We start from the raw sequence: 57,671 nt of genomic DNA on the forward strand, positions 1-57,671 counted from the left end.
ACACGCTTTTCGTCGAGTTGACACCCCTCCTCAGATGTGGCGCGCTCTGGCCCGGCTCGTGACGGGACCACCCACCCGAACCGCACCACCCACGCAACGCAACTCCGCCCAAAGCGTCAGGCGTGCCATCAACCCGCGCACGGCGTGGACAAGGTCCTTGATCAGATTGGCGGGGTCCGGGGCGGAGCCCCGAAATCCCTAAACCGGAGCGGACGGTGCCAACCGGACCACCCCCAAAGCCGCGTCCACCCAAACCGCACCCCAATTGGTCTAAACCTTGACAGCCAATCCCGCCGCCTGAAACCGTGGACCCTCACCGCCGCCACCACAAGGTCCCCCCTTGCCCTGGAGGATGGCGTGACATCTCAAAGAGTGCGTGCAGCACTCACGGCGCTGGTACTGGCCGGATCAGGAGTACTGGTGACCGGAACAGCAGAAGCTGCGACCTCACTGCAGGAACTGGTCCCCCAACCAGTCCAGATCCAGCCCCGCACCGACATAACCTTCACCCTCACCGCATCCGCCAAGATCCAGCAAGCCGCGGACACGGCCAAACAACCAGCAGAACTCCTGGCCACCATCCTCCGCCCCTCAACCGGCTTCGCCCTCCCCATCACCACCGAGGTCGCCGGCAACGGCATCGTCCTCGCAGCGGGCGCCGACCCGAAGGTGGGTCCTGAGGGCTACCAACTGGACGTCACCCCGCAGCAAGTGGTCATCCGCGCCAACACCACCCAGGGCCACTTCAACGGCGTCGCCACTCTCCGCCAGCTCCTCCCGGCCAAGGCCGAGGCGAAGACCAAACAAACCGGCCCCTGGACAGTCCCCGGCGCCAGCATCCTGGACCACCCGAGGTACCAGCACCGCGGCGCGATGCTGGACGTCAGCCGGCACTTCTTCACGCCGGACCAGGTCAAGCGCTACATCGACCAGATCGCCGCGTTCAAGATCAACTACTTCCACCTGCACCTGAGCGACGACCAGGGCTGGCGGCTGGAGATCAAGAGCTGGCCCGAGCTCACCAAGATCGGTGGCAGCACCGAGGTGGGCGGCCGCAAGGGCAACCTGTTCTACACCCAGGACCAGTACAAGGACCTGGTCGCGCACGCGGCCAGCCGGGGGATCACGGTCATCCCCGAGTTCGACATGCCTGGGCACACCAACGCGGCCCAGGCGAGCTACGCCGAGCTGAACTGCGACGGCAAGAAGCGCCCGTTGTACACCGGCACCGACGTCGGCTTCTCGTCCCTCTGCATCAGCAAGGAGATCACGTACAAGTTCATCGAGGACGTGGTCAAGGAGGTCTCGGCGATCACTCCCGGCCCGTACTTCCACATCGGCGGCGACGAGGCCCTGAGCACGCCGGACGCGGACTACGTCAAGTTCATGAACCGCGTGCTGCCGATCGTCAAGAAATACGGCAAGACAACGGTGGGCTGGCACGAGTTCATCAAGACCACCAAGGACACCGCGGTGATCCCGCAGTTCTGGGGCACCACGAGGACCGACGCCAACGTGGCCGCGGCCGCCCAGCGCGGCAACAAGGTGCTGATGTCGCCGGCGAACCGGATCTACCTCGACATGAAGTACAACAAGAACACCAAGCTCGGCCTGGACTGGGCCGGTCTGGTCGAGGTCAAGGACGCCTACGGCTGGAACCCCGGCGCCTACCTCAGCGGGGTCGGCGAGGCGAGCGTCCGGGGCGTTGAGGCTCCACTGTGGACGGAGACGCTGAAGACGTCCGCCGACATCGAGTACATGGCGTTCCCGCGCCTCGCGGTCGCCGCGGAACTCGGCTGGGCGCCGGCGAGCGTCCACAACTGGGACACGTTCGCCCCACGGCTGGGCGCGCAGGGACCCCGCTGGAAGGTCCAGGGCATCAACTACTACGCCTCGACCCAGGTGCCCTGGAAGAAATGACCACCACCAGCTAACCCCTAGAAGTAGCCCTGCCCGCGGTCGGAGTAGCTGACCAGCAGGTGCTTCACGCGGCGGTACTCGGCGAGCACGGCGGTGTTCGCCGGGTACGCGTAGTAGTTGTTGACCCACACCCGCTCGGCGTGCAGGTCGTGGCCGACGTTGTGCGCCCGCGCGACGTCGCGGCTCCAGATACCGGCGCCGAGCTGGGCGGTGGCCTCGTTCGCGATCTTCACCGCGTCGTCGCGGTCGTCGAACCTGGTCACCGAGACGATCGGACCCAGCACGTCGTCGGCGAACACGGCGGAGCGGTGATCACCTTCGAAGATCGTGGGCTGGACGTAGTGGCCGGAGGCCTCGCCGCCGGTCACCAGGCGCGCGCCCTCGGCCTTGCCGCGCTCCACGTACGCAAGAACTCGATCGCGTTGCGCAAGACTGACCACAGCGCCGACCATCGTGTCGGTGTCGAGCGGGTCGCCCGTGCGGAGCTGCCGCGTTCGCTCCGTCGCCAGGTGCAGCAGTTCCTCGTAGACAGCGGTCTGGATCAGCGCGCGCGACGGGGCCGTGGTGATCTCGCCCTGGTTGGCCGCGAACATCGCGAAGCCTTCCAGCGCCTTGTCCAGGAAGCTGTCGCGTTGCGCGGTGACGTCGGAGAAGAAGATGTTGGGGCAGCGGCCGGAGACGACCGGGTGGTCGTCGGAGCCGGTGACCACGTTCACCACGCCGGGCGGCAGCAGGTCCGCGATCACGCCGAGCAGCACGTGGATCGACGCCGGCGTCTGCAGGGCGGGTTCCAGCACCACGGCGTTGCCCGCGGCCAGGGCCGGTGCCAGCAGGCGACCGGCGTTCATCAGCGGGAACGTCCACGACAGGCGCTGGTGCACCACGCCGAGCGGCTGGAACGAGCGGTAGTCGCAGGTGTCGCGGCCGAGCTGCTCGACCTCACCCACCTCGGTGCGGATGACGGCGGCGAACTGCCGGAACTGCTCGATCAGCAGCGGCACGTCGGCGACCAGGGCCTCACGGACGGGCTTGCCGTTGTCCCACGTCTCGGCGACCGCGAGCTCGGTCGCGTGTTCCTCCACCCGGTCCGCGATCTCGCACAGGACCGTGGCGCGCTCTCGTGCCGTGGTGCGACCCCACGCCTGTGCGGCGCCGCTGGCGGCGTGCAGTGCGCGCGCCCGGTCGGCATCAGTGCCGCGCGCGACCTCCGTGAACACCTCACCGGTCACCGGCGTGACGTTCTCGACGTACTCACCGGACACGGGCGACACGTAGTCGCCGCCGATGAAGTGGTCGTACCTCTGCCGGTACGCGACCACGCTGCCGGGCTGACCCGGTGCCGCGTACTGCGTCATTCTGGACTCCACGGTTTGGACGGCCTGCTGAAGGGCTGGAGCGGGCGAAATGAGAAAGTAGCCAGCAGAACGTTGCATGCTCGTTGCAAGCCGTGGACGGATCAGTGACCCACGAACCGGGGCAACACGCACTGTTGCTGAGTCGCGTGAGAGACGCCGTGTTGAGTGGTACTCGCACGGTGGATTTGCCACGCTCGGTGATTTCCGCGTCGTGGCAACGGTCACTCGCCGCCAACGTCGATCCGGACCTGCACACCGCGCCCACGGTCTTCGCCGCCGACGAACTCTCCGACCTGCGCGAACGGCATCCGCTGCACCCGAGCCTGCCGACGTTGCGCGAGACCCTGCTGGGCTTCGCGGAAGAGGCCAAGCACATCATGATCGTCGCGGACGCGCAGGGTCACATCCTGTGGTGCGAGGGCTCCCACGACACCCGCGGCAGCGCCGAGGACGTCGGTCTCGCCGAGGGAACGCGCTGGTCAGAGGATGCGGCCGGGACGAACGGGATGGGCACCGCACTGGCGGTGAACTCCGCCGTCACGGTCCACTCCGCCGAGCACCTGGTGCGGACCTACCACCACTGGACGTGCGCGGCGAGCCCGATCCGCGACCCGGACACCGGCACCACGATCGGCGTCGTCGACCTCAGTGGCCCGATCGAGACCGTCCATCCCTCGATGGTGGCATTGGTGTCGGCGTCGGCCCGGCTCGCCGAGTCGGAGATGCTCGCCAGGATGCACGCGCAGGACGAGGAGCTGCGGGCGCGCAACATGCGGCACCTGATGGCTTTGCGCGGCGAGCCCGGCGCGCTGCTCAGCCCGACCGGACGCGTCGTCGCGGTCGAGCCGTACGGGCTGCTGCCGTCGCGCGTCGACGTGTCCAGCGGCCGGGTGGTGCTGCCGGACGGCCGCGAGGCGGTGCTGGAACCGCTAGCCCAGGGCTATCTGCTGCGCGTGCCCCGGCAACGCCACGTGCGGCGAAGCGTGTTGTCGCTGTCGTTCCTGCTGCCGGAGCCCAAGGTCGTGCTGGACGGACGCGAGGTGCCGATCTCGTTGCGGCACGCGGAGATCCTCAGCGCGCTGACGCTGGACGGCAGGCTGTCCGCGGATCAGCTCGCCCTGCGGCTCTACGGCGAGCGCGGCAACCCGACGACCGTGCGTGCCGAGCTGCACCGGCTGCGCGCCCAGCTCGGCCCCGACGTGCTGGCGACCCGGCCGTACCGGCTGACGGCCGACGTCGAGGCGGACTTCCTGGCGGTGCGGACCGCGCTGCGCGACGGCGACGTGCCGCTGGCCGCCTCCCGGTACCGCGGCTCGCTCCTGCGCCGCTCCGAGGCACCCGTCGTGCGCGACGAGCGGGACGACCTCGCGACGGGCGTGCGCAAGGCCGTCCTGTCACGCGGAGACGCCAACGCGCTGTGGACGTTCACCCAGACCGACTCCGGCGAACACGACGTCGAGGCCCTGGAACAGCTGGTCAGGCTGCTTCCGCCGGACGACGTGCGGCTCGCCATCGCCACCGCCCGCCTGAGGAGACTCAGTCAGGACGATTGACAAGAGTCTCACTAACTGAATATCTTCCCCACTAAGATACTTGGTAGGGGGAGGATGTCATGTCCGGAACTGATCTGCGGGTGCTCATCATCGGAGCGGGGACCGGTGGCCTGTGCCTGGCGCACGGACTGAAGAAGGCCGGCGTGAACGTGGCGTTGTTCGAACGCGACCGCACGCCGCGCAGCATGTTGATCGGCTACCGGGTCGGGATCAGCCCGGACGGCAGCAAGGCGCTGCACAGCTGCTTACCGCCGGACGTGTTCGCCGAGTTCGTCCGCACCACCGCCAAGCCGCCGGTGCGGATCAACATGCGGACCGAGAAGTACAGGGAACTGCTGGTCGGCGACCTGCCGCCGGCCACGGACGAGACCAGGGCCGAGAGGTCCGTGAGCCGCATCGCGATGCGCACGGCGTTGCTGAACGGCCTGGAGGACGTCGTCCAGTTCAACAAGACCTTCACGCACTTCAGCCGCAACGACGACGGCACGGTCACCGCGTTCTTCGACGACGGCACGTCCGAGACCGGTGACGTGCTGGTCGGCGCGGACGGCGCGCAGTCCAAGGTGCGCAAGCAGTACCTGCCGCACGCGAAGATCGCGGACACCGGCATCACCACGATCGCCGCCAAGCTGCCGTTGACGCCGGAGAACGTGCGGTTGCTGCCACCACTGGCCGACGGCGCCGTCACGCTGCTCTACGGGCCGAAGGGCGCGTTCGTGATCATCCACGTGATGCGCTTCGAGAGCGAAGGCGTCGAGGACGACTACATCATGTGGGGCTATGCCGCCTCGCACGACAAGTTCCCGGACATGAAGGGCATGAGCCAGGAGCAGCTCAAGCAGGTCGTGCTGGACCTGACGCCGAAGGTCCACCCGAACCTGCGGGAGCTCTTCCGGCGCGGCGACCCCGGGACGGTCTTCCAGATCAAGGTCCGCACGTCCGAGCCGCTGGAGCCGTGGAAGTCGAGCAACGTCACGTTGATCGGCGACTCCGTGCACCTGATGACGCCCGGCCGCGGCATCGGCGCCAACACCGCGTTGCGCGACGCGGAGTTGTTGTGCCGCAAGCTGACCGAAGCCCACCACGGCAAGGACACGGTGCAGGCGATCTCCGAGTACGAGCAGGAGATGGTCAAGTACGGCTTCGAGGCGGTGCTGGCGTCACGCGAGCAGATGGACGGCAACGGCGCGATCCACAAGCCCGTGATCGGCCGGGTCGTGCTGGCGTTCCTGAGGACGTTCCTGCGCGTGACGAACGCCGTGCCCGCGCTGAAGCGGAAGATGCTGGCCGAGGACGCAGCCCACCGTGATCACGTAAATTCAGCGCATGAGGTTGTTCACGCCGGGTGAGGTCGTGGTGCGGCGTGAGGTGCTGCACGGCAAGGTCTGGTCGGAGATGCCGACCAGGGTGATCGTCGACGAGCCGGGACTGCTCGCGGTGTTCGTGGAACCTGGCACCCGGCTCACCTACCCCGACCACCACCACCCGCACCCGTGGGACAAGCCGGAACGCGGCTTCTGGCGGGGCCACGGCAAGCTCATGCTGCACCGCCCGCAGGACGCCTACTCCGTCGACCTGTTCTGGAAGGGCGACGACCGGGTGTTCGGCAACTACTACCTCAACCTGCAGGCGCCCTACCGCCGCGTCGAGGACGGCTTCGAGACCCTCGACCACGCACTGGACTACACCGTCGCGCCGGACGGCACCTGGCAACAGCGCGACCTCGACGAGTTCGAGGAACAGGTCGCGTCGGGCAAGTACACGGCGGAGGAGGCCGAGGCGATCAGGGCCGAGGGCCTCAAGATCGAGAAGATGCTGGCGTCCGGCGAGATCTGGTGGGACACCGCCTGGGCCGACTGGCAGCCGTCGACGGTGTGGCAGTGACCGGCGTGACAGTGACCGGCATGGCAGTGACCGGTGTGGCTGCGACGGGGCGGCAGTGAAAGTTCGACCGCTCACGTTCGACACGCTCGTCGCAGAGATCGTCTCCCGCGTCAGCGCGATGGACGGCCGGGTGCGCGTGCTGATCGACGGCGCCCCCGCGGCCGAGCCCGGCAGGCTCGCGGACGCCGTGGTGGAACCGTTGCGCGCCTTGGGTCGCGCGGTGCAGCGGGTGTCCACCGAGGACTTCCTGCGACCGGCGTCGGTGCGGCTGGAACACGGCCGCACCGACCCGTACTCGTACCGCCACGACTGGTTCGACCTGGGCGGCCTCCAGCGCGAGGTGCTCGATCCCGCGCTGGACGGCAAGGTGCTGCCGTCGTTGTGGAACGCGGCCACCGACCGGGCGAGCCGCGCCGAGTACGTGGACGTGCCGGAGAACGGCGTGGTGATCGTCGACGGCACCCTCCTGCTGGACCGCTGGCTGCCGGCCGAGCTCACCGTGCACCTGTGGCTCTCCCCCGGCGCTCTCCAGCGCAAGACCGCCGAGCAGTGGACGCTGCCCGCTTTCGACGACTACGAACCGGCGGCGGACCTCTTCGTCCGCTACGACCACCCCGAACGGCCAGGCCTGGTCGAGTCGTGACTCGGCTCTTCGAAGAACCGGCACCCCCTGCGGACGTAGACGGTTCCTGGAGACGTGGCGGAAGCGCACGGCGATCACGCGGACGCCGTGGCGCTGAAGGTGGATGCTCGGCAACGGCGGATTCTCCCGAGCCGACAACACGAGGTTCGTGAGCTACCGGAGGGACGTCGCCGAAGGCAGGCGGGTGATCGCGACACTCGGCCGGGCTGGGCCACGGCGTGGTGGCTGTCCGACGCTGGGCACGCTCTACGACGAGGCTGGTCACGTTCTCGAGACCGTGGTGCCCGGGAACAGGTAACCTGCGAGGCATGTGGCGGCCGGAGACCAAGCAGCGAGCGATGCTGGTGCTCGCGGTCTTCCTGCCTGCCCTTTACGCCTTCACGTTGTTCTCCTCCCCGACCGAGGTCGTCGCGGCCGTGACCGCGCTCGCCCTCGCGTTGATGGTCGTCGTCTCGCTGGTGCCGCTGTCGGTGGCACCGGCGCGGTCGCTCGCGATCAGGGAACGCGCTCAACGTTCAGCCCAGTTGCGGCTGCGAAACCCTGACGCCGCAGGCAAACCCCGTCCTCGAGCACCGGGATGCGGGACGTTCTGACGTCCCCCGACTCCCCAACTCGATACGGAGAACCAACCCTTGTTCGCTGACCTGGGCGCCGCCCTGGCGAGCTTCGGCATGCCCGCGCTCGCCATCATCGTGTTCACCATGGCGGTGCGGCTGATGCTGCACCCGCTGGCCCGCGCCGCCGTGCGCGGCGAGAAGGCCAAGGCCAAGCTCGCTCCGGAGATCCAGAAACTGCAGAAGAAGTACGGCAAGGACCTGATGCGGCTCTCCGAGGAGTCGCAGAAGGTCTACAAGAAGAACGGCGTCTCGATGTTCGCCGGCATGTTGCCGATGCTCGCCACGATGCCGTTCTTCATGGTCATGTACCAGGTCGTCACGACCCCCAATCCGCTGCTGGCGGGGACGATTTTCGGGGTTCCGCTAAGTGCTCATTTCATGAGCAGTTTCGAATGGGTGTTCTTCGCGCTGTTCGGCCTGCTCGCGGCCGTCGCGTACTTCACCGTGCGCTGGCAGCAGTCGCGAATGGCCGCGAACCCGTCACCGACGCCCACTCCGGGGTTCATGAACGGGCTCATCAAGGTGCTGCCGTTCGGCACGATCCTGGTGGCCGCGTACCTGCCGCTGGCCGCCGGGCTGTACCTGCTCACCACGACGACGTGGACGATCGCGGAACGGGCGCTGCTCTACCGCATCCTGAGCTGAAGCTGGGCGATCAGCCGGACGAGCGGGTCGTCCAGATCCAGATCGATCCGCTTCAGCCGGTACCGCAACGTGTTCGGGTGGACGTGCAGCCGTTCCGCGGCGGCGCGCACGTCCCCCAGCGCGTCCAGGTAGGCCAGCAGCGACTTGGCCGACTCGGCGTCGAGGGCGTCGATCCGCGGATCGCGGATCCGGGGGTTGTCCTGGAGCAGCGCGAGAATCTCGCTGACCAGGACCTGCGACCTGACGTCGGCGAGCGTGGCCACCTCGGCGTCGAGGTCGCGGGCCATCGCGTCCAGCACGCGTTCGGCTTCCTGCCGGGAGATCCTCACCTCGTCCAAAGTGGACACCGTGGAGCCGACCGCGGCCTGCACCGACGTGTGCAGGTGGCGGCGGGCCGTGGTGACGATTTCCCGAGTCAGGCTCAGGAGTTGGGCGTTCGGAGCCAGGTCCGGCAACAGCACGTAGGTGCGGCCGCCGGACTCGCTGACCAGCGCGCTGCGCCGATAGGCCGCGGCGTGCACGGAGATCAGCCCGGTCATCTCGGCGCGGCGGAGTTCGTGTTCGCTGCGGTCGCCTTCGCCGCCCCGCAGGGCGAACACCACGACGGCGGCGGGTTTGCGCGGGTCGGCACCGATCTGGCCGGCCACCGTCACCGCGTCCATGCGGCCGGTCAGCAGCGCGGCGAGGAGGTTCTCGCGGAACCTCGACGTGGGCTGGTTGCGCTGCTGGATCAGGTGCGGGGCGGTGACGCGGGCGGCGCCGAGCAGCGCTCGTTCGGCCTGCTCGGTCAACGGCTGGTCGCCCTGCTGCACCCAGATCGTGCCGAGCGGCTGCGCGCCCGCGTGGATGCCGACGGCGATGCGGCGGCGGATGCCGAGCTCGGGGCGTTCGTCGATCCGGACGACTTCCTCCGACGAGCGGAGCAGGTTGTAGACGCCCCACTCGCGCAGCATCTTCAGGTACGGCTCGGGGCCTTGACGGCCGAGGATGGAGAGGCGGCGCAGTTCGTCGACCTCGTCGGACGAACGGGAGTAGGCGAGCACGCGGCTCGCGGTGTCCTCGATGCTGACGATCCCGCCGGTCAGGGTGGCAATCGTTTGCGCGAGCGCGAACAGGTCGCCGAGGACCTCGCCGTCGTCGGTCGTGGTCGTCAGCACGCCCTTGGCCAGCGACTCCAGGTGTCCCCAGCGGACCTCTGGCCGGACTTCGAGCAACGCCACGCCCGCGTCCACCGCCGCCTGTTCGAGCGCCTGGGACGACTCCTTGACCGCCACCGCGGCGGCTTTCGCCCGGCCGGCTGCCCTGATCAGCGGCAGTGCGGCCCGGCCTCGTGCCCCGATGAGCAGCGCGAGGTCGCCGGCCGCGACGTCCGGCGGGTCGTCCGGATCCATGATCACGACATCGCGCACGTCGACCTCGAGGCCGTTGGGGGCGACCTGCAGTTCGACGAGGGGATCGCCGAGCGCGATCAGGATGTGCCGGAGGCTCATAACTGTCCGATCGTACATCTGACCTGATGAATCTTGGCGGTTCGGACAACCGGGGCGAGGTCGCGCGGACTTACCTTTTAGCCACCGAAGCTGAGTCAAAGAGGAGTTGCGAGTGGACGCGGTCACCCAGGTTCCCGCCCCGGTCAACGAGCCGGTCCTGCAGTACGCCCCCGGCACCCCGGAGCGCGCCGAGCTGCAGGCGAAGCTGGCCGAGCTGCAGAAGGAGCCGCTCGAACTCACCCTGACCATCGGTGGCGAACAGCGCATGGGTGGCGGCGCGCGGATCGACGTCGTCCAGCCGCACAACCACCGCTCCGTGCTCGGCACCCTGGCCGGCGCGACCCAGCAGGACACGGTCGACGCACTGGCCGCGGCCCGCGAGGCCGCCCCGGCGTGGCGCGCGATGTCGTTCGACGACCGCGCGGCCATCCTGCTGCGTGCCGCCGACCTGCTGGCCGGCCCGTGGCGTTCGACGCTCAACGCCGCCACGATGCTCGGTCAGTCGAAGACCGCGATCCAGGCCGAGATCGACGCCGCGTGCGAGCTGATCGACTTCTGGCGCTTCAACGTGCAGTTCGCCCGCAACCTGCTGGCCGAGCAGCCGATCTCCTCCCCCGGCGTGTGGAACCGCACCGACCACCGCCCGCTCGAGGGCTTCGTCTACGCGATCACGCCGTTCAACTTCACGGCCATCGCCGGCAACCTGCCGACCGCGCCCGCGCTGATGGGCAACGTGGTGCTGTGGAAGCCGTCGCCGACCCAGTCGTTCGGCGCGCACCTCACCATGCGGCTGCTGGAAGAGGCGGGCCTGCCGCCCGGCGTGATCAACCTGCTGCCCGGTGACGGCCTGGCCGTGTCCGAGGTGGCGCTGAACTCGCCCGACCTCGCGGGCATCCACTTCACCGGCTCCACCCCGACGTTCCAGAAGCTGTGGGGGCAGGTGGGCGCGAACATCGCCAACTACCGCTCGTACCCGCGGATCGTCGGCGAGACCGGTGGCAAGGACTTCATCCTGGCGCACCCGTCGGCCGACCCCGACGTGCTGCGCGTCGCCATGATCCGCGGTGCTTTCGAGTACCAGGGCCAGAAGTGCTCCGCCGCGTCGCGCGCCTACGTGCCGCGCTCGGTGTGGAACAAGATCAAGGACCAGTTCCTGGCCGAGGTCGAGGCGCTGACCTACGGCGACGTCACCGACTTCTCCAACTTCGGTGGCGCGGTGATCGACCGCCGTTCGTTCGACAAGCTGTCGGGCGTGCTGGAGGCCGCGCGGACGGACTCCTCGCTGGAGATCGCCGCCGGCGGTACCGCGGACGACTCGGACGGCTTCTTCGTGCGGCCGACCGTGCTCCTCGGCTCCGACCCGGCGAACTCCGTGTTCACCACCGAGTTCTTCGGCCCGGTGCTCGCGGTCCACGTGTTCGAGGACGCCGACTACCTGACCGTGCTCAAGCAGATGGAGAGCGCGGCACCGTACGGCCTGACCGGTTCGATCATCGCTCGGGACCGCACGGCCGTGGCGCACGCACAGGAAGAGCTGCGGTTCGCCGCCGGCAACTTCTACGTCAACGACAAGCCCACCGGTGCCGTCGTGGGCCAGCAGCCGTTCGGCGGCGGGCGCGCGTCCGGCACGAACGACAAGGCGGGGTCGGTCCACAACCTGCTCCGCTGGGTCAGCCCGCGCTCCATCAAGGAGACCTTCGCGGCGCCCACCACCCACCTCCACCCGCACCAGGGCTAGATCCGGCCCACCCGTGAGTGGTTTCCGCTGCTACCCGCGGCGGAAACCACTCACAACCACACCCTGAGGACGTGAACCATGTTGCGCTCCAGCCTTCTTCTGGCGTCCCGCAGCGCGGGTGCCCGCAAGCTCGTCGAGTCGACGCCGCTGACCCGGCCCGTCGTCGAGCGGTTCGTCGCCGGTGCCGACGTCTCCTCCGCGATCCGCGCGACCGCGGAGGTGCTCGGTGACGGTCGTCTGGTCACGCTGGACCACCTCGGTGAGGACACCGTCGAGGAGTCGCAGGCCAACGACACCGTCGAGGCCTACCTGACGTTGCTGGCGCAGCTGGAGTCGTACGGGCTCACGAACGGCGCCGAGGTGTCGGTCAAGCTGTCCGCGGTTGGCCAGTCGTTGCCGGTGGACGGCGAGAAGATCGCGCTGGAGAACGCACGGCGGATCTGCGCGGCGGCCGCGGTCGTCGGCACGACCGTGACGCTGGACATGGAAGACCACACCACCACGGACTCCACGCTCAGCATCCTGCGTGAGCTGCGGGTGGACTTCCCGTGGGTCGGCGCGGTGCTTCAGGCCTACCTCAAGCGCACCGAACAGGACTGCCGCGACCTCGCGTACTCCGGTTCCCGAGTGCGGCTGTGCAAGGGCGCGTACCAGGAGCCTGCTTCCGTTTCGTACCAGGACAAGCACGACGTCGACCTGTCGTACGTGCGTTGCCTGAAGGTGCTCATGGAGGGCGAGGGCTACCCGATGGTGGCCTCGCACGACCCGCGCCTGATCGCGATCGCCGCCGACCTGGCGTCCGCGCGCTCGAAGGACACCTACGAGTTCCAGATGCTCTACGGCATCCGGCCGGAGGAGCAGCGCCGCATCGCCGCCGAGGGCAACCGCATGCGCGTGTACGTCCCGTACGGCGACGAGTGGTACGGCTACTTCATGCGCCGCCTGGCGGAGCGTCCGGCCAACGTCGCGTTCTTCATGCGGTCGCTGCTCACCACGAGCTGAGCGCCTCGACCGTCTCCAAGGCGAGCTCCAGCTTCTCCGGCTCACCCACCTCGCGCAGGATCTCCACCGCGCGGCGGGTGAGCCGGAGTGCGTTGTCCAGCTCGTGCCTGGTTTCCGCGCACAACCGGCCGTAGACCGTGAGCGTGTCGGCGTAGCCGGGCTGTTGGTCCAGGTCCAGCCCTGTCATGTGCCACAACACAACGGCCGTGTGCGCGGTGTTCCTCGCCTCTTCCTTCCGTTCCGCACCACGAAGCCGGCACGCGTGTTGCTGGACGGCTGCGATGTAGACCGTGAGCGGTGTCTTCACCATCAGCGCACGACAGACCTCGACGGTGAACTCGGACATCTGCAACGCCCGGACGTGATGGTCCGATTCGGACAGTGCGCGGGCCGTGGACTGCAGTGCCGGAGCCAGTTTCGCGCCGAAGAAGTCGACGAGCTGGGACGGCAGGCGGCGGCAGATGTCGAGGCACTCGTCGGCGGTGCGCAGCGCCTCGTGGTCGTGATCGTGGCGGAGCTGCTGCTCGGTGAGGTGCGCGAGGGCGATCACCAGGTCGGCCTGGTTCCAGACGAGGTCCTTCTCGGCCAGTTCGCGCCAGACCTCCACGGCTTCCACGGCCGCGCCGAGATCGTGGGCGACCTGGACGACGTTGAGCAGGGCGTGGCCCAGGCCCTTGCGGTCCCCGGTCTCCCGCCAGATCATCACGGCTTCCTGCGCGGTGAGCTTGGCGTTCAAGCCCTCCGACAGCCCGCGCAACGCCTGACTGTGCCGCATCAGCGCCTCGGCGAGGTCGCCGCGGAACGTCTCGGGGTTGACGATGGCGAGCCGGCGGAAGAGGTCGACGGCCTCCCTCAGCACCTCGCCGGCGGCTTCCGCCCTGCGCAGGTCGATGAACATCGTGCCCGCCATGACGAGGTTGCGGGCGAGCTCCGGTTCGAAACGCGGGTCCTCCTGGGCGAGCACCCGCCAGTTCGCGATGGAGAGCTGCATCGAGTCGGCCGCGTGCTGCGTCTCGCCCTCGACGTGATAGCGGCGGGCCATGGCGGCGGCGACCCGCGCGAAGTCGGCGCGGAACAGCGCGGGGTGGTTCTTCGCGAGCTCCTGGTAGAGCAGGGTGGCGCGGCTGAGGGCGGTCATCGCCGCCTCCTCCTGGCCGAGCGCCTGGTAGCGGTAGCTGATCTGCTCCAGCGCGGACGCGAGCTGCGGGGTCGTCTCCGGGTCGTCGAGCGCGATCTCGTGCCAGAGCGCGATCGCCTCCTCCGAGACCGCGAGCACCTCGTCGCGCCTGCGGGCGTTGATGAGCCGCAGTCCCAGGTCTCCCAGCGCGTCCGCGAGCAGTGGCCGGTTCTCGGGGTCCTGCCGGACGAGCTCGCGATAACACTCGACCTCGCGCTGGGAGGCTTCGACGGACTCCTGGCGCAGGCCGCACAACATCGTGCGGGCGCTGAGCATCCCGTACATCTCGGCGCGTTCGAGGGTGTCCTGGGCGCGCTCGACGAGTCGTTCGGTGAGCATCGACGGGATGGCGTCGACGGCGAACCGCTCGTCGCGGAAGACCTGCCGCGCCAGGGTTTCCGCGGTGGCGTACGAGCCGATCTCGGCGGCGATGCGGAGGCTGTCGCGGGCCATGTCACGGGCGATCGCGGGGTTGTCCGCGATCAGCTGGTCGAGCTGGGGCCGCAGCGCCGGCCAGCGGTGCGCGGCTCTCGCCAGCAGGTCGGGGTCGGGGCTGTCCGGCGTGGCGACGGCGAGGTGGTCCTCGGCGATCCGGCCCGTCCGCGGACCGTCGTCGCGCTGGAGGAGCTGACGGACGAGCTGGGTGCGGTTCACGTCGCACGGATCGCCGTGGACCGCGGCCAGCGCGGCCATGTGCAGGTCGAGGACGGTCTCGCCGGCGATGTTCGGCGGCGGCTCGTCGGGTGCGGTGACGTCGAGCTGCTTGGCGAAGTGCTGACAGGCCAGCGTGAACGACTCGGCGCGGTCGGCGACGGTCGGCGCGAGCGCCAGGTCGGTGACCTCGTGGTCGAAGTCCGCGATGCGCTGGCGGGTGGAGGACCACCACCAGCCCGTGGTCCTCGCCGCCAGCAGCACCCGCGTGCGCGCCGGTCCGTGCCGGAGCGTGTCCTGCAGCTGCTCGAAGACGTCCTGCCAGGTGAGGCGGTCGGCGTCGTCGATCAGCAGCAGCCTGCCGTGGACGTCGTCGTCCCAGTGCTCCAGCCGGAAGTGCTGGAGCAGCCTGGTCTTGCCCGCGCCTGCTGGGGCGTGCAGCAGCAGAGACGCCTGGGGCACCGGGCTGTCGCGCCAGTGCGTCAAGGCGTTCTGTTCGGACTCTCTGCCGTGAAAGGGGACCACCTGATGGGTGGGGTCCAGCAGTGCGGCGACGCTGAGTGCTCGGTCCACAGCCTCATAGTCGGTCGCTGGTCAGGCCAGGGGTAGCAAGACCACACCATCGTGGTCTTTTCCTGTTTTTCCTTTACTCCTTTGCTGTCTGGATTGGAGATCCTCCAACAACTACGCGCGCCGGGCGAGGTGGTGGCGGTAGCTCTCGTACTCGCCGACGAACTTCGTCCGGATGCGGGCGATCTCCAGCACCTTCGACAGGGCGTCCTTGTGCCCGATGAAGTCGGCACCGGCGTAGTGCGCGCCGCCGAGCCCGCCGATGATCCGCGCCCGCAGCGGCATCTGCTTGCGGGCGTACTCCTTGCGGAAGAAGCTCCCCGGCGCCATGCGCTGGCGGATCGAGCTCTTCACGTTCTCCGTGACGTCGCGCTCGTGGATCCACTCGAAGTCGGAGATCTCCTGCTGGAGCTTGCCGAACCGCACGGACGACCTGGGGTCGAACACGTCGATGACGGAGAAGTGCCCGCCGGGCTTGAGCACGCGCGCGACCTCGCGGAAGAAGCGCTCGACGTCCGGGTAGTTGTGCGAGCTCTCGACGTTGATGACGAGGTCGAACTCGCCGTCCTCGAACGGCAGCCGCTCGGCGTCGCCCTCGACGTAGCTGAGCCGGTCGCCGCGGGCGAGGATCGCGCTGGCCCTGTCGATGGCGGACTTGGAGATGTCGAGACCGACCGCGCGGGCCGGGTCGACGAGGCGGGTGAGGAAGTTGAGGCCCTCGCCCATGCCGCAGCCGACCTCGAGCACCTTGAGGGTCCTGAAGTCGTTCTTGGTGTGCGGAAGACCGCGCAGCGTCTGGAAGTAGAGCTGCTCGGAGAACGTGTCGCTGACGCCCGCGTTGAAGTTCGGGCGCAGGCCGTTGAGTTCGTTCAGCAGGTCGGGGCAGTGCATGCCCCAGTTCCAGAAGTCGCCGGTCCGCGACCACGACGCAACGTCGTCGTAGACCGCCGAGACAGCGCCTTTGAGCTGGTCAGCGTCGGGGATGCCGGCGTTGAGGTCGCGCAGCCCGGTGGCCGCGTTGCCGTTGGTCATGAGAGCTCCCAAGGTGAGCGTTCCTTGAGTTCCGCACTGTGGCAGCGCTCCCACTAGGCGATGCACCTTCGTGCCGGAATTTCGGGTGGATTCGTAGAGTTGACGACCGGTTCTGTGTCCGGTAAACGTTTGCAGGTCGCCCGATTTCAGTCCGTACTGAAATTGTCGGACCGTGGCGGCACAATCCGAGGCGTGCTGGTCGCCCTCGTCCTCGAAGCGGACGGCGCGGGCCGGTGGCAGAAGCTGCACGACGACGGGACGCCCGCTGGTCCCGCGATGGCGGCCTCTTCCGTCGCCTCCGCCGTCGCGTCGCTGGAGCGCGCCCACAAGCCGCGGTGGCTGTGGGCGGACACCACGGAGATCTACCCGTCGTTGCTGGCCGCGGGCGTGCGGGTCGACCGGTGCTGGGACGTGCAGCTGACCGAGGCGTTGCTGCTCGGCGCGGCAGGCCGGCATCGCGAGCCGCGCGAGCTGCCGGCGGCGCTGGCGCGCGAACTGCGGTTGCCGGCGCCGGCCGATCTCGGACATCGCAAGAAGGACGTCGAGCTGACGTTGTTCGAGCCGGAGCCGGTGGTGTTGCCGGGCGGAACGGACGCGCTCACCGCGTTGTCGCTGGTTTTCCGCGCGCAGCAACGGAATCCGGCGTTGGGGCTGCTGATCGCGGCGGAGTCGGCGTCCGCGTTGGTGGCGGCGGAGATGACGCATCACGGGTTGCCGTGGCGTGCGGACGTGCACAACGAGATTCTCGAGGAGGTGCTCGGGCCGCGAACCGCACCCGGTGTGCGGCCGAAGGTGTTGCAGGCGTTGGCGGATCAGATCCGGGAGGCGTTCGGCGGCCGCGAGATCAACCCGGACGCGCCGGCGAGCATCGTGCGGGCGTTCGCGCGTGAGGGCATCGACGTGCCGTCTGCGCGGCGGTGGGTGCTGAAGACGATCGACCATCCTGCCGTGGAACCGTTGCTGGACTACAAAGAGCGCGCACGGCTGTGGGTGGCGCACGGCTGGACGTGGCTCGATGCGTGGGTGCGGGACGGACGGTTCCGGCCTGACTACGTCGTCGGTGGCGTGGTTTCCGGGCGTTGGGCGTCGCGGGGTGGTGCGGCGCTGCAGATTCCCCGGATGATGCGGAAAGCCGTTGTCGCGGACGACGGCTGGTGCCTGGTGGCGGCCGACGCCTCGCAGCTCGAACCGCGGATCTTGGCCGCACTGTCAGGGGATCAGCGGTTGATCGAGGTGTGCACGGACGACGATCTGTACTCCGCGCTGGCCGAGGACTCGTTCTCCGGCGAGCGGCCGCGGGCGAAGATCGCGATGCTGTCGGCCATGTACGGCGGCACCTCCGGCGAGGCCGGACCCCTGCTCGCCGTGCTGCGCAAGAGGTTTCCGGAGGCCGTCGGGTACGTGGAGGCCGCCGCGCTCGCCGGTGAGCAGGGCCGGATGGTGCGCACCCGGCTCGGCCGCACCTCACCCTCACCCTCGGAGGCGTGGCGCGAGCTGACCGGTGGTGCCGACGACTCCGGTGAGGTGTCGAGCTCGTCGCGGCAGGCGGCGCGGAACTGGGGCCGGTTCACCCGCAACTTCGTGGTGCAGGGCAGCGCGGCGGACTGGACGGCGGCGTTGCTCGGCGTGCTGCGCAATCGTTTGCCCGCCGACGCGCACCTGGTGTTCTTCCAGCACGACGAGGTGCTCGTGCACTGCCCTCGTGCGGACGCCGACGCCGTGATCGAGGCGATCGCGGACGCCGGACGTGAGGCGACGCGCTTGTTGTTCGGTGCGACGGCCGTGCGTTTTCCGATGAACGCAGTACCCGTGACCTGCTACGCGGATGCGAAATAAGTCCAAACGAGACGCAGCGCTACCTGCGCCGTTCGACGTCGTTACTCCGATTGGCCGCTTGTTCGCAAGCCGTGAGAGCGCTCTCATAAATGGACTGCACCCGTGACAAGGAGGTCACTCGCGCATGAGGCAACGCCGCCGCGTTCTCGCGGCCACCACAGCTCTTGTTGCCGCGGTACCCCTGGCGATCGCCGCCATGTCCGCCAACGCCTCGATCCCACCCCCTGCGGCGGGATGGACGCAGGTGTGGGGTGACGACTTCAACGGTTCGAACGGATCGCTGCCGTCCAGCTCCAACTGGATCTTCGACCTCGGTCACGCCTACCCCGGCGGCCCTGCCAACTGGGGCACTGGCGAGATCCAGAACTACACGAACAGCACGCAGAACATCAAACTCGACGGCGCCGGCAACCTGCGCATCACCGCGTTGAAGGACGGCGCGGGCAACTGGACGTCGTCGCGCATCGAGACCCAGCGCTCGAACTTCAAACCGGCGCCGGGCGGCAAGCTCGCCATCGAGGGCCGCATCCAGATGCCGAACGTCACCGGACAGGCGGCGCTGGGTTACTGGCCCGCGTTCTGGGCGCTCGGCTCGCCGTTCCGCGGCAACTACTGGAACTGGCCGGGCATCGGCGAGTTCGACATCATGGAGAACGTCAACGGCATCAACTCCGTGTGGGGTGTGCTGCACTGCGACGTCGCTCCCGGCGGCGCCTGCGGCGAGTTCACCGGCATCGGCAACTCGCGGGTGTGCCCCGGCGCGTCCTGCCAGTCCGCGTTCCACACGTACCGCTTCGAGTGGGACGACGCCGCGAAGACGTTCACCTGGTTCGTCGACGGCCAGTCGTACCACCAGGTCACCGAGGCTCGCGTCGGAACGAACGTCTGGAACCAGATGACGTCGCACGCGGGGTACTTCGTCCTGCTGAACCTCGCGATGGGCGGCGCGTTCCCGAACGCGCTGAACAACAACCAGCCGACCCCTGTCGCGGCCACCCAGTCCGGGCACTCGATGGTCGTGGACTACGTGGCCGTCTACTCGGCTGGCGGTGGTCCCACCACTCCCCCGACCACCACCACGACGACCACGAACCCACCCGGTGGTGGCGGGTCGGCGTACAGCGAGATGCAGGCCGAAAGCGCGGCCGAGCGTTCAGGCGGTTCGGTGGCACCGGGTGACGGCGGCTCGGGCGTGCACCAGATCGCGAACGGCGGCTACCTGAAGTTCTCCGGCGTCGACTTCGGCTCCGGTCCGGCCCGGCAGTTCTACGCCCGCGTGGCGTCAGGTGCCGGCGGCGGGGTGAGCGGGCTGGTCGAGGTGCGGATCGGATCGCGGACAGCGGCCCCGATCGGTTCGTTCGCGGTCGGCAACACGGGTGGGTGGGACGCGTGGAGAACCATCCCCGCGAACATCTCCAACGTCAGCGGGGTGCACGACGTGTACGTGACGTTCACGTCGGGTCAGCCCTCGCCGTACGTCAGCGTGAACTGGGTGAAGTTCGGAACCTGACCCCCAGGTGTGCGTCGAGGTCCGGCGCCCGCTAGAATGTCATCCGCACGACACGGATGATTAGCTCAGCGGGAGAGCACTACCTTGACACGGTAGGGGTCACTGGTTCAATCCCAGTATCGTCCATCCAAGAAGGGCCCGTCAGCTGACGGGCCCTTCTTGCTGTTCCTGGCCCAGGTTGTCGCCGTGGGTCAGCGTCTCCCAGGACACGAACAGGTTGTTGGTTGTGCATGGCGTTGTAGCCGACCTCGGTGATCGGGCCCAAGCGCTTCACGCAGGCGCGATGTCTCGGCCACGTGCGAGATCGCGGACAGGCCGTATCCCGCGGCAGTGCGCCGTCGGACGTGAGGTAGATGCGGGGTGTACGACAGCCTTGCATGAAGTTGTCCTTTGCTGCGGGCATCTCCTGTGTGGTGTGGCGACGGGCGTTTGTTCATACGTACCACCAGCGGGAATGATCTGGTGACCGGTTTCGTGCCGGTCTGGGACAATGGGCCCGTGTACGCCGAACGTCCTGCTCCCGCGGGCCTGGCTTGCCTGTGGACGCGCACGGTCTCGTCCTCGACCGTGCAGCGCGTGGTGCCGGACGGGTGCACCGATCTGATGTGGACGCCCGCGACCGGTTCGCTGTTCGTGGCCGGGCCGGACACGCAGGCTCAGCTCGCAGTGGTGGCGCCGGGGACGTTGTACGGCGTGCGGTTGCCGCCGGGTGCGTTTCCGTCGGTGTTCGGGGTGCCGGCGCATGCCGTCCGGAACCAGCGGGTGGCGTTGTCCGAGCTGGTGCCTTCTGCTCGGCTTTCGTCGTTCTCGGACATGGTCGCGTTCTGCGCCTCGCGGGTCGTGGTCGATCCGGCACTGGCGGCGACGGCTTCGTTGCTGCGGTCGTCCGACGTGGGTTCGGCGGCGTGGGAGATCGGGTTGAGCGCCCGTCAGCTGCGGCGCCGGTGCCTGGACGCGTTCGGGTATCCGCCCAAGGTGCTGCAGCGGGTGTTGCGGTTCGACGCCGCTGTGCGCCTGGCGTGGGACGGTCTGCCGTTCGCCTCGGTGGCCGTGGAAGCCGGCTACGCGGACCAGGCGCACCTGGCCCGCGAGGTCCGTGCGTTGGCCGGCGTGCCTTTGGGTCAGCTGATCCGGCCGTAGCGCCTGAGCGTCAGCAGCGCGTCGATCGTGGCGATCGAGCGCCATTCGAAGTGGGTTATCGGCGTGAAGGCGGGGAAGCCGAAGTTCCAGCCGCCGTCCTCCTGCTGCCCGTCCCGCAGTTCGTCAAGATCCTTGCTGAATTCCTCGTCGGTGAACCAGGTCCGCGCGAGGCTGGTGGGTTTCTGCGCGTACTGGTGCAGTTCCAGTCCCTCGCCTTCCGCATAACCCTCGGTGCTCGGCTTGAGGTGCCTGAGCTTTTCGGCGGCGAGTTCGGCGCGGGACCGGTCGGGCACCTCGTCCAGGAACATCACCGCCGCCCGCAGCTCGTACGGGTGGGTCTGATCGAGCTTCTCGATCTCCTGCCAGCTGTAGTCGGTGGCCTTGTCGAGCCACGGGTGCGCGATCCGGAGGGCGTGCAGCGCGGCGGCGATCTGGGCCGTCAGCAGCAGTCCGCCCTGGTCGTCAGCGGCGACCCACGGCGCCTTGGGGTGGTCCTTCGAGGTGGACATGCCGAACGGCACACTGCCGTCCGGGCAGGTGTTCTCGAGCCAGGTCAGGATCGACTCGGCGTGTTCGGGGGCGTTGACCTCGCCGAACAGCTGGAGAGCGCGCAGGGCGTGCAACGGCTGGCTGGTGGGACCGCGGTGGTCGGGCTCGAGGGCGTACCCGTACCCGCCGTCGTCGTTGCGGTAGGCCAGCACGGCCTGGACGACGGCTTTTGCCTCACCGCCGTCGAAGGCGTGCTCGAACCAGCGTTGTTCCAGCGTGCGGGCGTTGTGCCAGATGAAGTTCCTCGCTCGTTCGATCATGCCCTCGAACCTAGGCCGCCGGTCCGTCCGGGTCTTGCACGAAACGGCCATGTGACCTGGTCGGCGTCACTCGTTCACCCACGCATGGAACCGGTCTTATGCGAATATCCTCTAACAGGGGTGTGGAGTTCTGAGGGGAGCTGGCTGAGATGCTGATGTTCGACGCACTCGTGCCGATCAAGACCGGCGCGGCCGCTGGCGCCGCCGCCGGCGCGGCGTTGGGCGCGGCCGGTAGCGGAGTGACGCGGTTCAGCGTCGACCCTGGTCAGGCGCAGAAGATGATCGACGGCCTGAAAGCGGCGGTCGAACACCTCTCCAGCCTGCGGAACAACGGCCTGGAACTCCAGCAGTCAGGCGCCCCCGGGCCCGATCCGTACAGCGGCATGGCGACCCTTGCGATGCGCGAAGCCGCAGGCGAGCAGCCCGGCGGTTACCTCTGGGCAAACGACCTGGCGCGCAAAGCGCTCGAGAAGACCATCGAGAACATCGAGAAGGCCCTGGCCGAGTACCGGGGCACCGACGATGCGGCGAAGTCCGCAATGAAGGGCTGACACGATCTTGAAGCGCCTGACCGCCCTGCTGACCGCCGTCATCGCCATCGGCGTCCTCGCCGGCTGCTCGGAGAAGACCGGCGGGAACGCCAACACCACGGCTCCGACCACTGGCGAGCAAACGGGCAGCACGCCGACGAGCAGTGGGTCGTCCACGGGCCTCAGCATCGCCAAGTTCGTGGACAAGCCGTGTGACCTCGTCACTGCCGCCCAGCTCCCGAAACTGGGAAGCGTGCGGGCGCCCGAGACCGCGAGCAGCACCATCGGTCCTCGGTGCGACTGGAAGGGGCAGGACGTGATCAAGAACTCCACGTACCGGGTCGCCGTGACCAAGGACAAGAGCGTGGAAGACATGATCGCCAACGTCAAGAACAGCGCGGTTTTCACCGACCACAAGGTCGACGGCATCCGCTTCGTCACGTACGACGCGACCGACGCGTCCATCGACTGCCGCACGATCATCGAGGTGTCCGACACCGATTCGGTCACCTCGTCGGTGAGCATCGCCTCCGCCGAGCGGGCGGCCAAGAAGCCCTGCACCGAGTCCGAGGTATTCGCGAAAATGATCGTCGAGACGCTGAAGGGGTAGCAGACATGCCTGGGGATGAGCCGAACATCGGCGGGTTCTTGATGCTGCCCTTCGCCGGCGGTGAAACGGTCTACAACTGGTTCGACAAGGGCAAAGGCCCTGGCGAGAGCACGACGCCGACCGCCAAGGCCTGGCGCGACCTCTCGGACGGCCACACCGACGTCGCCACCCTGATCAACAAGGCCGTGCAGGACTCCGGCGCGTCATGGGAGGGCGCGGCCGGTGACGCCGCCCGCAGCAACACCTCACCGCTCGCCACCTGGGCGGACGTGACCGGAGAGTCCGCGACCTCGGCGGCCACGACGTCCGACGAGGTGGGCGAGGCGTTTGTCAACGCCAAGCACGCCATGTCGAAGCCGCCGTCGGTCCCGGACAAGCCGTTCCTCAACGACCTCGCGTTCTGGGAAACCGACTACGACGAGGCGGTCGAGAAGAACCAGCAGGTCAGCGAAGCGAACATGCGGGCGTTCACCCAGTACGGGGACACCGTCACGGCGAGCGCGAACAACATGCCCACGTTCATCGCGCCGGATGGCGGCAACGTCAGCATCGAGGAGAACGGCGGGGATCCGCCCATCGGCCCCGTCAAGCCGCTCCCGCCCAAGCCCGGCGTCAACCCGCCCGGTGGCACCGACGATCCGACCGGCACCGGCGGCGGCGACGACACCAGCCTGTCCGGGTGGAAGCCGCCGGGTGACGACACCAACACGTCCGGCGTGAACGATCCCAAGTTCCCGCCGACCCCGCCGCCGCCTCCCAACGACGACTGGCGCAACCGGCCGCCGCCCACCGGTGACCCCACCATCCCGCCCGGCGGCAGGTGGAACCCCAACGACCCGAACGACCCGCGCAACCGACCTGGCGGACCCAACGACCCGCGCAACCGTCCTGGCGGACCCGGTCGTGGGATCGGCGGGCCCGGCGGCGGTGGTGGCGGTGCCGGTGGCGGTCGTGGTGGCGGCGGCGGTGGCCTTGGTGGTGCCGCGGCGGCTCGTGGTGCAGGTGGCATCGGTGGTCCTGGCGGCATGGGCAGCGGTAGCGGCTTCGGTGGCGCCTCCGGTGTTGCCGGTGAGGGCCGTGGTGGCGCCGGTGGCTTCGGGCCGACCGGTGGTGCGGCCGGTCGCGGTGGCGCGGCGGGCATGGGTGCCGGCGGTATGGGTGCCGGCGCCGGTAAGGGCGAGGGGGACGAGGACAAGGAACACAAGTCGGCGTCCTACCTGCAGGAGACCGAGGACATCTTCGGCGACGGAACGATGGTGGCCCCGCCGGTCATCGGCGGGTAAGGGGGAAAACGTGCTGCGGAGCAGGGTCGCTATCCCTGTCACAGCGCTCTACCAGGCATGGCAGGCCGCGGGTCTGCCGTCGATGCACCGTGCGCTGCTCACTCAGATCGACTTCGACGAGGACCTCCTCGAGTCGGGCGATCTGAGCGAGCTCGAACGGATGCAGCGGTCGGCCTGGGCGCAGCTCGAGCAGTACGGGCTCGCGCGCGGCAACCAGGTCCACCCGGACCTGGCCGGCGCGCTGCGGCTCGTGGTCGAGGCAGGCGCTGAGTACTGGGCGTTCTTCAGCCTCAAGGACGGCCCGCAGCAGAGCGCGCTGGTCGTGACGAACGGCCAGGACGCGCTGCGGATCGTGCTGACGCCGGACCAGCAGTTCGTCCTCGAGCCGGTGCGTCCAGACGAGGCACCGCAGGCACTGGTGGGCGCGCTGCCGCCGACGCCGGCGGGCAAGGGCAGCCCGATCACGCTGCCGGAGGACGCGCTCAAGCAGAAGCGGCAGCCGTCGTACGAGGACACCGGCTCGTTCATGCAGCAGAGCCGGCCGACCAGCACGCCGAACGACCAGCTGGTCGCGCAGCTCAGGGAGATCATGGGCCAGCCGCGCACCGGCGGCGGCCAGGTCTACTCGGCCAAGCGCGATCACCTGGGCCGCAAGCAGCGTTGCGTCGCCCCGCTCACGTACATCGACACGCCGAACGGGCGGTACCTCGCGGCCAAGAGCGAAGGCTGGCTGCGGGTGCAGCCGGCCGACTTCGGCACGTTGGCCCGCATGACGGCGACCATGCCGTAAGGACAGGTCTGGAAACTTCGGCCGGGTCGCAGCCGCGACCCGGCCGAAGTCGTTGTGCAGGCTCAGGCGAACCGCAGCGCGTCCGGTCCCAGGTCGGCGGGACTGCGATGACCGGACAACCCGAGCGTCAGGTCGAAGTCCGCGAGCAGGCTGCGCAACACGTGCCGCACCCCGACCTGACCGCCGTGCGCCAACCCGTAGACGAACGGCCGTCCGACCATCACGGCTTTCGCGCCCAACGCCAGCGCCTTCACGATGTCCGCGCCGGTCCGGATCCCGGAGTCGAACAGCACGTCGACCTGTTCCCCCACCGCCTCGACGGTCGACGGCAACGCGTCCAGCGACCCCACCGCGCCGTCGACCTGACGCCCGCCGTGGTTGGACACGACGATTCCGTCCATTCCGAACTCAACGGCCTTGCGCGCGTCGTCCGCGTGCTGGATTCCTTTCAGGACAATCGGTCCGTCCCAATGCTCGCGCAGGAACGCCAGCTGGTCCCACGACTTGTCGGTGCCGGTGAACAACTGCACCCACCGCAGGATCGCCATCGGCAGATCCTCCTCGGGCGACTTCTGCAGCCCAGCACGGAAAACCGGGTCGCTGAACGGAATCGCCGTGCCCACCCCGCGCAGGAACGGCAGATAAGACTGGTCAAGATCGTGCGGACGCCACGCCAGAGTCCACGTGTCGAGCGTGACGACCAACGCCGTGTACCCGGCCTTCTTCGCCCGCTCCAACAGCGAGGCACACACATCCGGGTCGTTCGGCCAGTACAGCTGGTACCAGCGCGGCCCGTCGCCACTGGCCTCCGCGACCTCCTCGATGGTGTGCGAGGACGCCGTTGACAACACCATCGGCACCCCCAGCTCGGCCGCCGCCCGCGCGGTAGCCAGCTCGCCGTCCGGATGCAGAATCGACTGCACGCCAACGGGTGCGAGCATCACCGGCGCCGGCAACTCGGTACCCAGCACATTCACGCCGAGGTGCCGCTCGGTCGCGTTGGTCAGCATCCGCGGCACGATCTGCACGCGCTCGAACGCGTCCCGGTTCGCCCGCACCGTGGCGCCCGAGCCCGCACCTCCCGCCACGTACCAGAACGGCCCCGGTCCCAGCCTGTCGCGCGCGGACTGCTCCAGCGCGTTCGGATCGGTGGTGAACGGCGGCACCGCGCCGCCGAGCCCCTGCAGGTAAATCTCGTTCTGGTACGCGGCGAATGAGGTCATGCGCCTAGCTTGCTACGAAGCGAGCTGTACGAGGAAGAACTCGTTGCCGAACGGGTCGCTGAACCAGGTGGCCCGATCACCCCACGGCATGGTCTCCGGCGCCGACTTGACCCGCACCCCCTTCCGCTCGAACAACGCCACGTCCCCGTCGATGTCGTCGGTGATCAGCGAGATGCCGCAGCCCATCGCGAACGACACGTTCGGCGTGTCGTTCAGCGACAGGGCGAAGGCGGTCTCGGCGCCGGGAGGAGCGACGGTCAGCCAGCGCATGCCCGCCTCGTCGCTGTCCTGCCGCTTCTCCCAGCCCAGCACGTCCACGTAGAAGGACACCGCTTCGTCCAGCGAGCGGACGTTGATGGTCACCGAGTGCGCGTGAGTAATCATGCGAAGGACGTTAGGCCCGTGCTCCTGCCGGGCGCTTCTTCGAAACTGCTCGGCGTGGCCAGCGGGACTCCAGCCAGAGCGCGACCGGGGCCGCGGTGACCACTGTGGACGCGGTGCCGGCGATCAGGCCGATCAGCAGCGCCGTGGCGAAGTCGGCCAGGGACCCGTCGCCCAGGACCAGCAGCGCCGACAGCACGAAGAGCACGCCGATGCCGGTGTTCACGGTGCGCGGCACGGTTTGCACGACCGCGTCGGAGACCACGTCCGGGTACGGCGCCTTCAGGCGAGAGCCGCGCAGTTCGCGCAGGCGGTCGAACACGACCACCGAGTCGTTGACCGAGTAGCCGATCACGGTCAGCAGGGCTGCCAGGAACACCCCGTCGGCCGTCTTGCCCAGCCACGCGAAGATGCCGATCAGCACCAGCACATCGCTGAGCAGGGCGGCGACGGTGGCGAGGCCGAGGCGCCAGTCGAAGCGCACGGCCAGGTAGCCGAGCTGGGCGATGACCGCGATGGCCAGGCCGATCACGGCGTTGCGGCGCAGTTCGGACGACAGCGACGGGCCGATGAGTTCGTTGCTGGACTGGCGGGCGCCGCCGTCCACGGCAGAGGACACGACCTCGCCGATGCGGGACGACTGGGCGTCGTCGATCGGGCCGGTGCGCAGCGAGACCTCGTTGCCGGAGGAGGACACGACCACGTCCGGGAAGCCCGCGTCGGACAGGGCCGTTCGCACGCGGCCCGGGTCGACGGAACCGCCCGCGGTGAAGTCGAGCATGCGGCCGCCGGTGAACTCGACACCCAGGTTCAGGCCGCGCACGAACAGACCGGCGAACGCCACCAGCACCAGCACGCCGGCGCTGATCAGCCACCGGGACGGCCGCCGGTACAGCACGACGGACAGCCGTTGCCGGACCCAGCCGAGAGTGTGCAGGCCGCTCAGCCGAGGGCGTTTCGCGACGAACCGGGTACCGAGCACCCACAGGACGAGCACGCGCGACAGCACCAAAGCGCTGAACATCGATGCCAGCACACCGATGGTCAAGGTGACGCCGAAGCCGCGCACCGGGCCCGTGGCCAGCCAGAACAGCAGACCAGCGGCAAGCAAAGTGGTGACGTTGGAGTCGGCGATCGCGCTCAACGCCCCGCGGAAACCACCCTCCGCGGCGCGGCGCAGGTTTGGTTTTCGGGCGTACTCCTCGCGGGCCCGTTCGAAGATCAGGACGTTCGCGTCGACCGCCATGCCGATCGCCAGCACGAAACCGGCCAGACCGGGCAGCGTCAGCGTCGCGCCGACCGCCAGCAGGCCCGCGTAGGCGACGCCCGCGTAGCCGGCGAGAGCGACGACGGCCAGTAGGCCGGCGAGCCGGTAGGCGACGATCAGGAACAACGAGGTCAGCGCGATGCCGATGATCGCGGCCTGGGCACTGGCCTCGATCGCCTCGGCGCCCAGGGTCGCCCCGACGGTGCGCTGTTCGATCACCTCGACCGGCACGGGCAGGGCGCCGGAGCGGATGACCAGGGCCAGTTCCTTGGCCTCCTCGGCGGCGAACCGGCCGGTGATCGTCGTCGCGCCGCCTGCCTGGCCTGCGCCGCAGGGCGTGTCGAGGCTGACCTCCGGCGACGAGATGGGCTTGCCGTCGAGGACGAACGCGATCTGGCGGCCGGGGGTGCCGGACGGTTCGCAGGCCGCCTCGCCGGTGACCTTCTGCCACTTCGCCGGGGCGTCGCCCTGGAACTGGATGTTGACCACGAAGCCCGCGCCCTGCTGGTTGCGCACGGCGCTGGCGTCCGAGATGCCTTCGCCGGTCATGACGGTCTGGCCGTTGCGCTGGACGACCAGCTGCGCGGTGCGGCCGAGGACCTTCACGGCCTCTTCCGGGTCCTGGACGCCGGGCAGTTCGACGACGATGCGGTTCTCACCAGAGCGGGCGATCACCGGTTCGGCGACGCCGAGTGCGTCGACCCGGCGGCGCAGCACTTCGAGAGAACGGTCGGCGGCGTCGGAGTCGCCTTTGGCTTCGAGGACGATCTGGGTTCCGCCGCGCAGGTCGAGACCCAGGCGGGGATCGGTGGTGAGCAGAAGAAAAGCGGATGCGACGAGGACCCCGAGCGCTATGAGACCGCGCACGAGCAGACCCCGTCGCGCGTTGTCGCGCGACATGGGTGAGAGAGCCTTCCGGGACGAGAAAGTGGTTGCTGAGAAACGGGATTCAGCGACCGGAAGGCGGCGAGCGGTCTCGCTGCGGGGTCCAGCGGATGCCGTCGGGCGTGCGGTGCACGCGCTGGGCGAACGCGACGACGAACCGCGTCGGCAGCGCGGGCCTCGCGACCGGAGGCACGTCCATCGGCAGCTGGGCCTGCGGCACCTGGGCTGCCTGGAGGTTGTGCGGCTTGGGGGTGGTGACCGGCAGGTTCGCGAAGTCGTGGCCGTGCCGGATGACGGAACCGTCGGCGAACGCCGCTTCGGTGGGCGCGGCGACGATGAACAGCTGTCCGAGGAACAGCAGGAACGCGAGCGCGACCGCGTTGCGACGCATCACCGCTTCCTGCCTCCCCCGACGTAGACGAGCGCTCCCCCCACGACAGCGCACAACCAGGAAAGCACAAGTGGCTGCATGGTGGTGGCCCCGAAGAGCAACGCGACGGTCCAGCCGGTCAGGATCAGCGCGGACGCGGCGAGCAGCGACACCGTCACCGCGAGCTTGCGCAGGCCGAACAGCAGCTTGAACGGGCGCAGCCGCAACGCCACGACGACGCAGCACAGCACCAGCGCGCCGGTGAAGAAGCCCAGGTAGGGCGTCGGCCGCGGCATCCCCGCGACCAGCGCCAGCAGCCCGCCGCCGATCAGCAGCAACGAGAGCATCCGCAGCGCACGCCACACCTGCAGCTTGTTCAACTGCACCGGTGCGGGCTTGGCCGATCGGCGTCGCTGCACGGTCGCGAGGTTCGCCTTGGAGTCGGCGTCGGACGGGTCGAGTTTGATCGCCGTCCGGTACGCGTGCTCGGCGGTGCCCCAGTCACGCATGCGCAGGGCCGCGTCGCCGAGCACCTGGAACGCCCGCGCCTCGGTGGGCGCGAGCTGGGAGGCGTGCAGCGCCGAGTCGAACGCCTCCACCGCGCCGTCCGGGGAGTCCGCGAGCACCTCGGCCAGCACCACGTAGCAACGCCAGTCGCCGGGCTTGCGGCGCACGGACTCCCGCGCCGCGACGGCGGCTTCCTGGTGCCGGCCGAGGTCGCTCAGCGCCAGCGCGGCCAGCCGCTGCGGCCAGGCGGGCTCGCCGTCGAGGATCATCGCGCGCTTGGCCGAGTCGAGCGCCTGGTCCGCCTCACCGAGGTCGAGGTGGGCGGCGGCGAGCCGGCACCACGCCTCGGCGTGCCGAGGGTTCGCCGCCACGAGGGGACGCAGCAGGTCGATCGCCTGCCGCGGTTTCCCCGAGGCGGTGAGCTCGGCGGCACGAAGGAGCACCGCGGTCGTCGGCTCGGACACGCCGCACAGTGTGACAGCGCGCCCCCGGCCCCCGAACGGGTGACCTCAACCCAGGGTGTTGGAGCGTCTGCAAGTACCGCCAACTCGCTGTTGGTGGTACTTGCAGACGCCCTCGGCGCTCAGCGAGCCGCGGCTCCGAACCAGCGAGCGAGTTCCGCTGCCAGGGCTTCCTGGTCCTCGCCGACCCACGCCACGTGCCCGTCCGGACGCACCAGCAGCGCGGGCGCGTCCAGCTCCTCGCTCACGTCGACCAGGTGGTCGACCCGGTCCGACCACCCCTCGACGGACAGGCCGCCCGTCTGGTCGAGCAGGATCCCGCGGCCCGCGTGCATCTGGTCGTAGAGCCCGCCGCGCTTCAGCGCGAGGTCCCCGATCCGCTTGCCCACCAGGGCGTTGTCCGAACCGAGGTCGTACCGGACCGCGACCGCGATGATCTTCTCGATGAGGTACCTGTTGACCTCCTCGAACTGCACGAGTTCGGTGAGCAGCCGCCGCACCGACTGCGGGCCCGGCTCGACCTTCATCAGCTCGATCTGCGCGCGGGTGTTGTTCAGCACCTCCTCGGCCACCGGGTGCCGTTCGGCCTCGTAGGTGTCCAGCAACGACTCCGGGGCCCACCCGTGCACCGCGGCGGCGAGCTTCCAGCCCAGGTTGAACGCGTCCTGCACGCCGAGGTTGAGGCCCTGGCCACCGGTCGGCGGGTGGATGTGCGCCGCGTCGCCCGCCAGGAACACGCGGCCGGACCGGTAGCGCTCGGCCTGGCGGGTGGCGTCGCCGAAGCGGGACATCCAGCGCGGGGTGTGCACGCCGAAGTCGGTGCCCGCGATCCGGACCAGCTGCTGCTTGAAGTCGTCGAGCGTGGGCATGGTCGCGCGGTCCTCGTTCACGCCCTCCGCCGGCACGATGACGCGGTACGTCCCGACGCCGCCGATCGGGCCGATGCCGAACCGCTTCTGCGTCTTGCGGACCTCGAGCATCAACGGCATCGCCTCCTCCCACGGCATGTCGATCTCCATCTCGCCCAGCAGCGTCTCCACCCGCGTGGGCTCGCCGGGGAAGTCGATGCCGGCCAGCTTCCGCACGGTGCTGCGGCCGCCGTCGCAGCCGACCAGGTACTTCGCCCGCAGCGAGGTGCCGTCGGACAGTTCGACGGTCACGCCCTCGTCGTCCTGCGTGAAGGCGGCGACCGTGCAGCCGCGCCGGATCTCGGCGCCGGCCTCGACGGCGTGCTCGGTGAGCAGGCGCTCGATGTTCGGCTGCGGGAGGCCGAGAACGACCGGGTACTTGGTGTCCAGCCGTTCGGGCGCGGGCCTCTCGATGCCCGCGAAGAACCCGGCGAGCGGGTGGGTCGTGCCGGCCGTCAGGAACCGGTCGGCGACACCGCGTTGGTCCAGGATCTCGATGCTGCGCGCGTGCAGGCCGAGCGCCCGGACGACCTTCGTCGGCTCCAGGTCCCTTTCCAGCAACACCACCTGCACGCCGTGCAGTCGCAGCTCGCCAGCCAGCATCATGCCGGTCGGTCCGCCGCCGGCGATGATGACGTCGATCATGGAGTGTTCCCCATTTCCCCAGGTAGATCTCCTTGGCCGGGAAATGATGGAGCATGCCCGGGGTCTTGTGGCAAGGCCCCCGGTGCGCTATGTGTTGAAGTGGGAGGAGAGCGGCGCTCTCCTCTTTCGTCGTATCTGGGGATGCGACGCTGTCGTTCTTCGATCGCGAGCCTGTGCGTGTACGCGCCGGGCTTGCTGTCGCCGTGGATCGGCCGGGTCAGCGCGACGGCTCTCAGCATCGTGTTCGCGGGCGGACCGCTGGGCCTCGCGGCAGGCGCGGCACTCGTCGCGCACCTGGGCTTCCAGGTGATCTACGTGATCATCGCAGGCACGGCGGCGACAGCCGCCGTGGTGACACGCGGGGGCCGGACGCGCCGCTTCACTGCGCGCCGGACCCCCGCGTGGCGGACGGCTGACCAGATGGAGTGATCAGCCGCAGGTGGTGGCAGTCGGCGGCGCCTGGCAGAGCCGGGCCGCGTATCCACCGTTGCGAGCCACGGGCACCGTCAGGGAGTCTCCCGCCGCGACACGTTTGGTGTCGAACGTGATCTTGCCCGCCGGGCCGTCGTGGTACAGCTCAACCAACCAGGAACCGGAGCCGAGGAATCCCGTTCCGACCGAAAGGTCACGCGGATCACCCGCCACGCCGGCGCCGAGGAACCACGTCGAGCCCGACCGCCTGGCCAGCACCGCGAGCTTGCCCGGATCACCCGCCACGAGCCGAGTCTCGTCCCACGCGGCCGGAACCGCGCGCAGGAACTGCTCGGCCACCGGATATGCGGCATAGCTGGAGATCTTGTCCGCGAAGTGCTGGACACCGGACTCGTACAGCACGCTCAGCGCGAGCTCGGCCGCGTCCGAGGTGGGCCGCACCCCGGAGAACGTCACCGGCGTGAAGTCCATCGGCCCGGTCAGGTTCCTGGTGAACGGCACCGTCAGGTAGTGCTCGATCGGGAACGGCTCGCGGCCGGGACGCGGCTTCGTGCCCTCCGCACCCTTCACCGCCTCGACCGACAGCACGTGCGGCCAGGTGCGTTCGACGCCGCGCGGAATCGGGGCGCCGTGGAAGTTCAGCATCAGCCGGTGCTTCGCGGCCGCCGCGTAGACGGCGTCGTACCAGCGCATGCGGTCCTGGCCGTCGGACTCCACGACGTCGATCTTCAGTCCGGCCGCGCCCCACGAGCGGTACTGGGCGAAGAGCCGCTCACGTTCGCTGTCGGTGTCGATGGTCTGCCACCGCACCCAGAGCCACGTCTCGACGCCGCGCGCCTTCGAGTACGTGATCAGCTCGGGGATCCAGTCGGCGCTCCAGCCGGAGTCGACGAGGTTGTACCGGTAGCCCTGTTTCGCCGCGTAGTCCGCGTATTGCTTCTGCAGAGCCAGGTTCCCCGTGCCGTCGCCCCACCACGACCAGACCGCGGTGCCGGGCTTGATCCACGAGGTGTCGGCGATCTTCGACGGCGCCGCCAGCGACGTGATCAGCGAGCTCTCCACGACCTCGGCCAGCGACCCGACGCCCAACACGCGCCACGGCGTGGCCAACGGGCCGGCGGAGGTCTCGGCCGGATCGGGCAGCACGAGCCGATAGCGGGACCCGTCGTAGACGACCCGCGAACCGCCGTAGCGGCCGTCGAGATCCGATTCGGCGAGCAGCAGCCACGAGTCGCCGACGTGGAACAGCGCCGGATAGCCGTACTCGACGCCCTTCTCGGCGGTGCGAACGTGCGCGGATTCGTAGTCACCGCGCCCGTTGTCGTACGGCAGCAGGAACTTGTCGGCGGTCGACGGCACTGCGAACTCGGACGCCTCACCGAGCACGGTCGTCCATTTGTCCGACGGCAGCACGTACTTGTACGCCACGCCGTCTGCGGACGTGCGGACGACGACGTCCAGCCGTGCGGTCAAACGCTGCAGGTGGAACGTCGTCTCGGTACCGACGTAGGTGTGCTGGCGCTTCTTGCCCGACACGGTCGTGTACGAGTCCTGGACGAGCCGCGACGACGACCCGACGAACTTCAGACCCGAGGTCAGGTCGGCGTCAGCGGTGCGAACGCCCAGCGCGGACGGCTCCAGCACCGTGGTGCCGCCGCGCCGGACCGAAAGGCTCAACCTCCCCTTGTCGAGCCGCACAAGTGCTTCTGGTGCAACGGATTGAGAGCTGACAGGCGCGACAACGCGCCACTCTCCGGATTCCGCGACGGCGGGAGTCGTTCCGGCCAGCGCACCGGCGGCGGTCGCACACACCGCCACCAGCACCACTGATCTGTTGCGAAAACCCATGCGTGTCACTCCCTACAGCGTGGCGGCGGTAGGTGGACAGGATTGGGAAAGCGCTTACCAGACTAGGCCAGCAGCCCGGTCGACTCCAGATGACTGAAGATGATCCGCGTGACCGGGGAGACCCGATCCGCGTCGGCGGCGGCGAACCACGCCAGCTCGGCGATCTCGCTCGCCGGCTTCAACTCTCCGGCGAAAGACGCCGCGTAGCAGGTCATCCGCACGGTCTCCCCCTCGGCACGGCCGTGTGCCTGAGCCTCGAACACGCCGATCAGCTCGGCGCCCGCGACGTCGACGGACAGCTCCTCGCGGATCTCGCGCACGAGCGTCTCGACGTCGGACTCCCCCGGTTCGCGCTTGCCACCGGGCAGGTAGAACGTGTCCTTGCCGTGCGAACGGGCGACGAGCACCCGTCCGTTCTCGATGTGCAGCCACGCAATCTTGTCGATCACGTGCCAGAGACTAGGCCGAGGCGAGTTCCTTGACCACGCGGTGTGCGTCGGCCCGCGACTCGACCGCCAGCTCGCGGAACTGGTGCATCTGCGGCACCACGTCCGCCAGCGTCAGCTCGGCGTGCACGAACTGCAGGTCGTGGTCGAGCCCGACCATCGACAGCACGGCGCGCAGGTACGGCTCCTGGAAGTCGAAACCCTCACGCGGCGTGCCCGGCTTGTACGAACCGCCACGAGCCGTGACGACGACAACGCGCTTGCCGCCCCACGCGAACGTGCCGTCCTCGCGGGCGAAGTGCTCCGAGGTGGCGACCCGGTCGATCCAGGCCTTCAGGGTCGACGGGATGGAGAAGTTGTACATGGGCGCACCGATGAGGATCACGTCAGCGGCATCGACCTCGGCGATCAAGTCGGCCGAAATGCCCTGGTCAGTGCCGTCGTGGTGCGGGATCGGCGACGCGTGCAGGTCGCGGTAGGCGTAGCCACCGCCGGGGTTCACGGTTCGCCAGACGTCGGCGAACTGACTCGAGATCTCGCGAGTCACGGAGCCCTCGTAGCGAATGCTCGTGTCGATGTGCAGCAGGTTGGTCATACCCAGAACATACGAGTGAAGAACTTCCGAGTCAAGATGTTCTGGGCCGAGAACATCTCTCCCGGGAGGTAGGATGGAACACATGGAGGAGCAGCAGCTGATTTCCGCTTGCGTGGAGAAGTGGGACTTCAACTGGCTGCTGCACCGCGCCGCCCAGCGGGTCGGGGCGGCCTTCGCCGACGAGATCGCGAAGTTCGGCATCTCGCTGCGCGGCCAGCTGATCCTGCAGGCGCTCGCCAACGAGGAAGAGGTTCAGCGCACCCAGCTGAAGCTTGGGGCGATGCTCGGCCTGGACAAGACCACGCTGACCAGCGAGCTCGACAAGCTGGAGCGGCTCGGCCTGATCATGCGGGTGCCCGACCCGAAGGACCGCAGGGTGCGCACGCCGGTGATCACCGACGCGGGCCAGGAACTGCAGAAGCAGGCGGGAGACGCGCTCGCCGAGGTCGAACGCGGCTTCCACGCCCGCTTCTCCGCCGAGGAGATGACGGTCATCCGCAAGGCGCTGAGCGACCTCGCCCGCGGCGAGGGCCCCATGCACGGTTCCTGCATCTAGGACAAAGAGCCCAGATCCTCTTCACGCAACTGCGCCGGAGTCACGGTCGCCTGCGCGTCCACCAGCGCACTCAGTGCCGTGCCGTGGTCCCACACGTTGACGTTCATCGCCGCGCGCAGCCGTCCGTCGCGCAGCCAGAACGCGATGAACTGCCGTGAGTCCAGGTCGCCGCGCACGACCAGTTCGTCGTCCGGATCAGCAAGGCCGCGGTACTCCATGCCCAGGTCGTACTGGTCGGTGAAGAAGTACGGCGACTTCTGGTACGGCTCGTCCAGCCCGATCAGCGAGCCCGCGACATGCGTGCCCTGGTCCTTCGCATTCGCCCAGTGCTCGACCCGGACGCGGTGGCCGTAGCGCGGGTGGTCGTGCGCCGCGATGTCGCCGGCCGCGAAGACGTCGGGGGCGGACGTGCGCAAGGTGGCGTCGACGGCCACACCACCGTCGGTCAACTCCAAGCCGGCGGCCTCGGCGAGTTCGAGTCGCGGGGTCGCGCCGACGGCCAGCACCGTCACGTCCGGCAGCAGCTCGGTGCCGTCGTCGAGCCGCACGCCCGACGGCGAGAAGCCCGCCACTCCGGTGCCCAGCTTGAACTCGACGCCGTGTTCCTCGTGCAGGCCGCGGAACATCGCGCCCATCTCGGTGCCCAGCACGCGGACCAGCGGTTCCGGCAGCGGGTCGACGACCGTGACGCGGCAACCGTGCGTGCGGGCCGCGGAGGCCACCTCGCAGCCGATCCAGCCGGCGCCGACGATCACGACGTGCCTGCCCTCGTGCAACGTGGACTTGAGCGCCAGCGAGTCGTCCAGGGTGCGCAGCACATGTCCTTGCGCGCCAGGCAGTACGCGTGGACGCGATCCCGTCGCGAGCAAGAGCCGATCGTAGGAACGCACTGCTCCATTGGAGTCAACGATCGAGTGATCATCAGGTCGGAGCTCCAGCACCGACACGCCGAGTTCGAGGTCGATCTCGTTGTCGGCGTAGAAACTCGCCTCGTGCACCCACGCGGGTTCGCTCGCCTTGCCGAGCAGAACATCCTTGGACAGCGCGGGAAGTTCGTACGGACGACGGTTCTCGGTGCCGAACACGGTGATCTTGCCGCCGTAGCCGCGGTCTCGGAGCGCGCCCGCCGCGGAGGCACCGGCGAGGCCCGTCCCTACGATCACGATGCGTTGCGGTTCCGCCATTTTCACCCCTCCAGGTGACCAAGTCTCATCCCACATGCGACGCTATCCGCAGCTCGGCACGGTCGCCCGATGGAGAACGCGAAACCTTCGTCATGACCGCCGGTGACACACGTCTCTTCGACGTGAGCACCGGGACACCGGGCCGGTGCGCCGAGTGAGCTGGAGGAAGAAACCCGTGGGAGCCAAAGAGGAGTGGCAGGTGAGCTGCCGCGACATCGCCTCGCGCCGACGGGACTTGACGGTGTTCGTCAGCCAGGGGCACATCGTGATCAACGTGCCACCGGGCGAAGCCGCCGTTCTGACACCGCTGGAGGTCGGCCGCTTGCGGGCCGCGCTGAGGGAAGCCGTCGTCGCCGCGTCCGACACGGACCTGTGACCGCCGTCACAGCGTTACCTACTCACAAGTAGGTAGATGGCAGAGTGGGTCGCATGCTGACCCGCGTGCTGCTGACCCTGGTCAAAGCCGGAGTGATCCGGCCGTTGGGCCCGCGAGGGCTCTCCGGCACCGTGCGCGGGTACCTGCACTGGAACATCACGCTCGCCTGGGGCTACCAAACGGGCGCAGGACGACACCCGGACCGTGCGGCGATCATCGACGACGACGGCGTGCTGACGTACGCCGAAGTGAACGAGCGCACCAGCCGGCTCGCGCATGCCTTCCACGCCGGGGAACGCGTCGGCCTGCTGTGCCGCAACCATCGCGGCTTCATCGAGACCATGACGGCCTGCACGAAGATCGGCGCCGACGCCGTCCTGCTCAACACCGGCCTGAGCACAGGACAACTGGCCCAGGTCGCGCAGGACCAGAAGATCGACCGGATCGTCGCCGACCGCGAGTTCGCCGACGTGCTCCCGGACGTGCCCACGTACTTCAGCGACGAGCTCGAGTCGCTGATCATCAACGGGCCGGACAAGCCGCTCCCCCGCCGCCCTCCGCGCGGCCGGCTGATCATCCTCACCTCCGGCACCACCGGCACCCCGAAGGGCGCGCGCCGGCCGGAACCCGCGAGCCTCGCCCCCGCCGCCGCACTGCTGTCCCGCATCCCGCTCAAGCACGGCGACGTCATCGCGATCACCTCCCCGCTGTTCCACGCCTGGGGCCTCGCCGCGTTCCAGCTCGGACTCGTGCTCGGCGCGACCCTGGTGCTGCGCCGGAAGTTCGACCCGGCGCAGACGTTACGGGACGCCGAGAAGTGCACCGCGATGTTCGTGGTTCCCGTGATGCTGCAACGCATGCTGGAGACCCCGCACCGGCCGAAGCTGCGGATCATCGCCTCCAGCGGATCGTCCCTGCCGCCCCGCGTCGCCGCCCGCACGCTCGAAGAGTTCGGCCCGGTGCTCTACAACCTCTACGGCTCAACGGAAGTGAGCTGGGCGAGCATCGCGACGCCCGAGGAGATGCTCAGGGAGCCCGGCACCGCGGGACAGCCGCCGCTCGGCACCCGACTGGCCATTGTGGACGATCAGGGCCGGCCAGTGCCGCCCGGCGAGACAGGGCGGATCTTCGTCGGCAACGAGATGCTGTTCGACGGTTACACCAACGGCACCAGCAAGGAGTCGTTGAACGGCCTGATGTCCACCGGCGATCTCGGCTATCTCAAGAACGGCCTGCTGTTCGTGGCCGGCCGCGACGACGAGATGATCGTGTCCGGCGGTGAGAACGTCTACCCGCGCGAGGTCGAGGACCTTCTCTCGAACCTGGACGGCGTCACCGAGGTCGCGGTGCTCGGCGTCGAGGACGACGAGTTCGGCCAGCGGCTCGTCGCATTTGTTGTCGGCGCAAAAACCCTGACGGCCGAACACATACGTGAACACGTGAGGGAAAACCTCGCACGGTTTTCCGTTCCCCGAGATGTTTTCTTCCTCAACGAGTTGCCGCGCAACGCAGCCGGAAAAGTGTTGAAACGTCAACTGCGCGAAGCGCAGTAGCGGTGCGGCCCGAAATTTGGCGGGCTGATTCGCGGCCAGGCGGACGGATCGTGGTGCCGCCCCCGCGTCCTCATACTGGATGTATGGGGGCGCGGGGGCGGTACCACGATCCGTCCCACTGGGCGTGAATCAGTCCCCCAAGGTTTCGGGCCGCACCGCTAGGCTCGGCCTCCGAAGAGGGGGCTTGAGCACATGACGGTTCCCGGCCGGACCACGGATCCTCGGTCCAACGCCGTGCACAATCTGCGCGAGGCACGCATCGCACTGGACGAAGGCAGACCAGGCGAAGCTCTGGAGTTCGCCGAGAAGTCCGTGGCCGCGTTCGCCTGGCTGGACGACGTCGAGGGCGTGGCGGAGGGCGTGCTGACGCAGTCCGTGGCGCTCGGCAAGCGCGGTCTGTGGCCCAGCGCGCTCGACACCATCGACAGGGTGCAGGAGATCGCGGCGGCGAACCGCCACATCGGACTGCAGGCGCGGTGCAGCTTTTCCCGTGCTGTGGTGGAACTGCGGCTCGACTCGCGGGAACGCAGCTTCAACTCGTTCGCCCGCGCGCTCGGCCTCGCGGAGCTCACCGGGGACAACGAGTTGATCGGCTCGGTGTTGTTCGAACAGGCACGCGTGATGCGCATGCAGTACCACGAGCACTGCATGATCCGCACTGAGGAGAGCCGCTGCAGCCTCGACGGCGAACCGTGCGTGCGCAAGCTTCGGCGCGCGGAAGCCTTGTGCGCACAGGTGCGCGACAGGTGGAAGCAGGTCGGCGATCCGGTGCGGATGGCGATGGTCAACGTGCTGCTGACACACGTGCGCATCGATCTGGGTGAACTTGACCGCGCACACCGCAGCTGGCAGCGCGCTGACCAGTTGCTTGCCGGAAGGAACCGCCCGGTGGCGCGGGCGGAGGCGCTGATGGCGCGGGCCAGGATGAGCGGGGCGCGCAAGCGGTACTCCGACCAGATCTCCCAGCTGACCCAGGCCGCTGAACTCGCCATGAGCTGCCTGGCGCGGGAAGTGGCCGTGCACGCTCACCAACAGCTGAGTGAGGCGTACGAACGATCCGGCGACTTCGAACGGGCGTTGAGGCACGCGCGGCTCCAGTTGGAGCAGTACCGCTTGTGGGAACTGCAAGAGGGGCGCGATCTTCTGCGCATGCGCGAGCACGACCTGTCGTCACGACTCGTGGAACAGTTGGCGCACAGGCGTTTCGAGCCCAAGCGCGAGGACGCCGTGGTGCGTGTCCCGCACAGCGGTGAGTTGCACGAGACCGCTACCGCGGAACACACGAACACCCGCATCGCCCGCGCGTTGCGAGCAGGGCTCACCAAACGCGGCATCGAGGTGCTGCGGCTCGTGGCCGCCGGAGCGAGCACGGCGATGATCGCCGAGTCGCTCGGGCTGTCCCCCAAGACGGTGCAGAACCACCTCCAGCGGATCTACAGCACGCTTGACGTCAACGGGCGTGCCGGAGCCATCGTCTGGTGGATGAGCTTGACCAATGGCGAGTCATCCATTGTCAACTGATTGACAACTGGTCCGACCAGACCGTCGTTCAATCGCCCGTTCGGTCGCTTGCCGTTGACGAGGTACTGCCGGTTTCTGGGTGTTTTACCCATGTCCGCGGAGTGGAATTGGGTGATGTGGCGGGTAACTGGTCTGTGTCATGCTCCGTTAACAAGGTGTCCAGTTAATGAGCGAGGTGCAGTCATGACGGGGCAACGTCGCCCGCCGTCAGTGCTTGCGCAGCGCGATGCGAGCCACGTCGCGCCACAGGAGCGGATCAACGCCCTCGGGGTTGATGTGCTCCAGCAGCGCGGCCAGTGCCGTGCGCGCGCCACCGCTGCTGTCCGGGTCGACCTCGTCGGCCGCCCGCACGAGCAGCAGGTGGCACCTCAGTTGCTGCTCGGCGTCCAGCTGCCCGGTCGCGATAGCGCTTTCCGCGAGCTCCCGCGCCCGGTCGACTTCGCCGTCCCGCAACGCGAGTTCCGCCCGCAGCGCGCGAGCGTGCGCGAGCAGGCCGTCCTGCCGGCGCATCGCCGCGACGGTCGTCTCCACCTTGTCCAGCAACGAAACGACGTCGTCGAGGTTCGCGCCGGGAGTGCGCAACGCGATGGACGCACCGGCCAGGCGGACGCGGCAGCGGTACTCGGGATCGCCGTCGTAGTCGTCGAGCATCTCGACGGCTTCCCGGATGCAGTGCGCGGCTTCGGTTCGATCGCCCAGTCGATCGGCGACCTTGGCCCGCGCCCACCACGTGGAGATGGCGAGCCGGTCGCGCCCGAGTTCGGGCAGCCGCGCGGAAAGCTGGTCCACCACCTGTTCGGCGTCGGCCAGACGTCCCGCCGCGGTCAGCTCCGCGCACAACGAGATGAGCGCGCGGGTGTTGACCCGACGCACCCGTTCGCCGTCGCCGCTCGCCAGCTCCACGGCCTCGCTCGCGGCCTTCACGGATTCGGCCGTCCGGCCGAGGCGCCGCAACGAGGATGCGCGCAGGATCTCCACCAGCGCGTCCACCGCCGGACCGGGAGACCACGACTTGCGCAGCTTCGCCGCCGCCAGCAGCAGACCCTCGTGGTCGCGCTGCCTCGCGAGCATCACCAGGCGCGTCCAGCGCACGCACCAGCCGAACATCTCCTCGTCCGACCGCTTTCCCAGCGTTTCCAGCAGGTCGACGGCCATCACCAGGTCACCGTCGTGGTAGGCGAGCAGCGCCTCACACCACGCCAGCGCCTCGTCCTGCATCGCGGTGCGGTCCTCGTCGACCATCAGTTCGGACGGGTCGACGCCGAGCACCTCGGCGAGCCTGCGCACCACCGCGGGCGACGGCACCCGTTCGCCGGACTCCAGCCTCGACACGTAGCTCATGGAGACACCGGGGCACGCGAGGTCCTTTTGCGACAAACCGCGTTGCAGCCGGACCGCCCGCAACCGCGCACCGAACCTCGTCAACGACTTCCTGCCCTCATCCACGGCCGCCACCTATCGAAGGAGCCCCTCAATGAACTGGAACACTATCGCTCGAACCCTCACAGCTGTGATCCTCAGTTTGGGCGCTGTGGCGATCGCGGCGGGCCCGGCGTCCGCCACTGAGCGCAACGGTGGTGGCGGCATGCCGTTCACTCCGCCGTACGCCACTCCCTGCAGCAGCCGCTGATCACTTCGGCCGGTTGAGGTGGTCTTGCCTCCCTCGCAAGCAAGACCACCTCAACACGCGAACGTCAATTGGCGCACCTGGCCACATCGCCAGTTGTGAGTGAGGCACCCTTGTGGGGTGACTCTGCAACTGCGCACGCCTCGTCACCAGGTGAGTCCGAAGTCGGTCCTGCTGTGGACGATGCAGGCCGCCCTGTTCTGGCTGGTGCTGTTCGTGCCCCAGCTCATCGTGTTCCTGCTGGTGAGCTCCCCGCCCACGTGGGAGCTGGCGCTGCTGGTCGCCACGCTGGTCGTCGGCATCGTGCACACCGCGGTCGAGCCGAGCTGGCGGTACCGCGTCCACCGCTGGGAGACGACGCCGGACGCCGTGTACACCCTCTCCGGCTGGCTGAACCAGGAGTGGCGGGTCGCCCCCGTGTCGCGGATCCAGACGATCGACACCAAGCGCGGGCCGTTCCAGCAGATGCTCGGCCTCTCGACGGTCACGGTGACTACCGCGTCGGCCGCCGGTCCGGTCGAGATCGAGGGACTCGACCACGAGGTCGCGCAGCAACTCGTGGTCGAGCTGACGAACACCACGCAGGCCACGCCCGGTGATGCCACGTGAGCACTCCTTCGGAGGTGCCGGCCGGGCTTCCCGCCGCACCGGAGTTCGTCGAGCCGCTGCAGGAATGGCACCGCCTGCACGTGCGGATGCTGGTCGTGCGGCCGCTCAACGAGAGCATCGCGATGCTGGTGCCGATCCTCGTGCTGCTGTTCACCGGCAACGGCGAGAAGTGGCGGCTCATCGCCAGTGGCGCCACGGTCGCGGCGATCCTCGCGTTCAGCTATCTCATCTGGCGCACCACGAAGTACCGCATCACCGACGACCAGGTCGAGCTGCACACGGGTTTGCTGACCCGCAAGCAACTCGCGGTGCCGCGCGATCGCATCAGGACGGTCGACCTCACCTCGAAGCCGGGCCACCGCATCTTCGGGTTGTCGGCCGTGCGGATCGGCACCGGGCAGCAGGACGTCCCCGGCACCGACGGCCTCACGCTCGACGCGGTGACGCAGCAGGAGGCCGAGCGGCTGCGGTTGTTGTTGCTGCAGAAGACAGTCGCGCCCAGGACCGCTGCTTCCGGCGAGTCCGCCGAGCCGCACGCGGAACCGGTGATCGCGGAGTCCGAGGTCATCTCGCAGCTGGACCTGAAGTGGCTGAAGTTCGCGCCGCTCTCGCTGTCGGGCCTGGTCGCGATCGGTGCCGTGTTCGGTGTGCTGTCGAACTACGCCGACGACCTCGGCCTGCACCCGGTCCAGGACCTGTGGGAGTGGCTGTTCGAGCACCCGAGCTTCACGCTGCTCGGCGTGTTCGTGATCGCGCTGATCGTGGTCGGGCTCGTGCTGTCGATCCCGCTCTACATTCTTCAGTTCTGGAACTACCGGCTGACCCGCGAGCCCGACGGAACTCTTCGCGTGCAACGAGGTCTGCTCACCACCCGCTCGGTCTCGGTGGAGGAGCAACGACTGCGCGGCGTCGACATCCAGGAACCACTGCTGGTCCGCGCGGGCAAGGGCGCGAAGCTCGCCGCCGTGACCACGGGCCTGGGCTCGAAGGGCGAGAGCAACCTGCTGCTGCCGCCGGCACCGTTGTCCGTGGCGCACCAGGTCTCGCAGAACGTGCTGAAGGTCCACGACGACCCGACCCTGCGCAAGCTCCGCAAGCACCCGTTCGCCGCGTTGCGCCGCAGCATGATCCGGCACGTGGTGCCCTGGATCGTGATCGCGGTCGGACTCGCGATCTGGGCGCCGTCGTGGGCCTGGCCGATCCCGGTGGCGATCCTCCCGTTCGCCGCACTCGTCGGCTGGGACAACTACCGCTCGCTCGGCAACGCCCTGGACGACCGCTATCTGGTGACGCGCAACAACTCCCTGGTGCGCAGCACGGTCGCGTTGCAGCGCACCGGCATCATCGGCTGGCGCATCCAGCGGTCGTTCTTCCAGCGCCGCAGCGGGTTGATGACGATCGGCGCGACCACCGCGGCAGGTGCGGGCGTCTACCACGTGACGGACGTCGGCGAGTCCGACGGCCTGGCGCTGGCCGACGAGGCCGTGCCGGACCTGCTGCGCCCGTTCCTGGTCCGCGAAGGCGAATGACGGGTTCCGGGGTGCTCGCCGGGCTTCAGGCCGAGCGGAACGTCTGCCGGTAGGCGCTCGGCGACACCCCGATCGACGCCGCCAGCTGCTGCCGCAGCGCCGCGCCCGTCCCGAATCCCGCGTGCCGGGCCACCTGGTCGATCGGCAGGTCGGTGGACTCCAGCAGGTGCCGGGCGCGGTCGACGCGTTGCTGCGTCAGCCACTGGCCCGGTGACATGCCGGTCTCGGCGCGGAACCGGCGGGTGAACGTGCGCACGCTCATCCGCACCTGGGCGGCCATCGCGGCCAGGTCCAGTGGTTCTTGGAGGCGCTCCAAGGCCCATTCGCGGGCGAGCGCCGTGGAGGTGTCCGGGTAGCTGGGCACCGGGCGGTCGACGAACTGGGACTGGCCGCCCTGCCGCCACGCGGGGACGACGCAGTAGCGGGCCACCCAGTTCGCCACCTCGCTGCCGTGGTCGGACCTGATGACGTGCAGGCACAGGTCGATGCCCGCGGCGACGCCCGCGGACGTCAGCACATCGCCGTCGTCGATGAACAGCACGTCCGGGTTGAGGCGCACCTTCGGGTACAGCGCGCGGAACTGGTCGGTGGTGCCCCAGTGCGTGGTCGCGGGCCTGCCGTCGAGCAGCCCGGCGGCGGCGAGCACGAACGCTCCGGTGCAGATCGACATGATCCGCGGCGCGTTCGTCGTCGTGAGCGCCTCCAGCACGGCGGGTTCGAGCCTGCCTTCCCGCGCCGGCGGGTAGTGGGTGCCCGGCACGAGCACCGTGTCCGCGTCTTGGAGCGCTTCCAAGCCGTGGTCGGGCGCGATGGTGAAGCCGCCGGTGGTGGGGATCGGGCGGCGGTCCGGCGAGCAGACGACGACCTCGTACCGGTCCGCGAGCCGGGCGAACATGTGCGTGGAGCTGCCGATGTCGAAGGCGACGGACCGCTCCAGCGCCAGAACGGCGATCCGATGCATGGCCTGATTCTTTCACATGTTGGCCATCGGGCCACTGGTCGGCGGGGACGGCGTCACGGAACCTTGTCGCCGTGAGACTGCATTGGGCCTGGGTTGTCGCAGGTGTGTCCTTCATCGCCTTGGTGGGTGCCGCGTCGTTCCGCGCGGCACCTGGTGCGTTGATCGAGCCGTTGCGGGCGGAGTTCGGCTGGACGACCGGCACGATCTCGCTCGCCATCTCGATCAACCTGTTGCTGTTCGGGTTGACCGCGCCGTTCGCGGCCGCGCTGATGGACAGGTTCGGCGTGCGGGTCGTGGTGACCTGCGCGTTGACGTTGGTCGCGATCGGCAGCGGGCTGACGGTGTTCATGACCGCGTCGTGGCAGCTGGTTCTGCTGTGGGGCGTCGTGGTCGGTCTCGGCACCGGCTCGATGGCGCTGGCGTTCGTAGCGACGATCACCGGACGCTGGTTCGTGAAGCACCGCGGCCTGGTCACGGGCGTGCTGACGGCGGGTGGCGCGGCCGGCCAGCTGGTGTTCCTGCCGACGGTGGCCTGGCTGTCCGAGTCCTACGGCTGGCGGTACGCGTCGCTGGTGATCTGCGTCGCCGCGCTGGCCGTGGTGCCGTTGGCGGCGTTGTTCCTGCGCGAGTACCCGCGTGATGTGGGGCTGCTGCCGCTCGGCGCGACCGAGGACACTCCCCCGCCGCCGTCCGGTGGTGCGGCTCGCCGCGCGCTGACGGCGTTGGGATCAGCGGCCAGGACACGGCCGTTCTGGCTGCTGGCCGGCGGGTTCGCGATCTGCGGTGCGTCCACGAACGGTCTGGTGGGCACGCACTTCATCCCCGCCGCGCACGACCACGGCATGCCGACGACGACCGCGGCCGGGTTGCTGGCGCTGGTCGGCGTGTTCGACATCGTGGGCACGATCGTGTCCGGCTGGCTGACCGACAAGGTCGACTCGCGGATGCTGCTGGCGGGCTACTACCTGCTGCGCGGCCTGTCGTTGATGATCCTGCCGCAGTTGTTCGGGGCCAGCGCGCACCCGTCGATGCTGGTGTTCATCATCTTCTACGGCCTGGACTGGGTCGCGACCGTGCCGCCGACGGTGGCGTTGTGCCGCCAGTACTTCGGCATGTCCGGGCCGGTCGTGTTCGGCTGGGTGTTCGCCTCGCACCAGCTCGGTGCGGCGCTCGCGGCCTCCGCGGCCGGGCTCACCCGCGACCACCTGGGCAGCTACGACCTGGCCTGGTACGTCGCGGGCGCCCTCTGCCTCGGCGCGGCCGTGTTGTCAGCGTCGCTTGCGCGAAGTCCCGAAGAGACCCCGCGTGATCTCGCGCGCCAGGGCGCTGCCGGCTGACCGCAGGAACGACTTCACGGCGCTGTTGCCGAGCACCTTCTCGACGAGCCCCGGTTCCTCCTTCTCCTGTCGCTGGGGAGGGGCTTCCGGGGCTTGTTCCTGTTGCGGCGGCGCCACTTTCTGCATCAGCTGCTCGTAGGCCGACTCGCGGTCGACGGTCTCGGAGTACTTGCCGTGCAGATCTGAGCCCTGGGCCGCCTGCCTGATCGCGTCGTTGCCGATGGTGTCCATCAGCGAACGCGGCGCTCGCAGCCTCGTCCACGCGACCGGGGTCGGCGCGCCCTTCTCGCTCAGCACGGTGATGATCGCCTCGCCGATGCCGAGCGACGTGAGAGCCTTCTCCAGGTCGTAGTGCGGCGTGGTCGGGTACGTCTTCACCGTGCGCGCCAACGCTTTCTGATCATCCGGCGTGAACGCGCGCAGTGCGTGCTGGACGCGCGCGCCGAGCTGCGACAGCACGTCGTTCGGGATGTCGGTCGGCAGCTGCGTGCAGAAGAAGACACCGATTCCCTTGGACCGGATGAGTTTCACGGTCTGGGTGATCTGGTCGAGGAACGCCTTCGACGCGTTCGAGAACAGCAAGTGCGCCTCGTCGAAGAAGAAGACGAGCTTGGGCTTCTCGACGTCGCCTTCTTCCGGCAGCGTCTCGAAGAGTTCGGCCAGCAACCACATCAGGAACGTGGAGAACAGCGCCGGGTTGCCCTGCAGCTCGGCCAGTTCCAACAGGCTGACGACACCCTTGCCGTCGCGTTGCCGCATCAGGTCGACCGGGTCGAGCTCCGGTTCGCCGAAGAACCTGTCGCCGCCCTGCGCCTCCAGGTTCACCAGGGCCCGCAGGATCACGCCCGCGGTCGAGCTGGACACCCCGCCGATGCCCTTGAGGTCTTCCTTGCCCTCGTCGCTGGTGAGGTGCTGGATGACGCTGCGCAGGTCCTTGGTGTCGAGCAACGGGAGACCGCGGCTGTCCGCCCAGTGGAAGATCAGGCCGAGCGTGGACTCCTGGGTGTCGTTCAGGCCCAGCACCTTCGACAGCAGGATCGGGCCGAAGCTCGTGACGGTCGCCCGCAGCGGCACGCCGAGGCCGCCGGTGCCGATCGACAGGAACTGGGTCGGGTACGCCCGCGGCTGCCAGTCGTCGCCGGTGTCCTTGGCGCGGGTGGCGGTCCGATCGCTCGTGGCGCCCTGCTGGGACAGTCCGGACAAGTCGCCCTTCACGTCCGCCATCAGCACCGGCACGCCGTTGTCCGACAGCTGTTCCGCGAGCAACTGCAGCGTCTTCGTCTTGCCGGTGCCCGTCGCTCCGGCGACCAGGCCGTGGCGGTTGACCATGGCCAGCGGGATGCGGACGTGCGCGGTCGATTCCACCTGACCGTCGACCAGCACGGCGCCCAGTTCGATGGCCGCGCTCTCGGACTCGTATCCAGCAGCGATCTCAGACTGAGCCGTCATGCACGGGGAGCGTAACCAGGTTGCTGCACGCCGCCACTCGAAGTTGAGCCCTCGCGCAGTAATGTTTCCGGCGTGATGGATCGTCTGGTGTGGATCGACTGCGAGATGACCGGACTCGACTTGGGCAAGGACGCTCTGATCGAGATCGCGGCACTGGTCACGGACGCCGAGCTCAACGTGCTCGGCGACGGCGTGGACATTGTGATCCACGCGGATGACGAAGTGCTCGCCTCGATGCCGGAAGTCGTCATGGAGATGCACGCCAAGTCGGGTCTGACCGAAGAGGTGCGCGCCTCGGCGGTGTCGCTGGAAGAGGCGGAGGCCGCCGTGCTGGCCTACATCAAGGAGTGGGTCCCGGATCCGCGGACCGCTCCCCTGGCCGGCAACTCCATCGCCACGGACCGCGGCTTCATCGCCCGCGACATGCCCGCGCTGGACGCGCACCTGCACTACCGCATGGTCGACGTGTCGTCGATCAAGGAGCTGTGCCGGCGCTGGTACCCGCGCATCTACTACGCGCAGCCCGGCAAGGGTCTCGCGCACCGAGCCCTCGCGGACATCATCGAGTCGATCCGGGAGCTCGCGTACTACCGGCGCACGGCGTTCGTCCCGCAGCCGGGTCCGTCGACCGAACAGGCCCAGGCCGTGGCCGCTGAGCTGCTCAAGAACGCCGAATGACCCCCTGATTTCAATATCGGTGGATGCCATTGCTATGCTTCCTCTGCCGGTCAACGACCGGTGATGGTGGGTGTAGCTCAGCTGGCAGAGCACTGGGTTGTGATCCCAGGTGTCGCGGGTTCAAGTCCCGTCACTCACCCGGATAAGCCGGATTATGTTCGCAGAAAGCGCGAACATAATCCGGCTTCGTTGTGTTTTCTGGGGGCCAAGCCCCCAGACCCCAGCCGGGGGCAGGCCCCCGGACCCCCAACCGTCGGAGCGCCCTGTGACCACGCTCGTCGCCAAGGATCTCGCCGCGGGTCACGGTGATCGCGTCCTGTTCTCACGACTCGATCTCGTGGTCGCGCCGGGTGACGTCATCGGGCTCGTGGGCGTGAACGGCGCCGGCAAGTCGACGTTGCTCAAAACGCTGGCCGGTCTGATCCCCGCCGAAGAAGGCCGCGTGACGTTGAGCCCGCCGGGCGCGAACGTGGGCCACCTCGCGCAGGAGCCGGAGCGTCTCGAAGGTGAGACCGTCCGGGAGTTCCTCGCCCGCCGCACCGGTGTCGCCGCAGCTCAGGCCGCGCTGGACGTGGCCACCGAGGCGCTGACCGCCGGCAACGACGAGGGCTACTCCGACGCGCTGGACCAGTGGCTCGCGCTGGGTGGCGCGGACCTGGAGGAACGCTCGCTGGAGGTCATCGCCGACATCGGGCTGACCGTGGGCCTGGACGCGTTGACGACCTCGCTGTCCGGTGGTCAGGCCGCGCGGGCTGGCATGGCGTCGTTGCTGCTCAGCCGCTACGACATCTTCCTGCTGGACGAGCCGACCAACGACCTGGACCTCGACGGCCTGGAGCGGCTGGAGAAGTTCGTCACGGGCCTGCGCGCGGGCACGGTGGTGGTGTCGCACGACCGCGAGTTCCTGGCCCGCACGGTGACCAGCGTGCTGGAGCTCGACCTGCACCAGAACTCCGTGCGGCTGTACGGCGGCGGCTACGAGTCGTACCTCGAAGAGCGCGCGCGTGCCCGCAAGCACGCCCGTGACGACTACGAAGAGTTCGCGGACACCAAGGCCTCGCTGGAGGCCCGTGCGCGCATGCAGCGGTCGTGGATGGAGAAGGGCGTGAAGAACGCCCGGCGCAAGGCGGGCGACAACGACAAGAACGCCCGCAAGTTCCGTGCCGACGCCACCGAGAAGCAGGCCTCCAAGGCCCGTCAGACCGACCGCATGATCGAACGGCTGGACGTCGTCGAGGAGCCCCGCAAGGAGTGGGAGCTGCGGATGGAGATCGCCGCGGCGCCGCGTTCCGGTGCCGTCGTGGCGTCGTTGCGGGCGGCCGTGGTCGAACGCGGTGGCTTCCGGCTGGGTCCCGTCGACCTGCAGATCGACTGGGCGGACCGGGTGGCTATCACCGGTGCGAACGGCGCGGGCAAGTCGACGCTGCTCGCCGCACTGCTCGGAAGGGCAGAGCTGACGTCCGGTTACGCGACCTTGGGCTCCGGTGTCGTGGTCGGCGAGGTCGATCAGGCCCGTGGGCTGTTCCTGGGCGAGCTGCCGCTGGTGGAGGCGTTCGAGGAGGCCGTGCCGGAGATGAACCCGGCCGACGTGCGGACGTTGCTGGCCAAGTTCGGGCTGAAGGCCACGCACGTGATGCGTCCGGCGGCCTCGTTGTCGCCCGGTGAGCGCACGCGGGCGGCGTTGGCGTTGCTGCAGGGGCGCGGGGTGAACCTGCTGGTGCTGGACGAGCCGACGAACCACCTCGACCTGGCCGCGATCGAGCAGCTGGAGTCGGCGCTGGAGAACTACCCCGGCACGTTGCTGCTGGTGACGCACGACCGGCGGATGCTGGAAGCCGTGCAGGTGAACCGTCACCTGGCCGTTGCCGGCGGCCAGGTGACGATCTCCTGAGCTACCTGAGGTCGAGCTCGTAGATCTGGGTCGTGCTGTTGTTCGGGATGGAGTCCTTGTCCCCGTTGGACGTCGTGAGCCAGAGGTCGCCTTGCGGGGTCCTCTCGACCGTCCTCAAGCGACCGTAGGCGCCTTCGAAGAAGACCTGTGGCTCACCGCCGATCGGGATCCGGTAGAGCCGCTGTCCGCGCAACGCCGCCAGGTACAGCACGTCGTCCACAACGGCCAGTCCGCTCGGGGACGCCTGGCTGACCGCCCAGGTGTGCTTGGGAGCGAGGAAGGTCGGTTCGCCGCACTCGCCGGACGTGCCCTCGCAGGCGGGCCAGCCGTAGTTGCCGCCGGGCCTGATCAGGTTGACCTCGTCCATGACCGAGTTGCCGAGCTCGGCCTCCCAGAGGCGGCCGCGCGAGTCGAACGCCAGGCCCTGCACGTTGCGGTGGCCGTAGCTGTAGACGTACTTGCCGGGGAACGGGTTGTCGCGCGGCACGCTGCCGTCCGGGTTGACGCGCAACACCTTGCCGCCCAACGAGTTCAGGTCCTGGGCGGTGGACGCGACCTGGCCGTCACCGGTGGCGACGTAGAGCTTGCCGTCCGGGCCGAACCTGAGCCTGCCGCCGTTGTGGAACTTGTTGCGGGGCGCACCGGTGAGCAGGACCTCGTGAGTGCTCGCGTCGAGTTTTCCGTTGACCAGCCTGAACCTGACGAGCCGGTTGTCGTTCGGGCTGGTGTGGTAGGCGTAGAGCCAGCCGTCCTTCTGCTCGACGCCGAGGAGGCCACCCTCGCCGTCGGTGCTGACGACGTTCGGGACGCGGCCGGCGACGGACCTGGTGCCGCCGGGAGCGATGCTGATGATGTCGCCGGTGTCGCGCTGGGCGTAGAACGCCGTGCCGTCCCTGAGGAACTCCAGGCCCCACGGCACATCGGTGTCGCCGGCGATCTTGGTGACCTCGCCGACGGCGTCATGTCCCTTGCGGGTGCCGGCTTTGACCGGGGCGGTGAACGGACCGCTCCTGCCGGAAGTGTCGACTGCCTTGACGGTGAACTCGTAGTCCGTCTGCTGTTTGAGGCCCGCGATCGTGGTCTGCAGGCCGGTGGTGGTGCCGACCTGGGCGCCGTTCGAGAAGACCGCATAGCTCGCGACACCAACGTTGTCGCTCGCCGCTCCCCAGGCGAGCGAGACGCTGTTGGCGGTCAGTTTCTGCACGATCGCGTTGACGGGCGCGGTCGGCGGCTCGGTGTCGGCGACGGCGGCCGGGGTGGTGACCGTGATCGAGTTGCTCGCCTGCGAGATGTTGCCCGCGGCGTCCTTCGCGTTGACGTAGAAGGAATACGTGGTGTTCGGGGTGAGGCGCGTGACGTTGTTGGAGAGCCCCTCGACCGTCTTCACGTACTGGCCGGACTGGTAGATCTCGTAGCTCGTGACGGCCACGTTGTCGCTCGCCGGGCCCCACTGCAGGTTGACCGAGGTGGCCGTGAAGGCCTTGACGCTCAACGTTCCCGGCGCGCTGGGCGGTGCGGTGTCGACGACGCCGGGCGTGCCGTGGACCTCGAACTCCCTGAGCTCGTAGTTCCGGAAGCAGGGCTTGGTCAGCAACACCCGGACCCAACGGCCGAAGCCGGTGAGCTCGATGTTGTCGTCGCCGCCGGCGCCCTTGTCGGTGCTGTGGACGTCACGCCAGTACACGCCTTCCGGCGACGTCTGGACGGAGTACTTCCTCGCGCAGAGGGTGCCCCAGCGCAGCACGACGCGGTTGATCGTGGACATCGAGCCGAGGTCGATCGAGATCCACTGCCGGTCGCCGTTCTCGCTGCGCCAGCTGGTCCGGCGATCGACGTCCGTCGCCTTGGTGGCGACGTGCCGGGCGTTGCTCTCGCTCGACGCCGTTGCCGGTCTGGCGAACGAGAGCAGCGCGTCGTCCGCATGGGCTGGTGGTGCCGCCACCGCCGTGAGCGCGATCGAGGTCGCGACCACGAGCAGTCTTCGCAGCGGTGAAGCCACGGTGCCTCCCAGAATGATCGGGCGGCGGTGGCGGCGTCAGCCTTCCACAAACGTTTTCAGTGCGCTAGCACCCTGAGCAGGCGGGAACTAGCGGTTGCCCTGCACCCACTGCGTCCACGGCACCTGCCAGTCGCCGAAGCCGTCCCACGGCTCCAGCGCCGGGCCACCGGAGTTGGTGACGACGACCACGTCACCCTGCTTGCTGTTGTCGATGACCCACTTGGCGTTCTCCGGCGAGAGGTTGAGGCAGCCGTGGCTCACGTTGCGGTTGCCCTGGTCACCGATGGACCACGGCGCGCTGTGGAAGAAGATGCCGCTGTTCGACATCCGGTAGGCCCAGTCGACCGGCGTCTTGTAGCCGCCGTTCTCCAGCGCCAGGCCGTAGGTGGTCGAGTCCATGATCATGTGGTTGTACTTCTCCATCAGCACGTACGTGCCGATGGGGGTGGCGTCGGCCGGCTTGCCCATCGAGGTCGGCATGGTCCGCACGACCTGGCCGTTGACCTTGACGTTGACCTGGTGCGTCTGTCCGTCCGCCTCGTAGATCACCGAGTCGCCGACCGTGGTCGTGATCGTGCGGTCTTCCTGGCCGTAGATGCCGTCACCGATGTGCTTGCCGTAGACCTTGATGTTCATCGTGATCTTGGTGCCCGGCTTCCAGAACGCCTCCGGCCGCCAGTGCACCTCCTTCTTGTTGAACCAGTAGAAGGCGCCCTCGACCTTGGGCTCGGTGGTGATCTCGAGCATCTTCTCGGCCGCGACCTTGTCGGCCACCGGCTCGTCGAAGTAGAAGGCGAGCGGCTGACCCACACCGATCGTGGTGCCGTCCTGCGGGTTCGTCGACACGTAGGTCAGCGTCCGCGGCTTCACCGTGGTGAAGCTCGACTCCTTGGTCTCCGCCTTGCCGTCCTCACCGGTCGCCGTGGCGGTCAGCTTGTACGTCTTCGAGTACCCGAGCGGCTCGGTGTTCGTCCACTGCGTCGACTCGGGGTTCATCTTCCCCTCGACGACCTTGCCCTCGGGGTTGGTCAGCTTGACCTCGGTCAGCTTCCCGTCGGCCGCGGTGGCGATCACCGGCAGCCCCGGCGACACGTCAGCCGCGCCGTTGTTCAACGCCAGCGTCAAAGTGACAGGCTTCGGCGGCGGAGGAGCACTCGACGACGGCTCCCCCGACCCGCCGGCGTTCTCGCCGCCACCTGAACAGCCTGCGATCAGGATCACAGCGATTCCCGCCGCGACCACCCCACGACCGCGCCTGCCCCACATCCCCATGGACGTACTTCCGATCTGCTTGTCGCCGCTCCCGAGACTGCCTGCACGAAGTCGTTTCGGCGTCCCCCGATTAGGTGACGACAGGAGGTGGGCCGAAGTTGCCCGAGTGGCCGGATCGTTACGTGGCCGACGCACCCCCAAACCGGGGCTGACCAGCCGATTGGGAGCGCCTCCGAGGCGTGTGCTAACGTTCTTCACGTCGGAACGGCAAGTGACCGGCACACAAACAAGCGCCGCTAGCTCAGTTGGTTAGAGCAGCTGACTCTTAATCAGCGGGTCCGGGGTTCGAGTCCCTGGCGGCGTACTCCAGAGAAGCAGGTAGAGATTCGTCTCTACCTGCTTTTTTGCGTTTCCAGACTCATCGTCATTCTCCGTTTCACCGTTGTCGATCATGGTTTGCGAGCCCGAGGACATCCCTGGGATTAAGGGATCAGGCCGCTGCTGCCTCGGTGTGATGACCCCAGGCTATGGCCTCGTCGTAGGTCGTGTGGGTGACGAGGCAGCCGTGAACGATCCCAACGAGGCGGTTGCCGACGTGGCGTAACGCGGCGTTGTGCGGCAGTCCTCGTGCGCGTTGGCGGTTGTAGTAAGCGCGTGCTCCAGGTGAACCTGCCAGCGCGGCCATCGCCTGGCGCATCAGTGCGTCGATGAGTCTGGTGTTGCGCACGTATCGGGCGTTGACAGTGCTTCTGCAGCCGGAGGCGACGGTGACCGGGCTGGTGCCGGCGTAGTTTTTGCGCGCCTTCGGCCCGGCATAGCGGTCCGGGTCGTCCCCGAACTCACCCAGCACCCGGCCGCCCAGGACCACGCCGATGCCGGGTTGGGAGAGGTAGATCGCCGAATCCGGGTGTTCGTGGAAGCACTCGATCAGCTCCCGCTCGAGGTACGCGATCTGCTCAACAGTCGCGGCGATCATCGTGACGAACGATCGCGTGGTCGTGGCGTACGCCTGCTGCACTGCGACCGGTAGGCCTAGCTGCTCTGTTCGGAGCCCGTCCTGGATCTTCCGAGCTCGCTCGTCGATCTTGCGCCTGCCCGCATGACGCAGGGCGGTGGTGATCTTCGCGAGTGACAGCTTCGCCGCGGTGTCCGGATCTGGGGCCTGCTGCAGCAAGTCCACGGCCTCTGTGGCGGCGAGTTCCTCTCCGAACGCCGCCAATGCGCCAGGATAGAAGTCGCGCAGCTGTGCCCGCAGGCGGGCGACCAGCCGCTGCCTGTCCCAGATCAGGCTCTGATGCGCGCGGGCCAGCAACTTGATCGCTTCGACCAGATCGCTGTCGCCCGCGATTGGGCGCAGCTGGTGGGAGTCGGTGCGCACCATGTCCGCCAGCACGTGCGCGTCCGCAGCGTCGCTCTTCGCACCGGAAGGCGAGAACCGCTCACGGAACCGGAACGTCTGCCGCGGGTTGACCACGAACACCCGATAACCAGCCGCACCAGTGCCGCCACCCACGGACCACGATCGGTCTCGATCCCGACCAACACCTGCTCCGGTTCAGCGTCCAGCCCGATCCGCTCGGCGATCAGCCCGTGCAGCCGAGTAATCCCCTCCACTCCTTCCGGCAGCCGGGCCTTCACCAGAGCCCGTCCGCTCTCGTTCATGATCTCGATGTCGTGATGACCTTCAGCCCAGTCATCACCGACGAACAACACGCCACACACCTCCCACTCGATCCTGGACGACATCGGGAGAACGCCAGCAGCCAACGGTCAAGTGCTCACACCAGCGCCACGGTGCGGCACGACATCCCTTCAGCGGTCACTCCCCCAGCCACCAGCAAGCGCACGAACCCAGGCAGGACTCACGAACTCCGAACGAGCCAAGTGCTCACCCGCTAAGCAGCCATCTCGGTCCAGAACGTCGGCGCGACACAGTGCAGTCTTCTGCGTATCGGTCAAAGGTGAACCCGAACGGATGAGACCGAAATCGTTCTATCTGCGCGGACTTGGGTGCCTGGTGCGGCCATCATCAGATGGCCGCACCAGCGCTTGCCCTACGCGGCGTTCAGCGCCTGTGCCAGGTCGGCGATGAGGTCTTCGGGGTCTTCGAGGCCTACCGACAACCGGACCAGGCTGTCCGCGATGCCGTGGCGGCCCGCGTCGCCGTCAACGAGGCCGCCATGTTGTCCATGGCTCTGCTGTTCGCCGGCCACGAGACGACAGTGGTCCAGATTGGCATGGGCGCACTGCTCCTGCTGGCCAACCCAGATCAGTGGAACGCCCTGCGCGATGACCCCGGCCTCATCCCGAACGCCGTCGAAGAAATCCTCCGTGCGCCCGGCAAAGGCGGCGGCGGCATCCCCCGCTACGCCCGCACCGACATGGAGATCGACGGTACCGCCATCCGCGCCGGCGACCTCGTCCTACTCGACAACGGCGCCGCCAACCACGACCCGGCCGTCTTCGCCGAACCGGACCGCGTCGATGCCACCCGCAAGGCTGCCGCCCACCTCACCTTCGGCCACGACCTCCGCTGCTGCATCGGCGCCCCACTGGCCCGCATGGAACTACAAGCCGTGTTCTCCCAACTGATTCCACGCTTCCCCACCATGCGCCTGGCCATTCCCGTGGAGAGCCTGTCGGTCCGGCGCGAGATGCTGACAGGCGGACTCACCGCTCTGCCGGTGATGTGGGACCGCTGATCTACCGCACGCGTCGGCGTCACGTCGGCTAGGCGCGGCGAGCAGCGTGCACGCCTGCGGCGCCCAAGACTCCGCGCAGCTGTCGTGACACGACGAGACACCGGATGCAAGAGCGGATACTGCACGTCACAGGCACCCGGAGGTGACCGAATGACGGTCCAGCCCGAACACGACAGTGCAACGGTGACGCGATGCTGGTGCTGCGGAGGCGAGTTCCCCGAAGCCGAACTGGTGCGCCTCGGGCAGCACCCCGAGGTCGGCGTGTGTCTGGCTTGCGCCAACTGGTTGCGGCGCCGCAACCATGCTGCGCCGCGACGAACTGCACTCGTCGCCCATTGGACGCCTACGGACCGGGGTTCACGCCGTCCGTGAGAGGGCGATCAGGAAGAGCTGGCATGAGCGCGGACGTCTGGGCGTGCTGCTGCGCTGGCTGGACCGCCACCTGCCGTGAGCACGACTTGACCCGGTACCCCGGCATGAGAAGGGGAGAGACTCGCCAAGCTGGCGGGCGTGATCCACAGGCGCTGCGCTACTACGAGCGGCGTGGACGATTTCCCCAGCCTGGTCGACCGGGCAACGACACATGGGTCTCACTCCGATTCGCCGTCCTCAAGCGACCTCTCGGGTGGCAGAGATGACGATCTCCGCGATCTCGGCGGCGATCTCCTCCAGGGTGCTGTCGGTAGTGCTACGGGCCAGCTTGTCAGCGAGCGAAGGGCTGTAGGAAATGACCTCCGCCTTAGTGAGCTGGTGCCACAGCGGCAGCATGACCTGCGAGCCGTCGACAGTTCGGGTGACCAGACCGTCCAGCTCGTACTGCGCCCATCCCTTGGCGAAGAACGACTCGGAGAGCACGACCACACCGAACGCGCTGTTGGCGATGCCTTGGTCGATCTTGCGCCGGAGGCTGTCGCCGAGCTTCAGCTCGAACTCGTCATACCAGACCCGCAGGCCCAGGCCCTGGCCCTGGCCCTGGCCCTGAAGAGCGTGAGCGAGGGGACGGACAATCTCGTCCTTGTCCTCGGACGCATGGGAGATGAACACGTCCCACTGCTTGGAGATGAGCTCGTTGTCGACGTGGTTGAGCGCGGCAACGGACTCCGCGAGCCGATCTAGCGTGGGCATCGACCGCTGGCGCAGTTCGGGCAGCGCTCCAGGGAGCACCTGCACGGACGCGCGACCGCTGCCCCTCATGCCGCCGTAGTCGATCACGAGGTACCAGTGACCCGAACGGGGAACCTGTAGGCGCACCGGCGAGCGGGTCGCCTGGCCGCCGTAGCCGGTCGCGCGCCGTCCTGCCTTGAACGAGCTGAAGTTGGAGCTGTCGAAGAGGCGGACGTTGGCGGCGTTACCGCTCAGCTTGACCTCGACGATCGCGCCGCGTGGCTGGTGCTTGAGGTCCCAGGAGTTGAAGTTCATGCACGGACTCCATGTCGCCCTGCGGTCGCGCTCGTGCGGCCGTTCGGCCTAGGTCTAACACACACCTCCGACAAACCGGGCTATGGATTCCGGACGTTGCTCATCGCCGCCGAGCGGGCACGCCAGGTCTTCCGCGATCTGCGCAAAGGTGGTGTGTGCGGTCGGGCCGACTTCGATGAGCGTGAAAGGGACGGGGCCGGTCCAGTCGCCGTAGCCGACCAGGTGGATGCAAGGCTCGGTGACAGTACAGATTCGCCACCGTCACGACCTTTCGGACATCTCGTAGGCACGATGCTCGTGGCTAACGGCGAGCAG

49 protein-coding genes, 3 tRNA genes and 1 pseudogene (1 of these 53 running past the window's edge) are annotated in these 57,671 nt (G+C 68.5%); 30 read left to right on the forward strand and 23 right to left on the reverse strand.

The genetic code is table 11. The features are described from left to right. Positions 1-420 precede the first annotated feature (420 nt). On the forward strand, positions 421-1,920 hold the full coding sequence (locus SK803_RS27495; protein ID WP_319969006.1) for a beta-N-acetylhexosaminidase: 1,500 nt from the start codon (positions 421-423) through the stop codon (positions 1,918-1,920). A 17-nt stretch (positions 1,921-1,937) separates the two neighbouring features. Here SK803_RS27495 and SK803_RS27500 read toward each other — a convergent pair whose 3' ends face one another. Beyond that, positions 1,938-3,275: an aldehyde dehydrogenase family protein gene (locus tag SK803_RS27500; RefSeq protein ID WP_319969007.1), complete on the reverse strand. Its 1,338-nt coding sequence runs from the start codon at positions 3,273-3,275 to the stop codon at positions 1,938-1,940. 179 nt (positions 3,276-3,454) lie between these two features. On the opposite strand from SK803_RS27500, the gene SK803_RS27505 reads away from it, so the two are divergent. The 6 genes from SK803_RS27505 (at position 3,455) to SK803_RS27530 (ending at position 8,617) form a co-directional block, all read left to right on the forward strand. Continuing rightward, positions 3,455-4,828 carry a GAF domain-containing protein gene (locus tag SK803_RS27505; RefSeq protein ID WP_319969008.1) on the forward strand — a complete coding sequence of 458 codons (1,374 nt, stop codon included), beginning with the start codon at positions 3,455-3,457 and terminating at the stop codon, positions 4,826-4,828. Between the two features lie 59 nt (positions 4,829-4,887). Then, positions 4,888-6,177 carry an FAD-dependent oxidoreductase gene (locus SK803_RS27510; protein ID WP_319969009.1) on the forward strand — a complete coding sequence of 430 codons (1,290 nt, stop codon included), beginning with the start codon at positions 4,888-4,890 and terminating at the stop codon, positions 6,175-6,177. Beyond that, positions 6,155-6,712: a DUF402 domain-containing protein gene (locus SK803_RS27515; protein WP_319969010.1), complete on the forward strand. Its 558-nt coding sequence runs from the start codon at positions 6,155-6,157 to the stop codon at positions 6,710-6,712. Before SK803_RS27510 ends, SK803_RS27515 begins: the two co-directional genes overlap by 23 nt. Positions 6,713-6,767: 55 nt before the next feature. Further along, complete coding sequence (locus tag SK803_RS27520) at positions 6,768-7,355, forward strand: nucleoside/nucleotide kinase family protein (protein WP_319969011.1); 588 nt, start codon at positions 6,768-6,770, stop codon at positions 7,353-7,355. A 308-nt stretch (positions 7,356-7,663) separates the two neighbouring features. Then, a complete protein-coding gene (locus tag SK803_RS27525; RefSeq protein WP_319969012.1) occupies positions 7,664-7,948 on the forward strand; it encodes a DUF6412 domain-containing protein in 285 nt (94 codons plus the stop codon). Between the two features lie 39 nt (positions 7,949-7,987). Next, positions 7,988-8,617, forward strand: coding sequence for a YidC/Oxa1 family membrane protein insertase (locus SK803_RS27530; RefSeq protein ID WP_319969013.1), 630 nt, complete (start codon positions 7,988-7,990; stop codon positions 8,615-8,617). Here SK803_RS27530 and SK803_RS27535 read toward each other — a convergent pair. Then, positions 8,599-10,107: a PucR family transcriptional regulator gene (locus SK803_RS27535; protein WP_319969014.1), complete on the reverse strand. Its 1,509-nt coding sequence runs from the start codon at positions 10,105-10,107 to the stop codon at positions 8,599-8,601. The two genes, SK803_RS27530 and SK803_RS27535, sit on opposite strands and share 19 nt — an antisense overlap. A 112-nt stretch (positions 10,108-10,219) precedes the next feature. On the opposite strand from SK803_RS27535, the gene pruA reads away from it, so the two are divergent. Next, the gene (gene pruA / locus SK803_RS27540) at positions 10,220-11,845 is read left to right on the forward strand and encodes an L-glutamate gamma-semialdehyde dehydrogenase (protein ID WP_319969015.1); all 1,626 of its coding nucleotides are present in this window, start codon (positions 10,220-10,222) and stop codon (positions 11,843-11,845) included. A 78-nt stretch (positions 11,846-11,923) separates the two neighbouring features. Then, entirely contained in the window at positions 11,924-12,847 is a 924-nt protein-coding gene (locus SK803_RS27545; RefSeq protein ID WP_319969016.1) for a proline dehydrogenase family protein, read from the forward strand. Here the strand turns inward: SK803_RS27545 and SK803_RS27550 are convergent. Next, positions 12,834-15,248 carry a tetratricopeptide repeat protein gene (locus SK803_RS27550; protein ID WP_319969017.1) on the reverse strand — a complete coding sequence of 805 codons (2,415 nt, stop codon included), beginning with the start codon at positions 15,246-15,248 and terminating at the stop codon, positions 12,834-12,836. The genes SK803_RS27545 and SK803_RS27550 overlap by 14 nt on opposite strands. A 111-nt stretch (positions 15,249-15,359) precedes the next feature. Beyond that, complete coding sequence (locus SK803_RS27555; RefSeq protein ID WP_319969018.1) at positions 15,360-16,277, reverse strand: class I SAM-dependent methyltransferase; 918 nt, start codon at positions 16,275-16,277, stop codon at positions 15,360-15,362. 195 nt (positions 16,278-16,472) lie between these two features. On the opposite strand from SK803_RS27555, the gene SK803_RS27560 reads away from it, so the two are divergent. The 4 genes from SK803_RS27560 to SK803_RS27575 all read left to right on the forward strand — a co-directional run bounded on the left by SK803_RS27560 (position 16,473) and on the right by SK803_RS27575 (position 20,763). Beyond that, a complete protein-coding gene (locus SK803_RS27560) occupies positions 16,473-18,113 on the forward strand; it encodes a bifunctional 3'-5' exonuclease/DNA polymerase (protein WP_406601590.1) in 1,641 nt (546 codons plus the stop codon). Between the two features lie 124 nt (positions 18,114-18,237). Continuing rightward, positions 18,238-19,623, forward strand: coding sequence for a carbohydrate-binding protein (locus tag SK803_RS27565; protein ID WP_319969020.1), 1,386 nt, complete (start codon positions 18,238-18,240; stop codon positions 19,621-19,623). A gap of 54 nt (positions 19,624-19,677) precedes the next feature. Then, a tRNA-Val gene (locus SK803_RS27570) sits at positions 19,678-19,749 on the forward strand. Positions 19,750-20,121: 372 nt separating this feature from the next. Further along, on the forward strand, positions 20,122-20,763 hold the full coding sequence (locus SK803_RS27575) for a helix-turn-helix domain-containing protein (RefSeq protein ID WP_319969021.1): 642 nt from the start codon (positions 20,122-20,124) through the stop codon (positions 20,761-20,763). Here the strand turns inward: SK803_RS27575 and SK803_RS27580 are convergent. Continuing rightward, positions 20,745-21,572, reverse strand: coding sequence for a hypothetical protein (locus tag SK803_RS27580; protein WP_319969022.1), 828 nt, complete (start codon positions 21,570-21,572; stop codon positions 20,745-20,747). The two genes, SK803_RS27575 and SK803_RS27580, sit on opposite strands and share 19 nt — an antisense overlap. Positions 21,573-21,721: 149 nt before the next feature. Here SK803_RS27580 and SK803_RS27585 point away from each other — a divergent pair, with 149 nt between their 5' ends. The 4 genes from SK803_RS27585 to SK803_RS27600 are packed head-to-tail and all read left to right on the forward strand — an operon-like array spanning position 21,722 to position 24,785. Then, a complete protein-coding gene (locus SK803_RS27585; protein WP_319969023.1) occupies positions 21,722-22,123 on the forward strand; it encodes a hypothetical protein in 402 nt (133 codons plus the stop codon). Positions 22,124-22,130: 7 nt separating this feature from the next. Beyond that, entirely contained in the window at positions 22,131-22,712 is a 582-nt protein-coding gene (locus tag SK803_RS27590; RefSeq protein ID WP_319969024.1) for a DUF3558 domain-containing protein, read from the forward strand. A gap of 5 nt (positions 22,713-22,717) precedes the next feature. Beyond that, positions 22,718-23,995 (forward strand): PPE domain-containing protein, encoded by a 1,278-nt coding sequence (locus SK803_RS27595; RefSeq protein ID WP_319969025.1) that lies wholly within the window; start codon positions 22,718-22,720, stop codon positions 23,993-23,995. A gap of 10 nt (positions 23,996-24,005) precedes the next feature. Then, positions 24,006-24,785 carry an ESX secretion-associated protein EspG gene (locus SK803_RS27600; protein WP_319969026.1) on the forward strand — a complete coding sequence of 260 codons (780 nt, stop codon included), beginning with the start codon at positions 24,006-24,008 and terminating at the stop codon, positions 24,783-24,785. A gap of 62 nt (positions 24,786-24,847) precedes the next feature. Here SK803_RS27600 and SK803_RS27605 read toward each other — a convergent pair whose 3' ends face one another. The 6 genes from SK803_RS27605 to rox form a co-directional block, all read right to left on the reverse strand. After that, a complete protein-coding gene (locus SK803_RS27605; RefSeq protein ID WP_319969027.1) occupies positions 24,848-26,008 on the reverse strand; it encodes a lactate 2-monooxygenase in 1,161 nt (386 codons plus the stop codon). Between the two features lie 12 nt (positions 26,009-26,020). Next, a complete protein-coding gene (locus SK803_RS27610) occupies positions 26,021-26,392 on the reverse strand; it encodes a VOC family protein (protein WP_319969028.1) in 372 nt (123 codons plus the stop codon). Positions 26,393-26,402: 10 nt separating this feature from the next. Further along, positions 26,403-28,556: a protein translocase subunit SecD gene (gene secD / locus SK803_RS27615; RefSeq protein ID WP_319969029.1), complete on the reverse strand. Its 2,154-nt coding sequence runs from the start codon at positions 28,554-28,556 to the stop codon at positions 26,403-26,405. A gap of 49 nt (positions 28,557-28,605) precedes the next feature. Continuing rightward, positions 28,606-28,932, reverse strand: a complete 327-nt coding sequence (locus SK803_RS27620) for a hypothetical protein (protein ID WP_319969030.1) — start codon at positions 28,930-28,932, stop codon at positions 28,606-28,608. Beyond that, a complete protein-coding gene (locus tag SK803_RS27625) occupies positions 28,932-29,882 on the reverse strand; it encodes a tetratricopeptide repeat protein (protein WP_319969032.1) in 951 nt (316 codons plus the stop codon). The genes SK803_RS27620 and SK803_RS27625 overlap by 1 nt, the downstream gene beginning before the upstream one ends. A 119-nt stretch (positions 29,883-30,001) precedes the next feature. Beyond that, positions 30,002-31,432 (reverse strand): rifampin monooxygenase, encoded by a 1,431-nt coding sequence (gene rox, locus SK803_RS27630; RefSeq protein ID WP_319969033.1) that lies wholly within the window; start codon positions 31,430-31,432, stop codon positions 30,002-30,004. Positions 31,433-31,573: 141 nt separating this feature from the next. Between rox and SK803_RS27635 the strand changes: the two genes are divergently transcribed. After that, entirely contained in the window at positions 31,574-31,861 is a 288-nt protein-coding gene (locus SK803_RS27635; RefSeq protein ID WP_319969034.1) for a hypothetical protein, read from the forward strand. Here SK803_RS27635 and SK803_RS27640 read toward each other — a convergent pair whose 3' ends face one another. The 3 genes from SK803_RS27640 to SK803_RS27650 form a co-directional block, all read right to left on the reverse strand. Next, entirely contained in the window at positions 31,862-33,712 is a 1,851-nt protein-coding gene (locus tag SK803_RS27640; RefSeq protein WP_319969035.1) for a glycoside hydrolase family 97 protein, read from the reverse strand. A gap of 62 nt (positions 33,713-33,774) precedes the next feature. Then, positions 33,775-34,161 (reverse strand): NUDIX hydrolase, encoded by a 387-nt coding sequence (locus SK803_RS27645; RefSeq protein ID WP_319969036.1) that lies wholly within the window; start codon positions 34,159-34,161, stop codon positions 33,775-33,777. Positions 34,162-34,171: 10 nt separating this feature from the next. After that, positions 34,172-34,753, reverse strand: a complete 582-nt coding sequence (locus tag SK803_RS27650) for an FMN-dependent NADH-azoreductase (RefSeq protein ID WP_319969037.1) — start codon at positions 34,751-34,753, stop codon at positions 34,172-34,174. An 82-nt stretch (positions 34,754-34,835) separates the two neighbouring features. Between SK803_RS27650 and SK803_RS27655 the strand changes: the two genes are divergently transcribed. Continuing rightward, positions 34,836-35,309 (forward strand): MarR family winged helix-turn-helix transcriptional regulator, encoded by a 474-nt coding sequence (locus SK803_RS27655; protein WP_319969038.1) that lies wholly within the window; start codon positions 34,836-34,838, stop codon positions 35,307-35,309. Here the strand turns inward: SK803_RS27655 and SK803_RS27660 are convergent. Beyond that, positions 35,306-36,493, reverse strand: a complete 1,188-nt coding sequence (locus SK803_RS27660; RefSeq protein WP_319969039.1) for an NAD(P)/FAD-dependent oxidoreductase — start codon at positions 36,491-36,493, stop codon at positions 35,306-35,308. The two genes, SK803_RS27655 and SK803_RS27660, sit on opposite strands and share 4 nt — an antisense overlap. A gap of 175 nt (positions 36,494-36,668) precedes the next feature. Here SK803_RS27660 and SK803_RS27665 point away from each other — a divergent pair, with 175 nt between their 5' ends. The 3 genes from SK803_RS27665 to SK803_RS27675 all read left to right on the forward strand — a co-directional run bounded on the left by SK803_RS27665 (position 36,669) and on the right by SK803_RS27675 (position 39,943). Then, positions 36,669-36,869, forward strand: coding sequence for a hypothetical protein (locus tag SK803_RS27665; protein WP_319969040.1), 201 nt, complete (start codon positions 36,669-36,671; stop codon positions 36,867-36,869). 53 nt (positions 36,870-36,922) lie between these two features. Further along, positions 36,923-38,422, forward strand: coding sequence for an AMP-binding protein (locus SK803_RS27670; protein ID WP_319969041.1), 1,500 nt, complete (start codon positions 36,923-36,925; stop codon positions 38,420-38,422). A gap of 192 nt (positions 38,423-38,614) precedes the next feature. Beyond that, positions 38,615-39,943: a LuxR C-terminal-related transcriptional regulator gene (locus SK803_RS27675; protein WP_319969042.1), complete on the forward strand. Its 1,329-nt coding sequence runs from the start codon at positions 38,615-38,617 to the stop codon at positions 39,941-39,943. 207 nt (positions 39,944-40,150) lie between these two features. Here SK803_RS27675 and SK803_RS27680 read toward each other — a convergent pair whose 3' ends face one another. Beyond that, on the reverse strand, positions 40,151-41,389 hold the full coding sequence (locus tag SK803_RS27680) for a helix-turn-helix domain-containing protein (protein ID WP_319969043.1): 1,239 nt from the start codon (positions 41,387-41,389) through the stop codon (positions 40,151-40,153). A gap of 307 nt (positions 41,390-41,696) precedes the next feature. On the opposite strand from SK803_RS27680, the gene SK803_RS27685 reads away from it, so the two are divergent. Both SK803_RS27685 and SK803_RS27690 read left to right on the forward strand, forming a co-directional pair. Next, complete coding sequence (locus tag SK803_RS27685; protein WP_406601591.1) at positions 41,697-42,179, forward strand: PH domain-containing protein; 483 nt, start codon at positions 41,697-41,699, stop codon at positions 42,177-42,179. Then, complete coding sequence (locus SK803_RS27690; RefSeq protein WP_319969044.1) at positions 42,176-43,708, forward strand: PH domain-containing protein; 1,533 nt, start codon at positions 42,176-42,178, stop codon at positions 43,706-43,708. Before SK803_RS27685 ends, SK803_RS27690 begins: the two co-directional genes overlap by 4 nt. Positions 43,709-43,733: 25 nt before the next feature. On the opposite strand, the gene SK803_RS27695 is transcribed toward SK803_RS27690, so the two are convergent. Next, entirely contained in the window at positions 43,734-44,669 is a 936-nt protein-coding gene (locus tag SK803_RS27695; protein WP_319969045.1) for a GlxA family transcriptional regulator, read from the reverse strand. Positions 44,670-44,746: 77 nt separating this feature from the next. On the opposite strand from SK803_RS27695, the gene SK803_RS27700 reads away from it, so the two are divergent. After that, positions 44,747-46,006 carry an MFS transporter gene (locus tag SK803_RS27700; RefSeq protein ID WP_319969150.1) on the forward strand — a complete coding sequence of 420 codons (1,260 nt, stop codon included), beginning with the start codon at positions 44,747-44,749 and terminating at the stop codon, positions 46,004-46,006. Here the strand turns inward: SK803_RS27700 and SK803_RS27705 are convergent. Further along, the gene (locus SK803_RS27705; RefSeq protein WP_319969046.1) at positions 45,938-47,455 is read right to left on the reverse strand and encodes a helicase HerA-like domain-containing protein; all 1,518 of its coding nucleotides are present in this window, start codon (positions 47,453-47,455) and stop codon (positions 45,938-45,940) included. The genes SK803_RS27700 and SK803_RS27705 overlap by 69 nt on opposite strands. A gap of 72 nt (positions 47,456-47,527) precedes the next feature. Here SK803_RS27705 and orn point away from each other — a divergent pair, with 72 nt between their 5' ends. From orn to SK803_RS27720, 3 genes are all read left to right on the forward strand, one after another. Continuing rightward, positions 47,528-48,133 (forward strand): oligoribonuclease, encoded by a 606-nt coding sequence (gene orn / locus SK803_RS27710; RefSeq protein WP_319969047.1) that lies wholly within the window; start codon positions 47,528-47,530, stop codon positions 48,131-48,133. Between the two features lie 66 nt (positions 48,134-48,199). After that, positions 48,200-48,272, forward strand: a tRNA-His gene (locus SK803_RS27715). A 126-nt stretch (positions 48,273-48,398) separates the two neighbouring features. After that, entirely contained in the window at positions 48,399-50,024 is a 1,626-nt protein-coding gene (locus tag SK803_RS27720) for an ABC-F family ATP-binding cassette domain-containing protein (RefSeq protein ID WP_319969048.1), read from the forward strand. 1 nt (position 50,025) lies between these two features. Here the strand turns inward: SK803_RS27720 and SK803_RS27725 are convergent, their stop codons facing one another. Then, positions 50,026-52,023, reverse strand: coding sequence for a PQQ-dependent sugar dehydrogenase (locus SK803_RS27725; RefSeq protein WP_319969049.1), 1,998 nt, complete (start codon positions 52,021-52,023; stop codon positions 50,026-50,028). Positions 52,024-52,110: 87 nt separating this feature from the next. Further along, positions 52,111-53,244 (reverse strand): L,D-transpeptidase, encoded by a 1,134-nt coding sequence (locus tag SK803_RS27730; RefSeq protein WP_319969050.1) that lies wholly within the window; start codon positions 53,242-53,244, stop codon positions 52,111-52,113. Positions 53,245-53,525: 281 nt separating this feature from the next. Here SK803_RS27730 and SK803_RS27735 point away from each other — a divergent pair. Continuing rightward, a tRNA-Lys gene (locus SK803_RS27735) sits at positions 53,526-53,599 on the forward strand. A gap of 126 nt (positions 53,600-53,725) precedes the next feature. Here the strand turns inward: SK803_RS27735 and SK803_RS27740 are convergent. After that, positions 53,726-54,948: pseudogene (locus tag SK803_RS27740) on the reverse strand (IS110 family transposase). A gap of 320 nt (positions 54,949-55,268) precedes the next feature. Here SK803_RS27740 and SK803_RS27750 point away from each other — a divergent pair. After that, the gene (locus SK803_RS27750; RefSeq protein WP_455032249.1) at positions 55,269-55,937 is read left to right on the forward strand and encodes a cytochrome P450; all 669 of its coding nucleotides are present in this window, start codon (positions 55,269-55,271) and stop codon (positions 55,935-55,937) included. Between the two features lie 609 nt (positions 55,938-56,546). On the opposite strand, the gene SK803_RS27755 is transcribed toward SK803_RS27750, so the two are convergent. Continuing rightward, positions 56,547-57,356, reverse strand: coding sequence for a DUF1883 domain-containing protein (locus tag SK803_RS27755; protein ID WP_319969052.1), 810 nt, complete (start codon positions 57,354-57,356; stop codon positions 56,547-56,549). 261 nt (positions 57,357-57,617) lie between these two features. Then, positions 57,618-57,671: the 3' portion of a hypothetical protein gene (locus SK803_RS27760; protein ID WP_319969053.1), read on the reverse strand. Its footprint extends 159 nt past the window's final position; the window shows 54 of its 213 coding nt (coding positions 160-213); its start codon lies off the right edge, out of view; it ends in the stop codon at positions 57,618-57,620.

The sequence above is a fragment of the Lentzea miocenica genome (assembly GCF_033949945.1).
GTDB lineage: Bacteria > Actinomycetota > Actinomycetes > Mycobacteriales > Pseudonocardiaceae > Lentzea > Lentzea miocenica.

Excerpts from the sequence above, each read along its gene's own strand:
- SK803_RS27660 (WP_319969039.1), bottom strand. The coding sequence starts at position 36,493 with ATGGCGGAACCGCAACGCATCGTGATCGTAGGGACGGGCCTCGCCGGT.
- SK803_RS27610 (WP_319969028.1), bottom strand. The coding sequence starts at position 26,392 with ATGATTACTCACGCGCACTCGGTGACCATCAACGTCCGCTCGCTGGAC.
- SK803_RS27650 (WP_319969037.1), bottom strand. The coding sequence starts at position 34,753 with ATGACCAACCTGCTGCACATCGACACGAGCATTCGCTACGAGGGCTCC.
- SK803_RS27500 (WP_319969007.1), bottom strand. The coding sequence starts at position 3,275 with ATGACGCAGTACGCGGCACCGGGTCAGCCCGGCAGCGTGGTCGCGTAC.
- SK803_RS27655 (WP_319969038.1), top strand. The coding sequence starts at position 34,836 with ATGGAGGAGCAGCAGCTGATTTCCGCTTGCGTGGAGAAGTGGGACTTC.
- SK803_RS27695 (WP_319969045.1), bottom strand. The coding sequence starts at position 44,669 with ATGCATCGGATCGCCGTTCTGGCGCTGGAGCGGTCCGTCGCCTTCGAC.
- SK803_RS27545 (WP_319969016.1), top strand. The coding sequence starts at position 11,924 with ATGTTGCGCTCCAGCCTTCTTCTGGCGTCCCGCAGCGCGGGTGCCCGC.
- SK803_RS27555 (WP_319969018.1), bottom strand. The coding sequence starts at position 16,277 with ATGACCAACGGCAACGCGGCCACCGGGCTGCGCGACCTCAACGCCGGC.
- SK803_RS27635 (WP_319969034.1), top strand. The coding sequence starts at position 31,574 with ATGCGACGCTGTCGTTCTTCGATCGCGAGCCTGTGCGTGTACGCGCCG.
- secD (WP_319969029.1), bottom strand. The coding sequence starts at position 28,556 with ATGTCGCGCGACAACGCGCGACGGGGTCTGCTCGTGCGCGGTCTCATA.
- SK803_RS27595 (WP_319969025.1), top strand. The coding sequence starts at position 22,718 with ATGCCTGGGGATGAGCCGAACATCGGCGGGTTCTTGATGCTGCCCTTC.
- SK803_RS27620 (WP_319969030.1), bottom strand. The coding sequence starts at position 28,932 with ATGCGTCGCAACGCGGTCGCGCTCGCGTTCCTGCTGTTCCTCGGACAG.
- SK803_RS27750 (WP_455032249.1), top strand. The coding sequence starts at position 55,269 with ATGGCCGCACCAGCGCTTGCCCTACGCGGCGTTCAGCGCCTGTGCCAG.
- SK803_RS27675 (WP_319969042.1), top strand. The coding sequence starts at position 38,615 with ATGACGGTTCCCGGCCGGACCACGGATCCTCGGTCCAACGCCGTGCAC.
- SK803_RS27705 (WP_319969046.1), bottom strand. The coding sequence starts at position 47,455 with ATGACGGCTCAGTCTGAGATCGCTGCTGGATACGAGTCCGAGAGCGCG.
- SK803_RS27585 (WP_319969023.1), top strand. The coding sequence starts at position 21,722 with ATGCTGATGTTCGACGCACTCGTGCCGATCAAGACCGGCGCGGCCGCT.
- SK803_RS27525 (WP_319969012.1), top strand. The coding sequence starts at position 7,664 with ATGTGGCGGCCGGAGACCAAGCAGCGAGCGATGCTGGTGCTCGCGGTC.
- SK803_RS27640 (WP_319969035.1), bottom strand. The coding sequence starts at position 33,712 with ATGGGTTTTCGCAACAGATCAGTGGTGCTGGTGGCGGTGTGTGCGACC.
- SK803_RS27605 (WP_319969027.1), bottom strand. The coding sequence starts at position 26,008 with ATGACCTCATTCGCCGCGTACCAGAACGAGATTTACCTGCAGGGGCTC.
- rox (WP_319969033.1), bottom strand. The coding sequence starts at position 31,432 with ATGATCGACGTCATCATCGCCGGCGGCGGACCGACCGGCATGATGCTG.
- SK803_RS27515 (WP_319969010.1), top strand. The coding sequence starts at position 6,155 with ATGAGGTTGTTCACGCCGGGTGAGGTCGTGGTGCGGCGTGAGGTGCTG.
- SK803_RS27535 (WP_319969014.1), bottom strand. The coding sequence starts at position 10,107 with ATGAGCCTCCGGCACATCCTGATCGCGCTCGGCGATCCCCTCGTCGAA.
- SK803_RS27755 (WP_319969052.1), bottom strand. The coding sequence starts at position 57,356 with ATGAACTTCAACTCCTGGGACCTCAAGCACCAGCCACGCGGCGCGATC.
- SK803_RS27670 (WP_319969041.1), top strand. The coding sequence starts at position 36,923 with ATGCTGACCCGCGTGCTGCTGACCCTGGTCAAAGCCGGAGTGATCCGG.
- SK803_RS27565 (WP_319969020.1), top strand. The coding sequence starts at position 18,238 with ATGAGGCAACGCCGCCGCGTTCTCGCGGCCACCACAGCTCTTGTTGCC.
- SK803_RS27510 (WP_319969009.1), top strand. The coding sequence starts at position 4,888 with ATGTCCGGAACTGATCTGCGGGTGCTCATCATCGGAGCGGGGACCGGT.
- SK803_RS27580 (WP_319969022.1), bottom strand. The coding sequence starts at position 21,572 with ATGATCGAACGAGCGAGGAACTTCATCTGGCACAACGCCCGCACGCTG.